Origin of the sequence: Hoylesella enoeca JCM 12259 (genome assembly GCF_000613405.1) — a bacterium.
Classification (GTDB): Bacteria; Bacteroidota; Bacteroidia; order Bacteroidales; family Bacteroidaceae; genus Prevotella; species Prevotella enoeca.
In genome coordinates, this window is the sequence record NZ_BAIX01000004.1 from 57,672 (window position 1) to 115,342 (window position 57,671).

Annotated in this window: 46 protein-coding genes and 6 pseudogenes (2 of these 52 cut by a window edge); 22 read left to right on the top strand and 30 right to left on the bottom strand. The window is 47.8% G+C overall.

The features are described 5' to 3' along the window. The 4 genes from JCM12259_RS02425 to JCM12259_RS02440 form a co-directional block, all read left to right on the top strand. Nucleotides 1-212, top strand: partial view of a coiled-coil domain-containing protein gene (locus JCM12259_RS02425; RefSeq protein ID WP_036888427.1) — the end only. It extends 3,565 nt beyond the left edge of the window; 212 of the gene's 3,777 nt are visible here — the last part of the coding sequence; its start codon lies off the left edge, out of view; its stop codon occupies nucleotides 210-212. Between the two features lie 78 nt (nucleotides 213-290). After that, nucleotides 291-815 (top strand): hypothetical protein, encoded by a 525-nt coding sequence (locus JCM12259_RS02430; RefSeq protein ID WP_025065277.1) that lies wholly within the window; start codon nucleotides 291-293, stop codon nucleotides 813-815. Nucleotides 816-828: 13 nt separating this feature from the next. Continuing rightward, nucleotides 829-1,980: an OmpA family protein gene (locus JCM12259_RS02435; RefSeq protein WP_025065278.1), complete on the top strand. Its 1,152-nt coding sequence runs from the start codon at nucleotides 829-831 to the stop codon at nucleotides 1,978-1,980. 97 nt (nucleotides 1,981-2,077) lie between these two features. Continuing rightward, a complete protein-coding gene (locus JCM12259_RS02440) occupies nucleotides 2,078-2,479 on the top strand; it encodes a DUF1573 domain-containing protein (RefSeq protein ID WP_025065279.1) in 402 nt (133 codons plus the stop codon). A 479-nt stretch (nucleotides 2,480-2,958) separates the two neighbouring features. On the opposite strand, the gene JCM12259_RS02450 is transcribed toward JCM12259_RS02440, so the two are convergent. From JCM12259_RS02450 to JCM12259_RS02475, 6 genes and pseudogenes are all read right to left on the bottom strand, one after another. Beyond that, the gene (locus JCM12259_RS02450) at nucleotides 2,959-3,819 is read right to left on the bottom strand and encodes a hypothetical protein (RefSeq protein WP_025065281.1); all 861 of its coding nucleotides are present in this window, start codon (nucleotides 3,817-3,819) and stop codon (nucleotides 2,959-2,961) included. A 97-nt stretch (nucleotides 3,820-3,916) separates the two neighbouring features. Then, nucleotides 3,917-5,166 (bottom strand): annotated as a pseudogene (locus JCM12259_RS13420) (ABC transporter permease). A 6-nt stretch (nucleotides 5,167-5,172) separates the two neighbouring features. Beyond that, nucleotides 5,173-6,342, bottom strand: a complete 1,170-nt coding sequence (locus JCM12259_RS02460) for an ABC transporter permease (protein ID WP_025065282.1) — start codon at nucleotides 6,340-6,342, stop codon at nucleotides 5,173-5,175. Between the two features lie 18 nt (nucleotides 6,343-6,360). Then, a pseudogene (locus tag JCM12259_RS13425) lies at nucleotides 6,361-7,346 on the bottom strand (HlyD family secretion protein). 7 nt (nucleotides 7,347-7,353) lie between these two features. Then, complete coding sequence (locus JCM12259_RS02470) at nucleotides 7,354-8,844, bottom strand: TolC family protein (protein ID WP_025065283.1); 1,491 nt, start codon at nucleotides 8,842-8,844, stop codon at nucleotides 7,354-7,356. Continuing rightward, the gene (locus JCM12259_RS02475; RefSeq protein ID WP_025065284.1) at nucleotides 8,844-9,716 is read right to left on the bottom strand and encodes a DUF8429 coiled-coil domain-containing protein; all 873 of its coding nucleotides are present in this window, start codon (nucleotides 9,714-9,716) and stop codon (nucleotides 8,844-8,846) included. Before JCM12259_RS02475 ends, JCM12259_RS02470 begins: the two co-directional genes overlap by 1 nt. Before the next feature lie 557 nt (nucleotides 9,717-10,273). Between JCM12259_RS02475 and JCM12259_RS16885 the strand changes: the two genes are divergently transcribed. From JCM12259_RS16885 to JCM12259_RS02500, 7 genes are all read left to right on the top strand, one after another. Further along, nucleotides 10,274-10,414, top strand: a complete 141-nt coding sequence (locus tag JCM12259_RS16885; RefSeq protein ID WP_172793007.1) for a hypothetical protein — start codon at nucleotides 10,274-10,276, stop codon at nucleotides 10,412-10,414. 6 nt (nucleotides 10,415-10,420) lie between these two features. Beyond that, complete coding sequence (locus JCM12259_RS02485) at nucleotides 10,421-10,843, top strand: type II toxin-antitoxin system VapC family toxin (RefSeq protein WP_025065285.1); 423 nt, start codon at nucleotides 10,421-10,423, stop codon at nucleotides 10,841-10,843. 399 nt (nucleotides 10,844-11,242) lie between these two features. Next, nucleotides 11,243-11,470 carry a hypothetical protein gene (locus JCM12259_RS02490; RefSeq protein WP_025065286.1) on the top strand — a complete coding sequence of 76 codons (228 nt, stop codon included), beginning with the start codon at nucleotides 11,243-11,245 and terminating at the stop codon, nucleotides 11,468-11,470. Nucleotides 11,471-11,496: 26 nt separating this feature from the next. Further along, entirely contained in the window at nucleotides 11,497-11,856 is a 360-nt protein-coding gene (locus JCM12259_RS15725) for a hypothetical protein (protein WP_148299553.1), read from the top strand. Further along, the gene (locus JCM12259_RS15730; RefSeq protein ID WP_051559104.1) at nucleotides 11,853-12,728 is read left to right on the top strand and encodes a hypothetical protein; all 876 of its coding nucleotides are present in this window, start codon (nucleotides 11,853-11,855) and stop codon (nucleotides 12,726-12,728) included. The genes JCM12259_RS15725 and JCM12259_RS15730 overlap by 4 nt, the downstream gene beginning before the upstream one ends. After that, nucleotides 12,692-13,123, top strand: a complete 432-nt coding sequence (locus JCM12259_RS16430; protein WP_148299554.1) for a hypothetical protein — start codon at nucleotides 12,692-12,694, stop codon at nucleotides 13,121-13,123. Before JCM12259_RS15730 ends, JCM12259_RS16430 begins: the two co-directional genes overlap by 37 nt. 36 nt (nucleotides 13,124-13,159) lie before the next feature. Further along, entirely contained in the window at nucleotides 13,160-13,561 is a 402-nt protein-coding gene (locus JCM12259_RS02500; RefSeq protein WP_025065287.1) for an HU family DNA-binding protein, read from the top strand. A gap of 118 nt (nucleotides 13,562-13,679) precedes the next feature. Here the strand turns inward: JCM12259_RS02500 and tnpA are convergent, their stop codons facing one another. Next, the gene (gene tnpA / locus JCM12259_RS02505) at nucleotides 13,680-14,135 is read right to left on the bottom strand and encodes an IS200/IS605 family transposase (protein WP_025065288.1); all 456 of its coding nucleotides are present in this window, start codon (nucleotides 14,133-14,135) and stop codon (nucleotides 13,680-13,682) included. A 382-nt stretch (nucleotides 14,136-14,517) separates the two neighbouring features. Here tnpA and JCM12259_RS02510 point away from each other — a divergent pair, with 382 nt between their 5' ends. Together JCM12259_RS02510 and JCM12259_RS13440 are read left to right on the top strand one after the other, a co-directional pair. Further along, nucleotides 14,518-14,739, top strand: coding sequence for a DUF4492 domain-containing protein (locus JCM12259_RS02510; protein ID WP_025065289.1), 222 nt, complete (start codon nucleotides 14,518-14,520; stop codon nucleotides 14,737-14,739). 84 nt (nucleotides 14,740-14,823) lie between these two features. Beyond that, the gene (locus JCM12259_RS13440; RefSeq protein ID WP_025065290.1) at nucleotides 14,824-15,189 is read left to right on the top strand and encodes a DUF6261 family protein; all 366 of its coding nucleotides are present in this window, start codon (nucleotides 14,824-14,826) and stop codon (nucleotides 15,187-15,189) included. A 274-nt stretch (nucleotides 15,190-15,463) separates the two neighbouring features. On the opposite strand, the gene JCM12259_RS17105 is transcribed toward JCM12259_RS13440, so the two are convergent. The 5 genes from JCM12259_RS17105 to JCM12259_RS02530 form a co-directional block, all read right to left on the bottom strand. Continuing rightward, on the bottom strand, nucleotides 15,464-15,808 hold the full coding sequence (locus JCM12259_RS17105; protein ID WP_051559109.1) for an FKBP-type peptidyl-prolyl cis-trans isomerase: 345 nt from the start codon (nucleotides 15,806-15,808) through the stop codon (nucleotides 15,464-15,466). Next, nucleotides 15,805-16,107, bottom strand: a complete 303-nt coding sequence (locus JCM12259_RS17110; protein ID WP_051559112.1) for a hypothetical protein — start codon at nucleotides 16,105-16,107, stop codon at nucleotides 15,805-15,807. Before JCM12259_RS17110 ends, JCM12259_RS17105 begins: the two co-directional genes overlap by 4 nt. Then, nucleotides 16,104-17,648, bottom strand: coding sequence for a glycine--tRNA ligase (locus JCM12259_RS02525; protein ID WP_025065291.1), 1,545 nt, complete (start codon nucleotides 17,646-17,648; stop codon nucleotides 16,104-16,106). Before JCM12259_RS02525 ends, JCM12259_RS17110 begins: the two co-directional genes overlap by 4 nt. A gap of 490 nt (nucleotides 17,649-18,138) precedes the next feature. Then, a complete protein-coding gene (locus JCM12259_RS16670; protein WP_159105366.1) occupies nucleotides 18,139-18,450 on the bottom strand; it encodes a hypothetical protein in 312 nt (103 codons plus the stop codon). Between the two features lie 339 nt (nucleotides 18,451-18,789). Then, nucleotides 18,790-20,151 carry a TrpB-like pyridoxal phosphate-dependent enzyme gene (locus JCM12259_RS02530; protein WP_025065292.1) on the bottom strand — a complete coding sequence of 454 codons (1,362 nt, stop codon included), beginning with the start codon at nucleotides 20,149-20,151 and terminating at the stop codon, nucleotides 18,790-18,792. 128 nt (nucleotides 20,152-20,279) lie between these two features. Here JCM12259_RS02530 and JCM12259_RS02535 point away from each other — a divergent pair, with 128 nt between their 5' ends. Next, nucleotides 20,280-21,698 carry a sodium:solute symporter gene (locus JCM12259_RS02535; RefSeq protein ID WP_025065293.1) on the top strand — a complete coding sequence of 473 codons (1,419 nt, stop codon included), beginning with the start codon at nucleotides 20,280-20,282 and terminating at the stop codon, nucleotides 21,696-21,698. Between the two features lie 226 nt (nucleotides 21,699-21,924). Here the strand turns inward: JCM12259_RS02535 and JCM12259_RS02540 are convergent, their stop codons facing one another. From JCM12259_RS02540 to JCM12259_RS13455, 6 genes and pseudogenes are all read right to left on the bottom strand, one after another. Further along, nucleotides 21,925-22,563: a trimeric intracellular cation channel family protein gene (locus JCM12259_RS02540; protein ID WP_025065294.1), complete on the bottom strand. Its 639-nt coding sequence runs from the start codon at nucleotides 22,561-22,563 to the stop codon at nucleotides 21,925-21,927. Nucleotides 22,564-22,577: 14 nt separating this feature from the next. Then, nucleotides 22,578-23,534 carry a D-2-hydroxyacid dehydrogenase gene (locus JCM12259_RS02545; protein ID WP_025065295.1) on the bottom strand — a complete coding sequence of 319 codons (957 nt, stop codon included), beginning with the start codon at nucleotides 23,532-23,534 and terminating at the stop codon, nucleotides 22,578-22,580. Nucleotides 23,535-23,671: 137 nt separating this feature from the next. Continuing rightward, complete coding sequence (locus JCM12259_RS02550) at nucleotides 23,672-24,946, bottom strand: replication-associated recombination protein A (RefSeq protein ID WP_025065296.1); 1,275 nt, start codon at nucleotides 24,944-24,946, stop codon at nucleotides 23,672-23,674. A gap of 46 nt (nucleotides 24,947-24,992) precedes the next feature. After that, entirely contained in the window at nucleotides 24,993-25,142 is a 150-nt protein-coding gene (locus JCM12259_RS16675) for a hypothetical protein (RefSeq protein ID WP_156409631.1), read from the bottom strand. A 610-nt stretch (nucleotides 25,143-25,752) separates the two neighbouring features. Beyond that, a complete protein-coding gene (locus JCM12259_RS02565) occupies nucleotides 25,753-28,227 on the bottom strand; it encodes a bifunctional UDP-N-acetylmuramoyl-tripeptide:D-alanyl-D-alanine ligase/alanine racemase (RefSeq protein ID WP_025065297.1) in 2,475 nt (824 codons plus the stop codon). A gap of 328 nt (nucleotides 28,228-28,555) precedes the next feature. Then, a pseudogene (locus JCM12259_RS13455) lies at nucleotides 28,556-29,367 on the bottom strand (GSCFA domain-containing protein). A gap of 331 nt (nucleotides 29,368-29,698) precedes the next feature. On the opposite strand from JCM12259_RS13455, the gene rpsA reads away from it, so the two are divergent. The 4 genes from rpsA to mfd all read left to right on the top strand — a co-directional run bounded on the left by rpsA (nucleotide 29,699) and on the right by mfd (nucleotide 38,328). Then, on the top strand, nucleotides 29,699-31,471 hold the full coding sequence (rpsA, locus tag JCM12259_RS02575) for a 30S ribosomal protein S1 (RefSeq protein ID WP_025065298.1): 1,773 nt from the start codon (nucleotides 29,699-29,701) through the stop codon (nucleotides 31,469-31,471). A 236-nt stretch (nucleotides 31,472-31,707) separates the two neighbouring features. Continuing rightward, nucleotides 31,708-33,702, top strand: a complete 1,995-nt coding sequence (gene rho / locus JCM12259_RS02580; RefSeq protein ID WP_025065299.1) for a transcription termination factor Rho — start codon at nucleotides 31,708-31,710, stop codon at nucleotides 33,700-33,702. A gap of 392 nt (nucleotides 33,703-34,094) precedes the next feature. Next, complete coding sequence (locus tag JCM12259_RS02585) at nucleotides 34,095-34,844, top strand: polyprenol monophosphomannose synthase (protein ID WP_025065300.1); 750 nt, start codon at nucleotides 34,095-34,097, stop codon at nucleotides 34,842-34,844. A 37-nt stretch (nucleotides 34,845-34,881) separates the two neighbouring features. Next, nucleotides 34,882-38,328 (top strand): transcription-repair coupling factor, encoded by a 3,447-nt coding sequence (gene mfd / locus JCM12259_RS02590; RefSeq protein ID WP_025065301.1) that lies wholly within the window; start codon nucleotides 34,882-34,884, stop codon nucleotides 38,326-38,328. A gap of 220 nt (nucleotides 38,329-38,548) precedes the next feature. Here mfd and JCM12259_RS02595 read toward each other — a convergent pair whose 3' ends face one another. Continuing rightward, nucleotides 38,549-39,079, bottom strand: a complete 531-nt coding sequence (locus tag JCM12259_RS02595) for an outer membrane beta-barrel protein (protein ID WP_309546396.1) — start codon at nucleotides 39,077-39,079, stop codon at nucleotides 38,549-38,551. Between the two features lie 181 nt (nucleotides 39,080-39,260). Here JCM12259_RS02595 and kdsA point away from each other — a divergent pair. The 3 genes and pseudogenes from kdsA (at nucleotide 39,261) to cls (ending at nucleotide 42,272) form a co-directional block, all read left to right on the top strand. Further along, nucleotides 39,261-40,011: pseudogene (kdsA, locus tag JCM12259_RS13460) on the top strand (3-deoxy-8-phosphooctulonate synthase). A gap of 5 nt (nucleotides 40,012-40,016) precedes the next feature. Continuing rightward, nucleotides 40,017-40,996 (top strand): annotated as a pseudogene (locus JCM12259_RS13465) (KpsF/GutQ family sugar-phosphate isomerase). 10 nt (nucleotides 40,997-41,006) lie between these two features. Beyond that, complete coding sequence (gene cls, locus JCM12259_RS02610; protein ID WP_025065303.1) at nucleotides 41,007-42,272, top strand: cardiolipin synthase; 1,266 nt, start codon at nucleotides 41,007-41,009, stop codon at nucleotides 42,270-42,272. Between the two features lie 279 nt (nucleotides 42,273-42,551). Here cls and JCM12259_RS02615 read toward each other — a convergent pair whose 3' ends face one another. The 6 genes from JCM12259_RS02615 to JCM12259_RS02640 form a co-directional block, all read right to left on the bottom strand. Then, on the bottom strand, nucleotides 42,552-44,846 hold the full coding sequence (locus JCM12259_RS02615; RefSeq protein WP_025065304.1) for an NADP-dependent malic enzyme: 2,295 nt from the start codon (nucleotides 44,844-44,846) through the stop codon (nucleotides 42,552-42,554). 415 nt (nucleotides 44,847-45,261) lie between these two features. Continuing rightward, the gene (locus JCM12259_RS02620) at nucleotides 45,262-45,972 is read right to left on the bottom strand and encodes a GLPGLI family protein (protein ID WP_025065305.1); all 711 of its coding nucleotides are present in this window, start codon (nucleotides 45,970-45,972) and stop codon (nucleotides 45,262-45,264) included. Between the two features lie 31 nt (nucleotides 45,973-46,003). Beyond that, nucleotides 46,004-48,628, bottom strand: a complete 2,625-nt coding sequence (locus JCM12259_RS02625) for a carboxypeptidase-like regulatory domain-containing protein (protein WP_025065306.1) — start codon at nucleotides 48,626-48,628, stop codon at nucleotides 46,004-46,006. 53 nt (nucleotides 48,629-48,681) lie between these two features. Further along, on the bottom strand, nucleotides 48,682-49,908 hold the full coding sequence (locus JCM12259_RS02630) for an ABC transporter permease (protein ID WP_060544419.1): 1,227 nt from the start codon (nucleotides 49,906-49,908) through the stop codon (nucleotides 48,682-48,684). Nucleotides 49,909-49,920: 12 nt separating this feature from the next. Beyond that, a complete protein-coding gene (locus JCM12259_RS02635; RefSeq protein ID WP_025065308.1) occupies nucleotides 49,921-50,859 on the bottom strand; it encodes an ABC transporter ATP-binding protein in 939 nt (312 codons plus the stop codon). Nucleotides 50,860-50,861: 2 nt separating this feature from the next. Then, entirely contained in the window at nucleotides 50,862-52,217 is a 1,356-nt protein-coding gene (locus JCM12259_RS02640) for a radical SAM/SPASM domain-containing protein (RefSeq protein ID WP_025065309.1), read from the bottom strand. 451 nt (nucleotides 52,218-52,668) lie between these two features. On the opposite strand from JCM12259_RS02640, the gene JCM12259_RS02645 reads away from it, so the two are divergent. Then, nucleotides 52,669-53,424: a helix-turn-helix domain-containing protein gene (locus tag JCM12259_RS02645; protein WP_025065310.1), complete on the top strand. Its 756-nt coding sequence runs from the start codon at nucleotides 52,669-52,671 to the stop codon at nucleotides 53,422-53,424. A 298-nt stretch (nucleotides 53,425-53,722) separates the two neighbouring features. On the opposite strand, the gene JCM12259_RS02655 is transcribed toward JCM12259_RS02645, so the two are convergent. The 5 genes and pseudogenes from JCM12259_RS02655 to JCM12259_RS02675 all read right to left on the bottom strand — a co-directional run. Further along, a complete protein-coding gene (locus tag JCM12259_RS02655) occupies nucleotides 53,723-54,373 on the bottom strand; it encodes an NAD(P)-dependent oxidoreductase (RefSeq protein ID WP_025065311.1) in 651 nt (216 codons plus the stop codon). A 70-nt stretch (nucleotides 54,374-54,443) separates the two neighbouring features. Next, nucleotides 54,444-55,231 (bottom strand): annotated as a pseudogene (locus JCM12259_RS13470) (prephenate dehydrogenase). A 1-nt stretch (nucleotide 55,232) separates the two neighbouring features. After that, nucleotides 55,233-56,297 carry a bifunctional 3-deoxy-7-phosphoheptulonate synthase/chorismate mutase type II gene (locus JCM12259_RS16435; RefSeq protein ID WP_025065312.1) on the bottom strand — a complete coding sequence of 355 codons (1,065 nt, stop codon included), beginning with the start codon at nucleotides 56,295-56,297 and terminating at the stop codon, nucleotides 55,233-55,235. Between the two features lie 6 nt (nucleotides 56,298-56,303). Further along, a complete protein-coding gene (locus tag JCM12259_RS16440) occupies nucleotides 56,304-57,491 on the bottom strand; it encodes a pyridoxal phosphate-dependent aminotransferase (RefSeq protein ID WP_172793006.1) in 1,188 nt (395 codons plus the stop codon). Further along, nucleotides 57,469-57,671, bottom strand: the end of a protein-coding gene (locus JCM12259_RS02675) for a prephenate dehydratase (RefSeq protein WP_025065314.1). Its footprint extends 643 nt past the window's final position; the window shows 203 of its 846 coding nt (coding positions 644-846); its start codon lies off the right edge, out of view; its stop codon occupies nucleotides 57,469-57,471. Before JCM12259_RS02675 ends, JCM12259_RS16440 begins: the two co-directional genes overlap by 23 nt.

The following is a 57,671-nucleotide window of genomic DNA, read 5'->3' on the forward strand; positions in this document are numbered from 1 at the left end:
ACTTCGGTCAGATCACTTATACAAACAACGGTGGTGGTGCTCAGATCTTCCACATCTACGTTCCTATCGCAGTGAAGTACAACTGGGGTAACGTGATCAATGAAAAGACCAATGCTTCTACCAGCGGTGTGAAGAAGGACTTGAACTACACACAAGTAGTTTGGGCTACGATCACTGTTAACAAGACAACTGGTTCGGCTAAGAGGAATTAATTTAGATTTCACAACCTAACCAACGTTTATAGAAGGGGTGTCAACTCGTTGGCACCCCTTTTCCCTAAGAATACAGATATGAGAAAAAGTGCAGTTTATCTTCTTTTACTTTCATTTCTTGTGATGGCGGCCGTGTCGTCTTGCGGTAAGAAGGAGAAGTCTGTGAAGCAGCTTGAGGATGAATTCCTTGTCCAGCCTAAGGATTCCTTTAACACCACAGATACGGCTGAAGTCAAGAAGTTGGTAGATGAGTTTATCTATCGGTTAAACCGTAAGGATATCAAAGCGGCAGTATCGATGTTGTCGTTTCTTGATGGTGACAGCATCATATCTCTTCCAAAGGATTTGGCTCGTCGTCAGGCCAGAACCTTGATGAATGTGCAAGGTGTCCGTTATACTGTTGAGAGGTTGGTATTTGATCAAGAGAAAGATAACATTGTGAAAGTTAATATCGTTCTCTTTGAGAAGAAAGCCGATGACCCGCGTCCTAACACGACAGCTTTATACCTAAAGCCCATTCGTCGTGACGGAAAATGGTATCTCACCACCGTTGATAATATGACAGATACGAACAACCTTGGAGGAACAAAAATTCAGAATTAATAGCTTGTTTGTTATGAAGAGTTTTAAATTACTTACGGCTGCGGCTCTCCTTGTATTGGGGAGTACGTCGGCAATGGCTCAGGCCACTTATACGGATAAGGAAGGCAATGAGTACCAATTTAAGAAGCACCTTTTCTTGAACCTTGAAGGAGGTGCCCAGTACACACTTGGCGAGGCCAAGTTTAAGGATCAGATCAGTCCGAACGTACAGTTCGGTCTCGGTTACCAGTTTTGCCCGGCGGTTGCTTTGCGTTTGCAGGCCAATGCTTGGCAGAGCAAAGGCGGCTGGAACGGTTATACCAACAGAGGAAAGATTCTGCCTCCGTTCACGGCCGACTATAAATATAAGTATGTGGCACCAGGTCTTGATCTGATGTTTAACTTATCTAACCTCTTCTGCGGTTGGAATCCCAACCGTGTGTTTAATCTGACAGCCTTTGTGGGTGGCGGAGCCAACATTGCATGGGGCAACGATGAGGTGAATGACCTTTCCAAAGGCATTGCCAACGTTGTGCCTTACAACCTTGAATATCTCTGGGATGGCACCAAGGTTTTGCCTTACGGTCGCGGTGGTTTAGAAGCCAGCTTCCGTTTGAGCAATGCCGTGAAACTCGTTGTCGAAGGGAATGCCAATATCCTGTCGGATAAATACAACTCGAAGAAAGCAGGCAATGCTGACTGGTATTTCAATGGATTGGTAGGTTTGCGAATCAATTTGGGTAAGACCTATACCAAGAAAGAGCAGGCAGCTCCTGTTGCAGAAGAAGTGGTTGTTGCCGAAGAGGTCGCACCTGCTCCTGCCGTAGAACCCGCTCCTGCTCCTGTTGTTGAAGAGAAGGCCGAACCGTTGCGTCGTGATATCTTCTTCACGATCAACTCTTATAAGGTGCGTGCTTCCGAGCTTCAGAAAGTACAGGAAATCGTAGATTATCTGAACAAGACTCCTGAGGCAAAAGTTGCCGTAACCGGTTATGCCGATGCCGGCACGGGTAATGATAAGATCAATGATCGGATCGCCGCACAGCGTGCTGCCTCTGTTGTCAAGATGCTGAAAACGCAGTATGGTATTTCTGCCGACCGCATCACCTCAGACAGCAAGGGCGCTCGTGTGCAGCCGTTTGCCGAGAACGACAAAAACCGTGTCTCGATCTGCATAGCAGAGTAAGACGGTGTGATCATAAGTCCGCTGCCTGAGTTGTAGTGGAATCTAAAAATCGGGCAATGGGTTTCATTCAGAGGACCCATTGCCTTTTTAAATTTCTATGAAACAGATTTATGGACTAATAGTGGTGTCACTGCTCCTAATCAGTTGCGGGAGAGGGCAGAAACCTGTGGCGAATGCGCAAACCACGGTGAAGTTCTACATGACAGATCATGACTTCGGCACCTATGCAGAGCGAGAATCCAAAACCTGCTCGTTTGTCTTTCGGAACGAAGGTTCTAAACCCTTGGTTATCAGCCGTGCAGAAGCCGACTGCGGATGCACGACCGTTGCCTTCCCGAAACGTCCCATTGCACCTGGCAAGAAAGACAGCCTCATCATCACCTATGATGGTAACGGGTTCACGCCCGGTGCTTACCGCAAATGGATCACCGTGCAGACCAACGGAGCCGACACTGCCATCATGCTGACGATTCGTGGGCGCTATGAACCCATTGATTGACAGGTAGTTTCAAACCATGATTCTTGCCTCCATTCCCGTTGAGTCAGCGCGTTGACAAATCAGCGAGTTGGCAAGAATCATCTGCACGATCTCCATGGATCGTCCCATTTAATGTGGCTTTATCCAAAGATTTATGTTGAACGCTCTGCTCATAGAGGGGTAAAGCCTATCTCATTTTGTTACACTCTCATCGTGTAAGCTCGTTTGTTGAGCGTCCGGGCTGAATCTAAACTCACAGAAAAGGAAGAGCACATAAGGTATGGTTTGATAAATGGCTCTATCTATTTTTCTTGCCGACAAGTCCTATGGGAGTGAGGCAGAGATCTACTACTTGTGGGGCAGCGGGATAGGAGTTGTCGTTTGGTGGAATAAGATGAGGAAAAATAATGAAGTGAAAAAGATATGGCAGAGAAAGAATCGAATTGATTATTTTGATCTTCTTTCTCTGCCAGATTTTATAGGGTCGATCCGAGGATAAATTATTTTCTTTTCGCACCTTTCAGCCAGAGGTAAATACCTAAGCCGATGAATAACAGGAGGATGCAGGATAGCTGAAAGGCGTATCGCTCGGGTTCCACCCAGAACTCCTTGAAGAAGTTGATACGGCCGAGTATTTCAACGGGTGTCCAAAAGATGATGACAGTGGCGATGGCCATTCGGATATTAGCTCCCCAGGCGGCTAATTTCAGTTGACGCTTGAACATGAAGAATGAACCGACCAGGCAACCCAGTCCGACGAGAAAAGTAATGGGGTGGTGGTCGCCGAGGAATTGTTTGTCATAGCAGAACATCAGCAGGAGATAAAGCCCCCAGAGCATCATGTTGAGTTCCATGAATGTGACGATGCTAGTGTGACGTGTCATCGGTTGGGGAGCAATGATGCGCCGCTTGTCTCGGAAGCACACTTTCTGTATCCAGGTAATGAAGTCGCACCCGTTTTTCGTACTGAATATATACATCGTCATGATCATGATCCACATGCCGAATGTGGCGGGCATGATGAGATATTCGGGCTTGGTCACCACCACGCCGTTTTCGATTTCGGGTTGCACACCGTAGCGTCGGGCATAATACAAGAAGAGAAATTCCACCCATCCCGTCCAAAAGAGGAGTCCGCCGAAGAGTCCCCACAGGGTTTGTCGGGTGTCGCCTTTGGCGAAAACCCCGATGATGACGAGAACCAGTCCGACGAGTCCCATGGAGAAACCTGCGTAGTGCATCGCTTGTGGCGACATGAGTCGCTCCATCATGATCATCAGTGCATGTCCCAAAGGCATTGAAAATAAGACCAATAAGAAAGAGGCGATTGTCCGCCACCAATAATTCTGCTTTGTTTTCATTTCCTTGATAAAACTGTGATACTGTTAACAACGATAGTGATATGTAGATGATCTTGCCCGAGTTAGTCTGGCTTGCGGCTCTTTTATAGGGGCAATACTATTTTAATTGACGAGTGATCTTGGCTTTGATGGCATTGAGTCGCTCCACGGCATGGCGGCGTGACTGAATGATCTGGTAGCGATAGACGGCACAAGTGGCGAAGAAGTAGATGATGACTTGGAGCATAGCATTTGATATTCGGAACGGATATCGGTCAGGGTAGCTCCCATCGTGTTGAGCCTTACGAAACCACGGATACCGAATGTGGAGGGGAAGAAACATGCGATGGCTTGCCATACACCGGGGATATTGCTCTGTGGCCAAGATACGCCGGAGAGGAAGAGTAGAGGTATGGAGGTGAAAACAACCAGGAGCATGACGTTCTCGCGGTAGCGAATGGTGCACGAGAGCATCATACCGAAGAAGATGGTGGACAGGAGGTAAGGAACCATAAGTCCTAAGAGGTCGCGCCCTTCGATGATTTGTACGAAGCCAAAAAGGCGGGGTACGGCCAGTGCCAGATAGGCCGCCATCACGCAATAAACCATGAAGTAACAAGAGGATTTGCCCAAAACGATTCGGAAGAGTCCATTATAATGCCGACTGATGGGCACAAGGTCGCTGTAACGATTGTTTTCCCGGGCCGTTCCCGCAGCCAGCCCGATACCGAGGAGCAATGTTTGGTGAAGAATGAGCATCAAGACGCCGGGGATGATAAAGTCGGCATAGCCACCGGTGCTGTTGAAGATCGGAACCTCAGCAAAGTCGAGCGGCTGGATGGTGATCTGCTCATCCTGCTTGGTGAAGTTGCGGGATTGGGCGAGCTGGATACCGGCATTCATTTTTCCGACAACGGATGTGGCGGTTTGGTAGATGGCCTTGTAGTTGAGCATGATGCTCATGTCGCAGTAGATGCCGATGGTTGCCTGCTCACGTCGGTTGATTCGAGTGCCGAAGTTGGCGGGGATATAGATGACGCCTTTCACTACTTGTTTGCCGATGAGCAGCTTGGCATCGTCTAAGCTGTTGCAGTGATAGACCACGTCGACGTCGGGCGAGGCATCATACTGGCATATGAATGCGCGGCTCTGTTCGCTATGAGATAGGTCGACAACGGCTACGGGTACTTCGCGTACCACCTGGTTGTTGTAGATCCACGAATAGAGTAGGGGATAGAGGAGCGGCACCAGGATGAAGAAGATCAGCACCCCTTCGTCTTTAACGGTGCTCCTCATCTCTCGCGCCCAGATATAACACATATCTTGGATGCCCTCTCGTATGTGATGTAGCAAACTGTCCTTTCTCATTTCGGGTTAAGGGATGTAAACGTATTCGAGCATTGCCTTTCTGATACGATAGACGACAAGCAACGGGAGGGCGGCAAACAAGATCAGTGCAGCCACGTACGGCCAGGCGTCAAGCAAGGAATAGCCGTTGAACACATTGATTTGGTAGATCATAAAATAGTGGCGCATCGGGAAAAGCCATGCCAAAGCCTCAATCTCGGGACCCATGGCAGAGAGGGGAAAGGTGGCGCCCATTATGCTGAAACTCAATGCGGCCCACAGCGAGCAGACACTCATAGACATTCGGAGCGAAGGGATCAAACCGAATGTGAATATTCCGAATCCTTGAGCCGAGAGCACCGTGAGCAGGCCGAGCAACAGGATGGAGCCAAGTCCGCCCGCATGAGGAAAGCCCATGACATAAAACACATAGAACAAATAAGCGTAGATGATGGTGAGGAAAATCAGGAACTGCGGTAACATCTTACCCGTGAGTGCTATCCAGATGTCGTTGCCCGCTATTCGCATCCATTCTTTGGATCGGGTGAATTTCAGTTCTGTTCCGATGGAGTAAGCCGTGATCAAGAAGATAAATAGCATCAGACATGCCGGGGGGAGTGTGGTGCTGAGGTAAACGTTATAGTTGATTTCAGGATTGTTGATGGGGTGCAGATCGATGGTGATGGGTTGCAGGAAAGTGCGAATTTCCTCATCGGTCTTACCGATTGCCGATAGTTTGGCCTTTCCGACAGCTGCCGAACCTAATGTGGCGATGGTTTTCAGATCGCGAAACAGCAAAGCTCCCGAGGTGATCGAAGCATAGCTGTAATAGAATGAGATCTTGGGACGACGCGAAGCCAGCAATTTGTCTGTCGTTCCTTCGGGAAAGTAGATAAAGGCATAAATCTCATTGCGCTGTATGGCGTTACGGGCTTCGTTGATATTGGGATAGTGCGCAACGATGTCGGTAGACTGAAAGGCATCCAATCTGCGGGTGAGCGCTCGTGTGGTGGCTGTGTTATCCTGGTCTACAACTCCCACCGGCATATTGGTGGGTTGCCCTTCGTCCATTAGGGAGGTGAAAAACACCACTACAACGATGGGGAAGATGACCATACAGAAGAGGTAAATGGGATTGCTGCGCAGGATGCCGCACTCCCTGACAGCCACTCGAATTATTTGTTTTAACGCCTTCACGCCTTGCTTTTTAGGCTGTTATTCCTTGATGATTAGTGACATCCCAGGACGCAGTCCATCGAATCTCTGGATGGGCCGTGCCTTGATCTCGAATGTTTTCAGATCATATTGCCCGTTGGTCTTCGTTGCTTTCCAAACGGCGTAGGATCCTTGGTCCTTGATGTAGAAAATCTTCATCGTCAGACTCTTGTTAAATGCTGGAGAGAAAGCAGTGAATGTGTCGCCTATTTTCAGTCCTTTGAGTTGATCTTCGCGCACATTGAAGGTGCCCCACATGTCTTTCAATATCGAAATACTCATGATCGGTGAACCAATACCGACCAACTCGCCCACCTTGGGATAGACATCGCTGACCTCACCTTCCATCGTTGCCACTTGCACTGTCTCTTTGAGCAAAGACTTGACCACGTTGACTGCTCCGCGAGCGGCTGTTACTTGGCTGGCCGCGGCTTGTTTCTCTTCGGCTCTGGAGCCGTTGCGTGCCATGTCATATTGACTTTTGGCTGCGAGCACTTGTGCCTGTGTGGCTTTATAGGCGGCGAAAGCTCATCGCGTTTTTGGGCACTCAACACGCCTTCATCATACAGGTTCTGCACTCGGTTATATGACTTCTTGGCGATTTCACTGGCTGCCAAGGCCTGTTGCCACAGTTGGTAAGCTCCCTGAATCTGTTCGCGGCGTGCACCGTTGTCTGCCATTCGGCTGACGGCTGCTGCTGCGCGCTCTGTACCTTCGGCTACTTGTTTCTGCGCATCCACTTCCGGAACTTCCAATATGGCTAATGTGTCGCCTGCGTGTACGAAGTCGCCTTCCTTTACACGCAGCTCTACCACTCGGCCAGGGAGCTTGCTGGATACCCTGTATTCGGTGACTTCCACTTCGCCTTGAATGATTTCCGGCGTACTGCCGAGGGTGAAGAATCCAATGACTGCCACAATGACCACCACCGCCACGAATCCGATGATGGCGAGCATAATGTTATTGTGCTGTGATTTTGCTGACATAATCTTCTTAATATTGTAATGTGCCAAGCGCCTTTTCGAGGTTCACCTGGCTTAATTTAACTTCAATTTCCGCATCTATCTTTTGTGTCTGGGCTTGTAACCAGGCCGTTTGAGCTGCTATCACATCGGTAGACTGTATCACTCCTTCCTTGAAACCGAGGTTGGCACAACGCAGATTCTCTTCGGCACGCTCGGTGTTCTTGACGGCCATGACGAGTTTCTTGGTTGCCTCTTTTACCTTGAACGTACTCTGGTTGACTTGCAATTCCACTTTCTCTTGTGCATCGCTCAGCTCCATCTGTGCAATATTTGTCATCGCCTTGGTGGCATTGACTTTATATCTACCTTCAAACCAACTCCAAACCGGTAGGCGAACCATCAGGCCGATATGGAAATAGCCAGAGAATTTACGCTCAAATCCATTGAAAACATTTGGGTTCGACATCGTATAACCGCCCACTGCTGCCACTTGTGGAAGGTAAGCGGCACGTGCAAGGCGCGTGCCCTGCTTGCTGATCGCTACGGTGCTCGCCAGCATTTTGAGCTCGGGACGATTGTCAATGGCTGTTTGCACCGTGCCTTTATCAACCGAAACAGCTGTGTTGAGGTTTTCTTTGTCTTCATCTACCAGCTTGATGTCGTCTGTCATCGGAATGCCACAGAGCTGGCACAGATACATCTTGGCCAACACAAGACCATCATCAACTTGTGTCTTAGCCATTTCAGCCTCGTTCACTTTAACGTCCACTTTCAGTCCATCGGCACGAGTCGCTACGCCTTCTTTGATCATTTTGTGGACATCATCATCCAATTTCTGCACCAGTTTCAAGTAACTGTCGGCCAAAGTCTGTTTGTGTCGTAAAGAGACCACAAGCCAATAGCTTTGATCAATGTCGTATAATGTAGACTGAATCTTACTGTCGATGCTATAATCGGCTAATTGTTCGCTGATGTCTGCAATCTTATTGGCCGCCGTGATGGCTCCACCCATATAGATCGGTTGACGAACCAACACAGAAGCAACGAATATATTCCGTGTGTCGGTGCGAAAAGCATTGCGCACTTTTTGTCCGGCCTCGTTTAGAGAGTTGGAAAGCGAAGTCCCAACTTGGTTTAATATATTGCCGAACAAGGAGGCCTGTCCCGGTGTGATAATACCTTTCTGGGCGAGATCAGTAATGAGTGGCGTGATATCATTGCCGATTTTTGTACCCACAGAAGTACCAAAATTGCTCAATGCATCCTTTTGTCGCTTGTTGAGAATCGAAATCTCCCGACTGGTAAACTGATAAGCACCCACTGCATCCATTTTAGGCAAATATTTGGTGCGTACAGCTTTGCGCGCATTGAGGGCCACATCTCGGTTTAATTTGGAGATATTCAGCTGCTTGTTGTTGCGCAACGCCAATGCACGACAACTGTCTAATGAAAGCATGCGTTGTGCTTTCATGGGCAGAATCGCACTGACAAGCAGCAGGAAAGCGAATATTCTTTTCATCATTTGAACGTAAAACTCTTAGAACCGATCATATTCCCGTCAGCAAAAATACTGACTCCGTAAGTTCCGCTGACCAATGCCTGTGAAACGGTCCAATACATCACGACGGCCGTTTCTTGTCCGCCATACTCCACAGTCTTTTTCATCGTGCATTGCAGCGTGCGGTTTTCATAAGCAAAAGAACCCGCTCCACCGAGTATTCCACCCGTAGGCGAAGTGATGCGCACATAGATATTCTTGACACCGCTTGTAGCTGTGACATTTTTGGCAAGGCTGAAATTGAGTTGCAACAACTTGCATTTGCTTGCATCGTCGGTGTTTTTCCCTCGTTTATTCTTACCTGCCAGATTGATACTGATGGCATCCAGTTGAGAGGCAATAGCCACTTTCTCTGACAATGAAGCCTTCTCTGTGTTCAATCCTTCAATCTGCCGCGTCGCCTCTTCATATTGGCCCTTCACCCGTGTATTCTCTGCAGTAAGATTTTGATTGAGTCTGTTCAAGGAATCAATCTCAATGACATAGCTCCGAAGCACCGCGCGTACAGTGGCGAGTTCTCTTTTCAGTCGGGCAATCTCGCGTGCATCGTTGCTCTTCACGCTTTTCAGCTCAGCCAACAAGCGTTGGGTCCGCTCTTGTTCAGCGGTGAGTTGCGCCACGATCGAGTCGTTATTGATCTGCGATTTCATCTCGCTGTATTGGTTGGCAAACTGCTGGTATTCGTTTTCCATTTCTTTCTTGTCGAGTTCGGCCAACTCTTGCATTTCCTTGTTTGCCTGTCTCTGCTGGTTCAAAGTCAATGCGAGATACACGATACCACCGATCAGTAGCACGCCGATAATGATGAGCGGGATGAAGATTTTCTTATTCATATAATACTATATTGTAGCAAATCGATTGCAAGTGCAAATTTAAACGTTTAATCTCAAACAGCAAAGGAAAAGACCTTGCAAGTTTTTATAAACTTAAAATTTAGCATTTTGTAACCATAAGAGGTTAAGAATATGTGAAGTGCGCCGATACTTGCCATTCCGTTTCATTTTAAAGTCGAGTGTTCCTGTTATAAACATCCCTCCATCTTTTTGTTTTAAATCCGAGCGTGAAAGGCCTTTCAGACACCCCTATTTATCGACATTCGGAGTCAAATGGAGTGACCGAGCTTGCAACTAACGGTAAATCAGCGTGCAATTAAGCGTTAGTTGCACTGCAAAAGACGGTGAGTTGGACGATGACTCATGCTTAGTTAGAATCCCATCCATTTTGATCCCGCACGTGCCATCCATCCCGTTGCATCGGAACGGATAGCCACCTCGTGAGAGGAATGAGTAAGTGACATATATTAATTAAAGTAGATTTATTCTTTGAACATTTGTGTGCATGTCCATATTTTTGTAACTTTGCCTCACAAACCAATCAAATCACGAGCAATATGGAAAAAAAAATCACAAAAAGCATTGCGAAGAAGCAAAAGACGACAGAGGAACCCAAAAGAAAGTATAGCAAGACATGGGAGGCTGCAATGAAGTATAAAGGAATATTGTATGTAAATGATCCTAAATTTCTGGTATAGTCGTTTATGCGGTATTTAATTGATACAAACATTTTCGTTTTTATCGCAACAGATACGGATTCGCTTAGCAGAGACGTCATTGCTCTTATTCAAGAACCGGACGCTCTGCTTTATATCAGTGCAGAATCTGTGCGCGAACTGATTCTCGCTTTTAACTCCAAGGGATTAGGTTCAAAGGTTTGGAAAACGGCAGAAGAAATGGTAGAGGATATCGAAGCGAAATTCAATATTGTGATTCTTCCTCTGAAAAAAGAGCATATGCGAACTTATGCGCGGCTAAGACTTAACAAACAACAGGGGCATAAAGATCCGTCCGACCATATTATTATTGCTCATGCCATTACCGAACACCTCCCACTCATTTCGAGTGATAGTCGTTTCCCTTATTATCGCAGGCAGGGACTTGATTTGATTTTTAACCGTCGGTAAACGTTTTTTAGTAAAAAACTTGTGAGTTTCAAAAACATTGCTTACCTTTGCGGCCGTTAATTGATAATTCTTAGCCCCCTAAGTTAGGGGGTTGGGGGTCTGAACAAGAGCGAATTGACAGTTGATAGTTATTAGTATGACAATGAGAGCAAATATAAACAACGGCGTTGCGATGCAAAAGAATTTCGTTTCTCTTGCATCTTTTAACGCTTTATATTTGCATATCTCGGAAAAAGTCTTAACACACACACACACACACATTATACACATGGCGTAATGTAATGTACGCGCGCAGGCGCGAATATACTCAAATTCTTCTTAGAAAAAACTTTTCGTTACTCTTTTTTTCCTTGGCTGGGAGAAAAGGGCAACTATTTTCATGTTATAATTTTAGTCAATATGAACAGAAAACAATTAGAGAGTAGGGCTTATGTGAAGCCCGGAGCAGCAATCTGCGCATTGCAGATAGAGAGTTTATTGCAGACATTAAGCGGTCAGCACAACCCGATTCATCAAGGAGGAACGCACGGTGATGCCAAACAAGGATGGTTTGAAGAAGACGAAGATGGTCTCACCACTAATCCATCGTCAGAAGGAGAGAGTAGCAACCCATTGTGGAAAGAATAAAGACCAACTAAAAGGATGAAGAAACAATGAAAAAGATAAAATTGATAGTGGCAACAATACTGTTATTAACAACAGCTTGCACAAGCGAAGACATGGACAAGAATTGTGATAACACCACGAATAAGGGACTGATAACTTTTGAGAGTGTTGCTATTCCTGCTACGCGCACAACGATGGATCATAGCCAAGGAGCTGGCGCTTCAGCTTTTTGGACTACTGGTGATAATATTTGGGTGGACAACGGTGCTACTCGTATCACGAATACATCAAGCAACATATCAGGTAAGATGCCGCTCGCTGCATTTTATTTCGCCGGCAATACACTCACGGCTAACAGCTATCCTGTCTATTATACAGCAAAGCCAGTACGAAAGGTGACGAAGTGACGATCAAGACAGCTCAAACGCAGTCGGCACCTGGCGATGCGTCGCACATTGGCGAGAGCGGCGATTGCGGTACGGCTACAGCCAGTCGCAATGCACATGGCATCTATAAATTTAGTCTTGATCACAAAGCGGCCTACATCTGTTTCTATCCTCGTTGTGAGAATGCTGCGCTCGGCGCCAACATCTATCTCACCAAGATCGTCGTGACTTCTGATAATGTCATCGCAGGTACCTATGATTTCACTGGTGGTACATTGACAGGTGCCACTCCCACGAGTGGTAGCAGCAACACAATTACACTCACCACAGGGGCAACAAGTTTTCCACTGACCACCACCACAACCAGTGATACTCATAGCGCCTATATGGTCATTGCTCCCGGTACACATACGCTTACGATCGACTATTGGATCAAAGATCCTGTGACCCATGTTGAAGGTGCCATTACCAAAAAACTTTCGGCCATCACTTTCGCTGAAAACACGGTGACAGATCTCACGGCTAACATTACACCCACTGATTACAGCAAGCGTCGCTATTGGGAGTGGGATGCCAAGAAGCATTATTGGGACGGCTACGAGTCGTCGCAACCCATGATGAATGGGCTGTCGAGCACTGATTATCCAAAGTCGAATGCAACACCGCTTGATGAGCGTTCTTACACTGTTTGGGATTGGAATAATCCTATATGGCCAGGAGCAGCAAGTATGTTGGGACCTGCTGCGAGCAATACGGCAGTCACTTGTCCCAGTACTTATGAGACGGCTTGGTATGTTGCTCATGGCAACGCACACTGGATAATGAAACCCTTTGGCAATTCGGCAATCATTTATATATGGGTGGAGTATGGTTTAAGAAGAAAGCATCGATAACGGGATTCAGCGACACAACATATCCCTCCGGCGTATCAGAGTATAACCCAGAAATAAGCCATCCAACAAAGACAGGAAAACCAAATGATGCAGAGACGAATTATTTTTATCTGCCTGCCCTTGGGCAATATGGGACAATGTATGATGGTAGTAGCTCTGAATATATTCCCGCAGGCAATGGTTATAATACAGGTTCAACAATCATGTATTCGGCCATGGGAAATTTAAGTGATTTAGGTATTGTTGGCTATTATTGGCTCAACAGAGCAATTAGATGGTCTGCTTTATATGACAATCCTGTCTCTTTCTTGTCTTTGAAAAATGGAGAAGTAAAACTGGAATATACTTTTTACGGTAATGCCGCTCTTGGTCGTAATTACTGGACAGCAGAGTAAACTAAATAATAACAAACCAATTAAAAATTTACAGTTATGACTATTATTTTCAACAAAGTGCAGCGTAAAAATCCGGCTAAACCGGATGAACCGATGAAGTGGTATCCCGTGCTCCGTCGCATTGACCTGATGGAAGAAGAGGAAGTGACCATTGAGATTGCCGACGAAACTACGCTCAATCCGCGCGAGGCCGGTATGGCGCTCTCGCTGTTCAAGAAAGTGCTGATTCGCGCGTTGCTCAACGGCCGCACCGTGAAGCTCGGCAATTGGGGCACTTTTCGTCTCACCATCACCACCAAAGGTTCGGCCACGGAAAAGGAAGTGACGGCTGACAAAGTGAAGAAGATCAACATCCGCTTCATTCCCGGCAAGGAACTCAAAGAGGCGATTGCCAAAGCACAGCTGCGTGACATCAAGACACTGTCGAAGAAGAAGTAAGATCCTCAACAGAGTTTTATATATAAATCGCCAACCTCCACAGCGAGGTTGGCCGATTTTTAGTTTGTTCAAGACCAACCCCATCGGGGTTGGTCTGTGCCAAACATGCAGTCTGATTTCACAGCCAATAAAACCAGTCATCGGCAGATATACCAGCATTTCTCAATAGCATTTCAAATTCATGGTGTGGGGCCACGCTCCGATGATGCTCCTTTTGATTCGCGATATACCTAAACACAGCATCTCTGAATTTATCGGAAACAGAAAATCCGGCATAACCAGCCTGCCAATAGAAATCGTGATAATACGGCATGTCGCACTCTTTGAGAAAACGTGTGGAGAGCCGCTTTATTTCCTTGATGAATGACGACAACGGAACTTCCGGAGAAAGAGCAATGAGCAGGTGCAAATGATCGCCCGGTCCATTGACTGTCAAGCAAGGACAATTATATGTACTGCACGTCTTTTGTATAACTAGATTAAGTCGATGCTGTTCCTCATCCCTGATCACGGGAGCCGATGCCTTTTTATGAAATACACAATGGATGAGTAGTCGACAGAGTGTTTGTGCCATAGCCGTTTTCTGATGATCTGCACAAAAATGTACTTTCTCCGGGAGAACGACAACTTTTTAAAACTTCTTTTTTGTTATTGGTTGAAATGGATATCGGAATCTACCGCTCGGAGTTCCTTTAAACAAAGGGCTCCCGAGGCGGTGAAAACGAGTTGCCCAACTCGTTGCCGCGAGTTGCCCAACTTGCGCCGGTGAGTTGGGCAACTCACGTCGATGAGTTGCCCAACTGAAAATGATGAGTTGCCCAACTCGCAACAATGGGATTGCCACCTCGAGGAGAAATAAATGGGCAATTTGTATGTTTGAATTTGAATTTTTCCGGAAAAGCACATGGTGATTAGAAAATAATCTATACCTTTGCAGCTGTAAAAATTACAATCTGATGAACAAAAGTAGTTTCGCTTATCGTGTATTCGATCTTTATTACGATGGTTTCAGGCGTATGAAACTGGGCAGATCTTTATGGACCATCATTCTCATCAAGTTGTTTATCATGTTTGCGATATTGAAGTTCTTTTTCTTTCCTAATTTCTTGAAAGAGAAAACACCGAGGGGGAGCGAGGCTGATTATGTTTCGAATGAGTTGATCAACAGGAAGAAATAGCTGTTGGCAGGTTGGAAGAAAAGAATGTTTTATAATTATATCACCTTAGAAAATAAGTAAGTATGATCAATCACCTATTATTAGATGTTACGTCGGGGACGATCGACTGGTCGAGAGGGCGCTTTGGCCGCCGTTCGCCGGTTAGATCGCACGAATAAAGAGTTTGACACGCGCTTCCACACCCGCATCAAAGCCGGCTCAGCATCGCTCGACGTAAAAGAACTTCGCACGGCTGTCGATCGTGCCCTCGATGCCGTCTTGCTGCGCATCAACTCGCTCAACGATCTCGAACCGTCGGCCCCGATTACCAAGCTTATCGAGCAATACAACACATTAGTGGCCAATCGTCAAACATTGTTGAGCGGTCGCGTCGCCACCAACAAAGCACACGCCGAGAAGCAGGCCGAGGAGCTGCGCAAAGAACTCGATCCCGTTAATCCGCAAGTTTGAGCAGGAAAACGCCATCGCCCCCAATGTTTTACAGTTTACCGGCAAGACAAAAGGTTCGGGCAAAGATCGAGTTTACGAATTGGGCTACACCACCGATCCGAAACGAACGATGTGGGTTGTGCGCGAGGAGGACGAGCTGAAAGAAGTGAAAGAGTGAAAAGGAGATTTGAACTGGAAAGGGTGAAAAGATGTTGAGACATGCTTTTCACCCTTTTACTTTGTTTTTTGTTGGGGGGATATTGTTGGCGGTGGTTTTGTCGATAGGCGTGGAATATCACTCCTCCACTTTCACTCCTGCTCGTGAATAGCCGCTGAGCGAAATGTCGAAAATCAATGTGGAATAGGCTGGGACGTAATTGGAGGTGCGCACGCCGTAACCCAATTGGTAAGGCACGTAGACGAGCCAACGATCGCCGATGTGCATGTTCATCAAAGCTGTTGTGAGACCGTCGGACACGCTGTATGGCGTGAAGTTTCGCGTTGCTTTACCAAAGGTGCCATGCACGCCGATATTGATCGACGCCACGGTGTTGGGGTTGAACTCGCCGGCATACGTGCGAACGAATGCATAGCCGTCGGCATAGGAGGTGGAAGGGATTAGGCGGCCTACGCAACTCACGCGGCAGAATCGCTATACAACGGACTACCCGACCCTGTGCCGGCCGTGAGCACCTTGACTGCAATGTGATCGGTGAGAGCGGTTGCCACGCCGTCATTATATGACCAGTTGTGCAACACGCGCCATGTGCCGTCGGCATTGGCCTTTGCCCGCGTATAGATCTCCTTATAATAGGCTTCGTTACGGGCTTGCCAATCCTCAAATTCTGCCTGCGAATCATCTGTTTCGCTGCATGACGACAGCGCCATAGCAGTCCAAAGAACTGCGAAAAGATATACGAGTTGTTTTGTATTCATCATGCTTGTAGTTTCTTTAAAAGGCTTGCAATACTCACTTTGTCTTCGATAATATCCAGGAGGGCCGAAATATCGACGCGCTCCTGCGCCATCGTGTCGCGGAAACGCAGCGTTACTTTGTTGTCTTTGAGCGTGTCGTGGTCCACGGTTACGCAATAAGGCGTACCGATAGCATCCTGCCGGCGATAACGCTTGCCGATCGAATCTTTCTCCTCGTAATGTGTATTGAAATGGAATTTTAATTCGTTGACCACCTCACGTGCTTTCTCGGGCAGTCCGTCTTTCTTCACCAAGGGCATCACCGCACATTTCACGGGAGCCAAGGCAGCAGGAAGCCTGAGCACGACGCGCGTCTCGCCGCCTTCCAACTGCTCCTCTTCGTAGCTATGACACATGATCGAGAGGAACATCCGATCCACTCCGATACTCGTCTCGATGTCATACGGCGTGTAGCTTTCATTGGTCTCGGGATCGAAGTATTTAATGCTCCGGCCGCTGAACTTCTCATGTTGCGAGAGATCGAAATCTGTCCGGGAGTGGATGCCTTCCACTTCCTTGAATCCGAACGGCATCCGAAATTCGATATCGGTAGCGGCATTGGCATAATGGGCCAACTTCTCATGATCATGGAAACGATAGTTCTCGGCGCCGAACCCGAGGGCTTGGTGCCATTTCATTCGCAGCTCTTTCCACTTCCCGAACCATTCCATTTCGGTGCCGGGCTTTACAAAGAACTGCATCTCCATTTGCTCAAACTCGCGCATCCGGAAAATAAACTGACGGGCAACGATCTCGTTTCGGAATGCCTTACCGATCTGGGCGATACCAAACGGCAGTTTCATCCGACCCGTCTTCTGCACGTTGAGATAATTGACAAAGATTCCCTGTGCCGTTTCAGGTCGCAGATAGATCTTATTGGTAGCGTCGGAGAGCGAACCCATTTCGGTAGAAAACATCAGGTTGAATTGCCGCACATCGGTCCAATTCTTCGTTCCACTGATTGGATCGACAATACCTTCATCGAGGATGATCTGCTTCAAGGCTTCCAGATCCGGCCCCTGCATCGCTGCGGTATAACGCTCATGCAGCGCATCGCGTTTCTGCTGATGTTCCAACACACGCGAATTAGTCTCTCGGAATTTGGCCTCATCAAAGCTGTCGCCGAAACGCTTGCGCGCTTTGGCCACCTCCTTTTCGATCTTCTCCTCGTATTTAGCGATCTGGTCTTCGATCAGATTATCAGCCCGATAACGTTTCTTCGAATCACGGTTGTCGATCAGCGGATCATTAAACGCATCGACATGCCCGCTCGCTTTCCATATCGTGGGGTGCATAAAGATGGCAGAATCGATCCCCACGATATTCTCGTGCAGCAGCACCATACTCTTCCACCAATACTCTTTGATGTTGTTTTTCAGTTCGACACCGTTCTGCCCATAATCGTAAACAGCTGCCAATCCGTCGTAAATATCACTACTTGGGAAGACGAATCCATACTCTTTACAGTGCGAAACGATCTTCTTAAAAACATCCTCTTGTGCCATTTCTTTACTTGTCTATTGATGATCATAAACCACGCGACGCATAACAAAAGTGCGCTAAGCCGTCGGTTTTTTTCAAATAATTGTTGCAAAGGTAGCTACTTTTCCCAAATATCCCTGTCTTTTTGCGTTAAATATACTGTCGGTTGCACAAAATTAAATGGATATTATACGGAAAGATTGTTCACAGTCGGACAACAGAACGAGATGAGTTGCTCGGCTCATCAATCCGATAGAAAAAAGCGATGATCAAGAACAACCCAAATCAAACAATTACACGTCCTGATCAATCCGGCAGGAAACGCCACACATTTTCGCCCATTGAGAAGTCATATACTTGTCGGCGAGTCCTATGGGAGTTGTGGGGCACAAGTCGTATACTTCTCAACGGGAGAGATCGGGATCAACAGTCTCTTGTGCCCGTGCTATTGCAGACAGAAGACTAAAAGCTGCTGTAAAAAGTGCGGTTTTCCTATCAATCGTGTTTAAATGGTCAGTTCACTCGTTTATAAACAATAACAACAGGAAAGAAAGGTAACGGATCTATCAGATCTAACGTCAACTTTCTTCCACCGTCAGAGATTTTGTAGCTATAAATATAAGGATAACCTCCCTTGTCAGAGGGCTTCAAACACAGGAAATATTCAGTTATTTCCCCTGTTCTTGTTGTCATCTCTGTTCTAAATACTCCTTGTCTGACTTCACGCTTTCCATCTCTCACAACCGTAGATATATAACTACTATCGGCAGAAAAGTTCATGAAGTCTTCATCCAGTCTTCTGGGGGAGATTTTACTCGTTCCCATTTACCTATAAGTGATTCATTCACCTCGTCATCGCTTGAGCAAGCAAAAAATAATGGCAATAGAAATGCCGCTAAAAGAAATAAAATACTGTGTCGTTTCATTTGTTCTTTGGCTTTTAGTATAAAGGAATATTCATACGTTTGATGGTGAGAGGAAAACCGCAACCGTAGAGCGGTAGATTATGCAGGAATCTCAGGTAGGGGAATCCGCCAAAAGCAATGCAGTCTATACGGAAAGATGCCGCAGACTGCCCTGATATAATATTCAGTTCGCTAATATAGCAATAAAAACAATATGAAACAACTCTCTACGAAAGTTTTTATCTGTAATAACTCTCTCTTACACTTCCGGCACAGCCTCTAAACTTTTGGCGATTTCTTCGTCGGTGATGGTGTAATTGCGCAAGTCACCGTTGATGTAGTTGTCATAAGCCGTCATGTCGATGAGCCCATGACCGGAGAGACAGAATAAGATGGTTTTCGATTCGCCGCTCTCTTTACACTTGCGAGCCTCACGGATCACAGCTGCAATGGCATGACCGCTCTCCGGAGCAGGGATAATCCCTTCGGTGCGAGCGAAGAGGATAGCGGCATCGAAACTTTCCAGTTGCGGAATGTCTACGCCATACATCAACCTGTCTTTGAGGAGCTGAGAGATGATCACGCCCGCACCATGATAACGCAAACCGCCGGCATGGATGTTGGCGGGTTTGAAGTCGTGACCCAACGTGTACATCGGTAATAGCGGCGTGTAACCTGCTTCGTCGCCGAAATCGTATTCGAACTTGCCACGCGTGAGTTTGGGACAACTCGCAGGCTCGGCTGCGATGAATTCCGTTTTCCATCCATCCTTGATATTATGTCGCATAAATGGAAAAGCCAATCCACCGAAATTGCTTCCGCCGCCGAAACAAGCGATCACCTGATCGGGGTACTCACCGGCCAATTCCATCTGTCGCTCGGCTTCGAGTCCGATCACGGTCTGATGCAGAGTCACATGATTGAGCACAGAGCCCAAGGTGTATTTACAATGCGGCGTGGTTGTGGCCAACTCGATGGCTTCGGAGATGGCTGTGCCGAGCGACCCCGGATGATTAGGTTCGCGCGTAATGATGTTTTTGCCGGCACGGGTCGACATTGATGGCGATCCCTCTACTGTGGCCCCAAACGTACGCATAATACTCGATCGGTAAGGCTTCTGCTGTATTGAGATCTTCACTTGATAAACTGCGGCTTCCAATCCGAATACGCTGGCCGCATAACTCAGTGCCGCACCCCATTGCCCTGCTCCTGTTTCGGTGGTGACATTAGTTGTGCCCTCTTGCTTACAGTAGTAACATTGCGGCAGCGCCGAATTGATTTTATGCGAGCCCAAAGGGTTGGTGCTTTCGTTTTTAAAAAAGATGTGCGCCGGCGTGTCGAGAGCTTTCTCCAAGGCATAAGCACGCACCAACGGCGTGGCACGATAATACTTGTATCTGTCGCGCACTTCTTCGGGAATGTCTATCCATGCATGCTCCGTGTCAAGTTCCTGCTGCGAACACGCCTCACAGAAGATATGCGTGAGATCTTCGACAGCAAGCGGTCGGTGCGTTACGGGATTGAGCAGCGGCATGGGTTTGTTTACCATGTCGGCCTGAATGTTATACCACTGTGTAGGAATATCATTCTCCGGAAGAATGAATCTCTTTTGCTTCTCCATAACCGATATATTATAAATTATAAAATGTTTAGTCTCGACTGCAAAGGTAATAAAAAAGAGACGCCCGCATTACGGGAAAAAGTCTAAATGAGATCAAATCGCATTTTTTTGTTATCTTTGCGGCCGTTATGATGATGATATTGACGGTAACGATTTACTTTTGTGCCTTGCTGTTGTTTAGCAAACTGACATCCCGCAAGGCCAACAACGAAACTTTTTATCGGGCTAATCGACGTTCACCTTGGTATATGGTGGCCTTCGGAATGATAGGAGCCTCGATCTCGGGCGTGACTTTTGTATCTGTGCCTGGCATGGTTAACAAAATCGACATGACCTATATCCAGACCTGCATAGGTTTTATTTTCGGTTATTTTGCAGTGGCATTCCTGTTGCTTCCGGTGTATTACCGACTCAATTTGACCAGCATCTATGCCTATCTTCACGATCGATTAGGGCGCCGATCGCATAAAACGGGTTCATCCTTTTTTCTTTTGTCCAAGATGACAGGTGCTGCCGTCCGTTTCTATGTGGTGTGTATCATCCTCCAACGATTCGTTTTCGATGCCGCAGGAGTGCCTTTCGCTGTGACCGTTCCGGTGCTCGTGGCGCTGATATGGCTATACACTCGTCGCGGCGGCATCAAGACATTGGTGTGGACCGATTCGTTTCAAACCTTATGTATGTTTGCTGCACTTCTTCTAATCATATACCATGTGATGGCAGAAATGCACATGAACGCAACCGAAACCATACACGCCATTGGTGCAGACAGCCGCAGTAAGATTTTCGTTTTTGATGATGGGATGTCTACGCAAAACTTTTGGAAACAATTCTTCAGTGGCATTTTCATCGTCATTGTGATGACAGGACTTGATCAAGACATGATGCAAAAGAATCTCACATGCAAGACATTGCGCCAAGCGCAAGCCGATATGTGTACGTATGGATTTGCTTTCGTGCCGGTCAATCTGCTGTTTCTGTCACTGGGCGTATTGCTGTCGATGTTGGCCCAACGCACGGGAACACCGCTCCCTGCGGCCGGCGACGAATTGCTACCCATGTTTGCAGCCACCGGACAACTGGGAAACACGGTGCTCATTCTATTCACGCTCGGCATCGTTGCAGCTTCGTTCAGCAGTGCCGACTCTGCACTCACGGCGCTGACCACCATTTTCTGCGTAGACATTTGCGAACGTGAGGGCGACGAACAACTCCGCAAACGTGCTCATCTGATGATTTCGGCACTGTTTGTCGTGTTTATTTTACTCTTCCGAACGATCAATTCCACCAGCGTTATCGACGCCATCTACATCCTCTGCTCATACACTTACGGTCCGCTTTTGGGGCTTTTCGCCTTCGGATTGCTCACCCAATGCCACACCAACGATCGTCTCGTGCCCATCATTGCAGTGGTTTCGCCCGTGCTATGCTTCATCATCGAGACACTGACACGCCGTTTCACGGGCTATCAATTCGGTTACGAACTGCTGATGCTGAATGGTTTATTGACTTTCCTCGGATTATATCTCTGCGGTGGAAAAAGATAAGTTGACCGAACACCCAACCCTGTTTCGCACAATCATTCATGCTTAGCCCCACGCAACAAACGATTAGTGGCAAGACGATTAACCGTTAGTTGCACGACGATCAACGGTTAAACGCAGCGCAACTAACGGTCTATTGAAACACCGACGCATGATGGAAGGAGAAAGTCTCGGCGTTGTCCGAGGATCAATGCATCATGCATGGGCAATCGATTATTTATTCAAGATGTTATTTCTCTTCGCTTCGCAATAGGGGAAGCGAGATGTGATAACGCACGGCAAAGTAGCGGATAAGACAGATCACGAGAAAAGTGATCACAGCGGCAATACCCACATTCACGTGCATGTGCAGCATAACCCAATATAAAACACCACCGGCTACGCTCGCCATGGCATAAATCTCTTTGTGAAAAATGACCGGCACCTTGTTCAAAAGAATATCGCGGATCACTCCTCCGGCCGATCCCGTGATGCACCCCATGATCACAGCCACCCAAAACGGATGTCCGCAAGCCAATGTCTTCTGCATGCCCGCAATGGTGAAAAGAGCCAAACCGAGCGTGTCGAACACAAACCAAGCATTGTCTAACCGTTTCAGCGAGTGGGCAAAAGTGATGACGAAGACTTGGGCCAACGCCGTACAGACGAGGTAAAGGGCCGAAGTCATCCAAAACGGAGTCTCGCCAAGCATCACATCACGAATCGTTCCGCCTCCGATGGCAACCACGATGCCGCACACAAAACCGCCAAACCAATCGAAATGACGGGCTGCCGCGTGGCGGATTCCAGATATAGCGAACGCGAATGTACCCACAAACTCAATCACTTCTTGTACAATCTTGACAAGATCGGGATTCTCATCTATCATCGTTCAAACAGGGATTAAGGATTGACTACATTCTGCGGCTCACCGTTGATGAATGCTCGGATGTTCTCGGCAGCAATCTGCATCAGGCGCGTGCGGGCTTCAACTGTGGCCCACGCGATGTGAGGCGTGATATAAGCATGCGGTTGTGCAAAGAGCGGATTGGTCTTTGCGGGCGGCTCCTCACACATCACGTCGGCACCATAAGCACCGAGTTGACCGCTCTCCAAGGCTTCGGCCACGTCTTGTTCGTTGACCAAAGCGCCGCGACTCACATTGATCAGGATCGTTCCGGGACGCATCTTCGCCAGCGTCTCTTTGTTGATCATCTCACGCGTGTCGGCTGTCAAAGGACAATGCAGACTCAGAATGTCGCTCGCGGCAAAGAGTCCGTCGAGCGTAGTCTTGCGTATTGAGGCAGGCAGATCAGCTGCATTCTTACTCGTGTAAGCAAAAACATTCATCCCGAAAGCACCGGCTATACGGGCCACTTCGCTTCCGATATGGCCTAATCCGACGATGCCGATCGTCTTTCCGGCCAACTCCGGCAATGCCGTATCCCAATAACAGAAGTCGGGATTGCGTGACCATCGACCCGCGCGACTCTCGTCGGCATAATGATCCACGCGATTGGTGATGTTCAGAAGATGTGCAAACGTCATTTGCGCAACACTATCGGTGCTATAAGCAGGTATGTTCGTGACCACGATTCCAAGCTCTTTGGCTGCCTGAATATCTATGGTGTTAAAACCGGTAGCAAAAACTCCGATATACTTCAACCGCTTCAAAGCCGATAAAACCTTTTTATCCAGAATCACTTTATTGGTGATCAAGATGTCGGCATCAGCTGCATGATCGATTACTTCATCAGGAGTCGTGCGCGGATAAACCGTCAACGATCCTAATTCTTCTAATGGCGCCCAAGACAAGTCGCCAGGATTGGCGCCGTGCCCATCTAATACTACTATTTTCATTTGCTTGATTATTTGTGGTTGATCAACAAGTGAGCAAAAGCATAGACAAATAAATGATTGTCTCATACACTCACTCTCTGATTCTCGTCAACCCATTTACTGTTTTTACTTGTTTACTCGTTTACTGATTCATTCGTCTACTTCTCATACCTTTTTCCCCAACATTGGAGCATCCATTGATAGAGTTTCTCCTCCGACGGAGCATGTTGCGGATGCCAAACACGCGTCTGTTGCAATGCGTCAGGTAAATATTGCTGAGGCGTGAAATGACCCGGGAAGTCGTGAGGATAAGCATATCCGTCGCTATAACCCAATTGTTTCATCAGCGTTGTGGGTGCATTGCGCAGATGCAAAGGCACCGGCAGATTACCCGTTTCCTTGACAATGCTCAGTGCCGCATCGATCCCCAGATAGGCGGAATTGCTCTTCGGGCTTGCGGCCAAATACACAGCAGCTTCGGCTAAGGGAATCCTACCTTCGGGCCAACCGATTTTCATCACCGCCTCAAAGGCAGCATTAGCTATCAGCAATGCATTGGGATTGGCCAAACCGATGTCTTCGGCCGCACTGATCACCAATCTTCGGGCAATAAATTGCGGATCTTCGCCTCCCTCGATCATCCTCGCCATCCAATAAAGAGCCGCATCAGGGTCGCTGCCTCGAATGCTTTTGATGAAAGCCGAAATGATATCATAGTGCATTTCGCCGTCTTTATCATAGGCCAAAGGATTCTGTTGCAGCCGGCTGACAACCAATTCGTCAGTTATCTCGATATCATCGGCGCTGTCAGACTCCACCACCAGTTCCAAGATATTGAGCAGTTTGCGCGCATCTCCACCGCTATAACGCAACAGCGCATCGGTCTCTTTCAACTCGATATGCCGCTCTTTGAGCACCACATCCGTTGTAATCGCCCGATGGAGCAGCTCCAACAAATCGTCTTTATCCAAAGACTTCAACACGTAAAGCTGACAACGAGAAAGCAACGGACGGATCACTTCAAACGAAGGATTCTCCGTCGTGGCACCGATCAGCGTCACCGTTCCTTTTTCCACGGCTCCGAGCAACGAGTCTTGCTGTGACTTGCTGAATCGATGGATCTCATCAATGAACAAAATCGGTGACGCAGAATGAAAGAATCTCCCGTTTCGGGCTCGCTCAATCACATCGCGCACATCTTTGACACCGCTCGTCACTGCACTCAGCGTGTAAAAAGGCGTTTCCAATTTATGGGCAATGATCTGTGCCAACGTGGTCTTTCCCACGCCCGGAGGTCCCCAAAGAATAAACGAAGAGATGCGGCCCGCGTCGATCATCTTACGCAATACGGCTCCCGCTCCCACCAAATGGCGTTGCCCCACATACTCTTCGAGACTCTTGGGTCTCATCCTCTCCGCTAACGGTTCACTCATTCTCGTCAATCATTTTACCTTTGTGCGCAAAGATAGCAAAATGGTTCTACATATAAGAATAAATCAACAAATTCTTCCCCATTCCCAACCAGCCCGTCAAGCCCGATCCCCTCCACGCCACCATGGAGCTTCCCGCTGATCCGTTGAAACCAATACCACCGCTTGCTCCGGTGAGGAGAATAACTTTCTTTTCCATATTCATCTCTTGTCTAATGGGTTTGTTTCCTGTTTACGATGCAAAGTTAGCTATTTTCATTCAAAGCATAGCCATCTCCAAAAACAATAAGCAACAGAAGTCGTTGCCAACACCATCTCTTGCTTGCCAGAAACTTGGGTGCTACTCCTATCGCTGCTCCTATTTTCTCAGCCGTCGCCCAATACAACGGATATCAGATGTTGCACTTCTCATTGAAAAAGCCGGAAACAAGAAAATTCCCTCGGTTTATTTTCATTTTCCGTTGGAAACAAGAAAATTATTTTAGTTTATTTGCATTTTCCGTCGGAAACAAGAAAATTATTTTAGTTTATTTGTATTTCCAGCCGGAAACAAGAAATTTATTTTAGTTTATTTGCGTTTCCCGCCGGAAACAAGAAATTTATTTATCTTTTTCTTCATTTCCAGGTGTCCGCAGCCGCAAGGTTTTCACCATAGAGATTTCGCACTTTTAATTGGCGCAGAATATGCCTGCAAGCCATAACAAAAGGGTGAAAAGACAAATCGCCTGCTTTTTCACCCTTTCACCTTGTCAATTCATTGAGCTGTTCACTCGTTCACTTGTCTTCTGGCCAAATGTTTTCTCCGCTCATCAATCCTGGAAATACACCCGCTTGACACGTGTACTTACGCCCGTCAAAACCTCATAAGGGATGGTTTCTAACACGTCGCTGAGCACCGTGACGGGCAAATGATCGCCGAAGATTTCAACGCTGTCGCCCTCTCGGCAGTCGATTCCCGTGACATCGATCATGGCCACATCCATACAGATATTGCCCACATACGGAGCTTTCTGGCCGTTGACAAGACAATAGCAACGGCGATTGCCGAGGCGCCGATTCAGTCCGTCGGCATACCCGATGGGGATTGCCGCGATCACACTGTCGTGCTCTATCCGTCCCTTTCGACTGTAACCGACCGTGTCTCCTGCCGGGACACGACGCAATTGCAAGATAGTCGTTTTGAGCGTACTCACATTGTGCAGGATCGCATTGGTGCAGGGATCCACACCATAAAGGCCCAATCCCAAACGACACATATCCATCTGCCGTTCGGGGAAGTGTTCGATGCCGGCCGAATTGTCCATATGCCGCAGAATCTTGTGATCGAATGCAGCTTGAAGTCGACTGCTTCCGGCTTCGAACAACGCAAACTGGCGGGCAGAAAAATCATCAAATCCATCGCTATCCGAGCCTACGAAGTGAGAGAAAACAGATCTCGGAATAATCGCATTTTGATGTTTCAGTCGGTCGATAAGCTGCTCCATATCTGCCACGGGATCGAAACCGAGGCGGTGCATACCCGTATCGAGTTTCACATGAACGGGATAATCGGTGATACCTTCTTTCTCCGCGGCCTTGATCAGCGCTTCGAGCAAACGGAAAGAATAAACTTCGGGTTCGAGATCATAATCAAACATCGTTTTGAAAGCCGTCATCTCAGGATTCATAATCATGATATTGGCCGTGATACCGTTCCTCCGCAGCGTCACGCCTTCATCTGCCACAGCAACGGCCAGATAGTCCACACGATGATCTTGCAGCGTTTTCGCGATCTCCACCGAGCCTGCACCATAGGCGTCGGCTTTAATCATACAGACGAGTTTGGTGGTCGGTTTGAGAAACGAACGATAGTGATTGAGATTCTTCACCATATTGTTGAGATTGACTTCCAAGATCGTTTCGTGCACCTTATTGACCAAAAGCTCGGTGAGTTGATCGAAACCAAACTTGCGGGCACCTTTCAACAAGATGACTTCATCGTGCAAAGAGCGAAACACTTCGCTGTGAATGAATTGCTCGACCGTGTGAAAAAAGAATTTTTCAGACACCTGAATCTCTTTTGCCTGCGCACAAAGCTGCGGCCCGATACCGATGAATTTCTCCACACCCCGCTTCAAAGCGAGATCCGAAACCTCCTTATACAGCGCCTCGGGAGCTTCTCCACTCTGATAAATATCGCTCAGGATCAGCGTCCGGCGCCGTCCTTGATGATCAGGACGACGATTCATGAAGTCGAGCGCAATGTCTAACGAGTTGATATCCGAGTTATAAGAGTCGTTGATCAGCGTGCATCCGTGCTGTCCTTCTTTCACTTCCAGCCGCATTGCCACAGGTTCCAGCTCACCCATCCTGCGGTGAAGCGTCTCTCGATCCAGCCCCAATTGCAACGCCACTGCGGCACAGATGATGGAATTGGTGAGCGAAGCCTCGTCGATGAACGGCAGCGAATAACTTCCTGCCACACCTTTATATATATAAGAAACAACCGACATGGCGGCGCGTTTCTCCACATTCGACACATAAAAAGCAGCGTTCGCGTCCTGGCGCGACCATGCAATCGGCTCACCCGGAAGATTCGCTTCACGCACAACCCGACTCACCAGAGCATCATCGGCATTGTAAACCACCGTGCGAGCATCGCGAAACAACACGAGTTTCTCACGACATTTATCTTCCATCGAACCGAAATTCTCTTGATGGGCAGCCCCTAAATTGGTGAGAACGGCAATTGTCGGTCGGATCATCTTGCGCAAAGCTTCCATTTCTCCGGGCTTACTGATACCCGCCTCGAAGATTCCCACCTGCGTGTGCGCATCCATCAGCCACACCGACAGTGGCACACCGATCTGCGAATTATAACTGCGCGGCGAACGCGTGACAAACCTTTCGGGCGAGAGCAACTGATAAAGCCACTCCTTGACCATCGTTTTGCCGTTGGAACCGGTGATTCCCACCACAGGAATATCAAACTCGTCGCGATGCCGCTCAGCCAATCTCTGCAAGGCCGTGAGCGTGTCGGCCACTTCCAGAAAGTCGGCTTCGGGATACCGCTCGGCCCAATCTGCCGGCACATGAGCCACAACAAAGTTTCTCACACCGCGTCGATACAACTCCGGAATATACTTATGTCCATCATTACGATCAGACTGAAGGGCGAAAAAAAGCGTCTCTTCGGGAAAACAAAGTGACCTGCTGTCGGTCAATATAAACGCTACATCAGACTCGTTTTCACCATAGCGGTGCGCGCCGATGAGTGTGGTTATCTTTTCAATAGAATATGTCATACCACCATTTTATATATCGCTGCAAAGTTACTGCAAATTCGACAGACAGCAAAAATAATGCAAGAAAACTCCCGTTTCGATGAATCGAGAACCGCATCCATGACAACTGTCATCCCACTTGTCGTCCGTGCCACATTCAGAATTGACAGTTGATCATCGGTCGTTGATCGTCTTGCAACGTAACTAACCGTTAATCAACGTGCGAAAAGGCATTGGTTGCGCTGCAATTAACGGTGAATTGCAGCGCATTTTACCGTTAATCGCCATGCTGTCTATATCTTCCTGATCAGCAATCGAGTGGTAAAGATTAGGGAAATGGAGGCTTGGCCTATGGCTGAATAGGCGGCATTTCGGGATATTTCAGTGCCAACGCTTCAGCTCTTTCACGCATTTGGGCGATAAAACGTCGGTATTCCGCAGACTCGGAATCGAACGGACGGTGAGCAAATGCTTCCTTGATGGGACGCCACTCTTCGAGAAATTGCTTGGCAGCAGCACTGAAATAGGTTTCGGCAAACCGCTGCCGAATGTATTCCACTGCCTGATCCGTGGGATGGAGCATATCTTCACGATAGAAGCGATAGTCTCGAAGTTCATCGTTGACGATCTCATAAGCTGGGAAATAAGTCACTGACTGCGGATAGGCTTGCACCAAACGGTTGGCTGCCAACAGCAGTGTCGCCTTGGAAAGTTGACTGCATGATAGCCATATTTGGCATAACGGATAGGACTCACGGTGATGATGACACGCACATCAGGGTTTCGCTGTCGCAGGATCTCGACACATTCAGAGAGGCTTTGAGTGCATTCCTCCACGGAAAGTTGATCTTCACGAAACAAATTTTGCGGTCGTTTTCGGCAGTTATCAACCGTTTCGCCCGTCTCTTTCAGTACATACACACGGTTGGTTCCTAACGTCAAGACGGCCGTGCGCGGCACAAACGAAGTGCGGGCAACGGTGTGCAGTATGCTGACGGGATTATACATGACGCCGAAGGGATTGACTTCGACACGGAATTTATCAGCTGCAAACAGTCGACCTATACGGTCGGCGAAACACGATCCCACGAAAAGCATCTGCTCGCAGGGACCGATATCGAACATGGGCCGATCAATATCAACAATCGTTCTGAATTTCATTGCGATGCAATTAAAATGTTTTTTGTCGTTGAAAACGAATTACAGACGGAGCACTACGACCTGGCTCAGACTCAAATAAGTAATTTTCTTAAAACGATTTGAATAACAATTTATTGCAGAAATATCAACTTCTTTAAGGTTTATTGGCTCCTTTCAGTGTCTCGGAAAGCGTCATAAACAAGGCAGATCATCGAGTTAAATATCATTAATAGTATCATAATTACTTAGTTGCACATCTTATTTTATCATACAAAAACAGTATCTTTGCAGCCGATTTTTAATTCATTCACATAAAGTCTAACTTTATTAATTTACAAAACAAATAATTTTTATGTCAGATTTAAAGAACGTTCAACCGTTGGCAGACTTCAACTGGGACGAGTTTGAGAATGGAACCAACGTAAACGAAAGCAAAGAAGATCTTCAAAAGGCCTATGATGAGACACTGAATAAGGTCTCAGACCATCAGGTTGTTGAGGGAACGGTGATCTCAGTAGACAAGAAAGAGGTTGTCGTTAACATCGGTTACAAGAGCGATGGTATTATCCCCGCTTCTGAATTCCGCTATAATCCCGATCTCAAAGTGGGCGATAAGGTCGAAGTTTATGTTGAGAACCAAGAAGACAAAAAGGGTCAGCTGATCCTTTCTCACAAGAAAGCTCGCCTAAGTAAGAGCTGGGAGCGTGTCAATGCAGCGCTCGAAAACGAAGAAGTCATCCAGGGTTACATCAAGTGTCGTACCAAAGGCGGCATGATTGTTGATGTATTCGGAATCGAGGCATTCCTTCCCGGTAGCCAGATTGACGTTCATCCTATACGCGACTACGATGTATTCGTAGGCAAGACAATGGAGTTCAAGGTTGTGAAGATCAATCAGGAATTCCGTAATGTTGTCGTTTCCCATAAGGCTTTGATTGAAGCCGAGTTGGAAGCGCAGAAGAAAGAAATTATCAGTAAGCTCGAAAAAGGTCAGGTTCTTGAAGGAACCGTTAAGAATATCACTTCTTACGGTGTGTTCGTTGATCTCGGCGGCGTAGACGGATTGATCCATATCACGGATCTGTCGTGGGGCCGTGTGAGCGATCCGCATGAAGTTGTGGCACTCGATCAGAAGATCAACGTGGTGATCCTTGACTTCGACGACGAGAAGAAGCGTATTGCCCTTGGTCTGAAACAACTCACGCCGCATCCTTGGGATGCACTTGATCCGAACCTCAAAGTGGGCGATCATGTGAAAGGTAAGGTTGTCGTTATTGCTGACTACGGTGCATTTGTCGAGATTGCTCCGGGTGTAGAAGGTCTCATCCATGTGTCTGAGATGTCTTGGAGCCAACACCTGCGCAGCGCACAAGAATTTATGCACGTAGGCGATGAAGTAGAGGCCGTGATCCTCACACTTGATCGTGAGGAGCGCAAAATGTCTCTTGGCATTAAACAATTAAAGGAAGACCCTTGGGAGACGATCGAAGTGAAATACCCCGTAGGTAGTAAACACACAGCAAAAGTACGCAACTTCACCAACTTTGGTATCTTCGTTGAACTCGAAGAGGGCGTAGACGGTCTGATCCATATCAGCGACCTGTCTTGGACTAAGAAGGTGAAGCATCCTTCCGAGTTTACACACGTAGGCGCAGAGATGGATGTTGTGGTTCTCGAAATAGACAAAGAGAATCGCCGTTTGAGCCTCGGACACAAGCAGCTCGAAGACAACCCATGGGATACTTATGAGACATTGTACACTCCTGGCTCTGTGCACACCGGCAAGATTACAGAGATGATGGACAAGGGCGCAGTAATCACGCTGAACGAAGGCGGCGAAGGCTTCGCTACTCCTAAGCATCTTGTCAAAGAAGACGGTACGCAGGCACAACTCGGCGAGGAACTTCCGTTCAAGGTGATCGAGTTCGTCAAGGATGCCAAACGCATCATCCTCTCTCACAGTCGTACTTTCGAGGACGTCAAAGATGATGTGAAACCCGCACACAAGCACACCAACGCTAAGAAGAGTGATACTCCGCAGATCAACAATGTCGTTGCAGGTACCTCACTGGGTGATCTCGACGTACTTGCTGACTTGAAGGCTAAATTGGAGAAGGGCGAATAATCCGATCCACATTCATATAAGAGATGGCTGACCCGATCAAGGTCGGCCATCTTTCATTTTATACCTTTCTTATATACAAAACGCATGGTTAATATATATTAATTTATTAATCCCATGAAACCTGATTAAGGCTTAATACGTTTTTTTTAGTACCTTTGCAATCGACTTTTAATACAACCGCGTTTCAACTCTCGAAACGACGGGCTTTCAATCAGAGACATTTATTATACACCTATATGTATAGCAAAGACGAATTATTATCGAAAGGCATCGCCGAGCTCGAAGGTATTGCCACCCAACTGGGTGCCGACTTCCCTGCCGATGCTACACAAGAAGACATTACCTATGCCATTTTAGACAAACAGGCCATAGACGAGGGAAACAAGAATCCTTTGGGTGCGAAACGCCGCCGCGTAAGAATTGCTAAAAAAGACACCGACAGGGTTTACACTGTCAACGGAAAAGAAGGTGAGAACTTCGATTTGCAAAAAAACAAAACCGCTGCCGAGCAACAACCTCTCTTTAAAGAAGAGAACGGTCAAAACGATCCCGAAGAAGTCCCCGGACAAGACAAGGGGCTGTCGTCAGAGGAACTGCTGGCCATGATCCCTAAACATCGTGGGCGAAAATCCAAGCGAGAACTCGAACTCATTGCTGCTGCCGAAGCCGAACGGGCAGCAAGAGAGCAACAAGCGACAGTGCAACCCGAGGATGAGCCGAAAGCAGAATCCGAGAATGCAGCACCACTGGAAGAAATCCGGAAAGAGAAATCACAAGAAGCGCCCTTCGTTCCCGAGCAAGAATTTGCCACCAGCGACACTGCAACTAAAAATGACGAAGAGAGCAACGACCTGCTGGCACAACTGCAAGCAAAAATAAATGCCCACAACGAAGAAGCCGAAGAGAAGCGCGAAACCGTCGTAGACGGTGTTTGGGCAGGTGATCCTGGCGACGGCACCGACTTCATCCCCGTGGTCGACCTCCCAATAGAGGATCAAGGAGCCGTGCCTAACTTCGACATGTTTGATAACCCCACGACAACCGTCATCCCCCATATTCAAGGCTATCAACAACCGACTCCCCCGGCCAACTACACCCCAGCTTATGATTTCACCGATATTATCACCGCCAATGGCGTACTCGAAATCATGCCCGACGGCTACGGATTCCTGCGCTCGAGCGATTATAATTATCTCTCATCGCCCGATGACGTCTATGTGGCTGGTCCACAAATCAAACGTTACGGGCTCAAAACCGGCGACGTGGTGCAATGCCACGTGCGACCGCCTCACGACGGAGAGAAATACTTCCCGCTGACGAGTATCGACAAAATCAACGGTAGGAAACCGACCGAAGTGCGCGACCGGATTCCTTTCGAACACCTGACGCCCCTATTTCCCGACGAGAAATACAACCTCTGTGGCACCCGCGAGACCACCAATCTCTCTACGCGCGTCGTGGATCTCTTCTCGCCCATCGGCAAAGGCCAGCGCGCACTGATCGTGGCCCAGCCTAAGACCGGTAAGACCATCCTGATGAAAGACATTGCCAACGCCATCGCCTCTAATCATCCTGAGGCCTATCTGATGATGTTGCTCATCGACGAGCGCCCCGAGGAAGTCACCGACATGGCACGCACCGTGAATGCAGAAGTCATCGCATCAACCTTTGATGAGCCGGCCGAACGCCACGTGAAGATTGCCGGGATCGTCTTAGAGAAAGCCAAACGAATGGTGGAGTGCGGTCACGACGTGGTGATCTTCCTCGATTCGATCACGCGTCTGGCTCGCGCCTACAACACCGTTGCCCCTGCCAGTGGCAAGGTCTTGACGGGTGGTGTGGATGCCAACGCCCTGCAAAAACCCAAACGCTTCTTCGGTGCGGCTCGTAACATCGAGGGAGGCGGCTCGCTGACCATTATCGCTACGGCCCTAATCGACACCGGTAGCAAGATGGACGAAGTGATCTTCGAAGAGTTTAAGGGTACGGGTAACATGGAATTGCAGCTCGACCGCTCGCTCAGCAACAAGCGCATCTTCCCGGCTGTCAACCTGGTGGCTTCAAGTACGCGGCGCGACGACCTGCTGCAAGACAAGACCACGCTCGATCGTATGTGGATTCTTCGCAAATACATCGCCGATATGAATCCGATAGAGGCGATGAACTCCATCCACGACAGGATGATCCATACCCGCAGCAACGACGAGTTTCTCTTGTCAATGAATGGGTGATCGACCGATCCATGTTTTAGTCATTAACTCAATAGGGAGTTAAGCCGAAGGTTCGACCGACTGCTTAACTCCATTTTTTGTTTTAATTCATCAGTCATCACGCACAATTCATCATGCACAATTAGAGAAGCTGAGAAGTATACGACTGCTGCCCCACAAGTAGTATAGGGCTGGCCGACTCCTATACGACTTCTCAGACCGCGTCAACGGGTTTGCTCGTGCGCCCGTTTACCAAACCAGCTTTACACCACAAAAGAGAAAGGGGAGCACTCTCTGCGAACTCCCCAACAACACAAATCAGCACAGCGAAATACCTCGAAAGGTCGACCACATTTATTTTTGGCGTTTTCGGATTTTCTTCCTAACTTTGCGATGTATAAAACAATACCAATATGAACGCAAGCGATAGCATCGTCATCATCCCCACCTATAACGAAAAAGAGAATATCGAGAAAATCATACGAGCAGTATTCTCACTCAACAAATGTTTCCATATCCTTGTCATCGACGACGGTAGCCCCGATGGAACAGCCGCTATCGTTCACCGACTGATCGATAACGAATTTGCCGATCGGCTTTTTATCATCGAACGAAAAGGAAAATTAGGCCTCGGCACGGCCTATATCACAGGATTTCGATGGGCGCTGGAACACGATTACGAATTCATCTTCGAGATGGATGCCGACTTCAGCCACGATCCGAATGATCTGCCGCGTCTCTATGCCGCTTGCCACGACGAGGGCTATGATGTCGCCATCGGATCGCGTTACGTCAGCGGTGTAAACGTAGTCAATTGGCCCATCGGGCGCGTGCTGATGAGTTACTTCGCATCCAAGTACGTGCGCTTTATCACCGGCTTTTCAGTCCATGACACCACGGCCGGCTTCAAGTGTTATCGCCGTCGCGTGCTTGAAACCATACCGTTAGACGAAATACGCTTTAAGGGTTACGGTTTCCAGATCGAGATGAAATACACAGCATACAAGATAGGTTTCAAGATCAAGGAAGTGCCCGTGATCTTCATCAACCGTCGCGAAGGCGTAAGCAAGATGAGCGGCGGCATCTTCGGCGAAGCATTCTTCGGCGTGATACGGCTACGATTAGACGGATGGCTGCGGAAATACCCCCGGATCAAGGCGTAAACACTCTCCCTCCTTTTCTGATATGTCACAAAAGACGTTGGATTTACAATACATCCTGCACCGCTACGAGAAATCTCCGCAAGTGCAGGCGTTGACGCATGCCGTGACCGACGAGTCAATACCAACCATTTTCTTGCAAGGCGCGAAAGGATCGGCCATGGCCATGCTTTTCGCATCGGGATTCAAAACGATGAAACGCACTGCCCTCTTCATCCTATCCGATGTCGACGAAGCAGGTTATTTCTATCATGATCTAACACAGGTGATGGACACCCAGCGCGTGCTCTTTTTCCCCTCGGCTTATCGTCGGGCGGCGAAATACGGACAGCGCGATGCCGCCAACGAAATCTTGCGCACAGAGGTGCTGGCTCGTGTGAGTGGCGGTTTGGAAACGCTCTATGTCGTGACGTCGCCCGAAGCGTTGGCCGAACTGGTTGTCTCACGAACACAACTGAATGAGCATCGGTTGTCATTACATGTGGGACAAACGGTCGACCTATCGGCGTTGCGACGTCAGCTGATTGATCTCGGGTTCGTCGAGCATGATTATGTATATGAACCCGGCCAGTTCTCCGTGCGCGGCAGCATTGTCGACATCTATTCCTATTCGAGCGAATTGCCGTTCCGTATCGATTTCTTCGGCAACGAAATCGACACGATCCGCACCTTCTCAGTGGAAGATCAACTGTCGAAACATAAACGCGAATCGGTGGAGATCCTACCCGAACTGGCCAAGAATGCCGAAGAGAAGGTTTCGCTATTGCGATTCTTACCCAAAGATACGCTGCTGGTGTGTAACGAGCTGACTTATGTACGGGATTCCATCGCAAAGATCTATGACGATGGTTTCTCTTCACAAGCCTTGCTGGATCGATTGGAGAACGCCACCGAAGCACAACAGCAGGAGATTCGCAACGAGATGACACGAGAGATGCAACTATTACGCGCCTCACGATTCATGGAAGATGCAGAGAAGCTCAAGCGTGTGGAATTCGGACACCAACCCACGAGTGAGTCGAAAGCTATCATCCGACTCGACATGTCGCCTCAACCTTTATTCCATAAGAATTTCATACTGCTGCGCCAGACCTTAGAAGATTATCAGTTGCGCGGTTACGAGATCTGCATTCTCTCCGATAGCAGGAAACAGCAGGAGCGCCTGAAAGAAATATTAAACTCTACCGACTACCTTGAAAGTAGGGCGATGTTAGACGACGACTCTTCTGAGAGGACACAGCGAGAAGTCTTTATCACCGGCACGCTCCACGCAGGCTTCAGCGACAACAGTCTGCGAGTTTGTGTTTTCACCGATCATCAGATATTCGATCGTTTCCATAAATACAGCCTGCGCAGCGACGTTGCGCGTGCCGGAAAGATGGCGCTCACCATGAAAGAACTGATGGAGATGGAGCCCGGCGATTACCTGGTGCATATTGACTACGGTGTGGGGCGCTTCGGAGGACTCGTACGCGTGCCCACGGGCAATTCCTATCAGGAGATGATCCGCATTATTTATCAGCACAATGATAAAGTGGACGTCTCCATCCATTCCCTCTACAAGATCAGCAAATACCATTATTCCGACGACCATCCGCCCGTGCTCTCCACGCTCGGAAGTGGCGCATGGGAACGACTCAAAGAGCGGACCAAGAAGCGAATCAAAGCATTGGCGCGCGACTTGATCAAGCTCTATGCGCGCCGCCGGCATGAGAAAGGATTCGCTTTCAGCCCCGACTCGTTCATGCAAGATGAGTTGGAAGCCAGCTTCATCTATGATGATACTCCCGACCAGCTTAAAGCCACCCAAGATGTGAAAACAGACATGGAACTGCCCCGCCCGATGGATCGGCTTGTTTGCGGTGATGTGGGATTCGGAAAGACCGAAGTGGCCGTGCGTGCCGCCTTCAAAGCAGCTTGCGACTCCAAGCAGGTGGCTGTGCTTGTGCCCACGACGATCCTGGCCTATCAACACTTCCAGACCTTCCGCGACCGTATGAAAGGTTATCCGGTGCGAGTGGACTACCTCACGCGAGCTCGCTCCATACGCGATGTGCGGCGTATTCTCGAAGACCTACGCAACGGTAAGATCGACATCCTTATCGGTACGAAGAAACTGCTCTCCCAGGATGTGACATGGCACGACTTAGGATTGCTCATCATCGACGAAGAGCAGAAGTTCGGCGTAGCGGCTAAGGAGCAACTGCGTCAACTCAAAACCAACGTAGACACCCTCACGATGTCGGCCACCCCTATACCTCGTACCTTACAATTTTCGCTCATGGGAGCGCGTGATATGAGTATCATCCGCACTCCCCCTCCCAATCGTCATCCCATCCACACCGAACTACTCACGTTCAACAGTGAAATCATTGCCGATGCCATCAACTTCGAGATGAGTCGTAACGGGCAAGTCTACTTCGTCCACAGCCGTATAGACACGCTGCCCACCATAGCCTATCTCATTCAGAAAGCCATACCCGACTGTCGCATAGGCATTGCCTATGGACGAATGAAGCCCAATGAATTGGAGCGCATCATCGAGAAATTCATGCACTTCGACTACGATGTGCTCCTCTCCACAACCATCATAGAGAACGGCATCGACATCCCCAATGCCAACACTATCATCATCAATGATGCTCACCATTTCGGATTGTCCGACCTCCATCAAATGCGTGGCCGCGTAGGGCGCAGCAATCGTAAGGCATTCTGTTACCTATTAGCGCCGCCCAGGAGCGTTCTCAGCACCGAATCCCGCCGCCGTTTAGAGGCTCTCGAAACTTTCTCGGATTTGGGTAGCGGTTTCAACCTGGCCATGCAAGACCTCGACATTCGGGGAGCAGGCAACCTCTTAGGCGTCGAGCAAAGCGGATTCATGGAGGCCCTGGGCTACGAGACTTATCAAAAGATACTCACACAGGCAGTCATCGAACTCAAAAATGATGAGTTTGCCAACATCTATACTGAGGATATGAAACTCGGACACAAGTTCACCGGCGCCGACTTCGTGGAAGACTGCGGCATCGAGAGTGATCTCGAAATGTATTTCCCGGACAACTATGTGCCCGGTAGCAATGAGCGGATGCTCCTCTATCGGGAACTTGACAACACCGTCGACGATACCGCCCTTGAATCTTTCAGGCAGCGGATGATCGACCGCTTCGGACCCATTCCCCACGAAGGTGAGGAACTAATGCGTGTTGTAACCCTGCGCCGGCTCGGTCGGCAACTGGGTTGCGAGAAGATCGTTTTGCGACAAGGACGGATGATGATGCAGTTTGTCAGCAACAGCGAGAGCGCCTATTACAAGAGCCCGATCTTTGAGCGCGTTCTTCAATACATCATGTCCCATGCCCGCCGCTGCGATCTCAAAGAGTCTAATGGACGTCGCATGATGCACGTGAACAACGTCCCCACCGTAGAAGAGGCGGTTGCCGTACTTCGCAATATCGAAGACGAAGACCCGACGAAGAAAAACAAGTAATCCTCATAGCTTCCTACCCATCCAGCAGATCCCGCAACAAAAACGTTTTCACGAAAGATTCCGACATCTATACGAGTAGTGCCCCACAAGTTATATACCTGTGGGGCACTACTCGTATAGAAGTCACGCACCCTGCCGGACCTTACTCCCTACTACTTAAAATCCCGATGCCGAACGCGGCACCGGGATTCACCTTAAAACATGTAGTACCTACAAGTCATTAAAAATTGTAGTAGAGACCGAATGTAATGTTGTTACCATCCATATTTACGCCCCATTCGTCAACTTTCGCCTTGGAGTTGTTGTCTTTGGAGTGATCATAACCCACGAACCCTACTTTGGTTACAAAGCTCAGACACGGCGTGAGATTGAGTGCCACGCCCGGTTTGAAGCCGATCTGTAAACGGTCAATGTCTCTGTTGTTAGCGCCGTACTCATGCGCATAGCCCACGGTGCCGTCAACAAAAGCATTGACAAGCCGCGAGTGAAAGAAGGTGTAACGCACATAAGGGTTGAATTCCACCGACTTTGCTCCGCCATGATTAGATCCTTTCCATCCGAAGGCTGCACCCACAGCCCAATCGCTGTTGAAGCTGTAACCCACTTCAGGCACGAACTTATACGCTGTGATGTTGTCACTACCACCGTTGTCAGCGCTTCCGATACCGACTCCACCGCCGACAAACACTTGGGCGGATGCGCCCACAGCCATAACGGCTGCCACCAATGTCATAAATACTTTTTTCATCATCTACATTTAATTATTAATATCTATACTATTGCCCAGTAAACGGACAGTGCAAAAGTAAGGTAAAATGCATAAAGGCCAGTCATCTGCTCTTATTTTTTGTAACTCTTTAATACAAATCTGTGTTAAAGGTGCTTCCTTTTACGCTGATTTCAGTACCTTTGCAAATATTAAAAACGATCGTATGTCACCTATTTTCATAGCCGGACCCTGCGTCATCGAGTCGCAAGAGTTGCTCGACTGCGTTGCCGAGACATTGTTACGAATCAACCGAAAGCTCGGCACGAATATCATTTTCAAATCATCGTTCGATAAGGCCAACCGCACCTCAGTCCGCTCATTCAGAGGTCCAGGACTCGACAAAGGCTTGCAGATGTTGGCAGACGTAAAGTCAAAGTATGGCCTGCGCTTGTTGACAGATATCCACGAGAGTTATCAGGCGTCGCCTGTGGGCGAGGTGGTGGATGTGATTCAGATTCCGGCCTTTCTCTGCCGGCAGACCGATCTGCTCGTGTCTGCCGCCCGGACGGGCCGGATCGTCAACATCAAGAAAGCCCAATTCCTCAGCGGGCGCGATATGCAGTATCCCGTGGAGAAAGCACGCGATGCCGGCGCCCGCGAGATCTGGCTCACCGAGCGGGGTAATAGTTTTGGGTATAACAACCTGGTGGTAGACTTCCGCAACATAGCAGATATGCAGGCATTCGTTCCAACGGTCATCATGGATTGCACGCACAGTGTGCAGCGCCCCGGTGCAGGCAATGGCACAACCGGCGGCGATCGCCGCTTCATTCCGTCCATGGCGCTGGCTGCCAAGGCATTTGGTGCCGGCGGTTACTTCTTCGAGGTGCACCCTAATCCCGATCAAGCTGAGCGACGGGCCGAATATGTTGGAACTGGATCAATTAGAAAACCTCATCACCCAATTAATATAGGTAAGATGGAAACAACAGACAAGTCACTCGACAGATTAAGGAGTGTTCGCACATATGCCGCACAATGTCTCAAAGACGAAGCCGAAGCGCTGGTCGACTTGATACCGCAGCTCGACGAGAACTTCGATCGAGCTGTGGATATGATGTATCGGTGCCGTGGCAAAATCATCGTGACAGGCGTAGGCAAGAGTGGGCATATCGGCGCAAAGATTGCAGCCACCTTGTCGAGCACTGGTACGCCGGCTTTCTTCATCAATCCTTTGGATGCTTATCACGGCGACTTGGGCGTGATGACTCCAGACGACATCGTGCTGGCGCTGAGCAATTCCGGTCAGACTGACGAATTATTGCGCTTCATCCCGATGGTGCTACACATGCACGTGCCCATTATCGGCATGAGCGGTCATCCCGATTCGCTGTTGGCCAAATACAGCACGGTGCACATCAAGGTGTGGGTGAAGAAAGAGGCATGCCCCCTGAATCTCGCCCCCACCAGTAGCACAACGGCGGCCCTGGCCATGGGCGATGCCCTGGCAGTGGCACTGATGCAGGTGAGAGGCTTCCGCCCCACAGACTTCGCACAGTTCCATCCGGGAGGCGAACTGGGCAAACGTCTCCTCACCACCGCCGAGGATGTGATGCGCACCTCGGATCTGCCCGTTATCCCACAAGACATGCACCTGGCGAAGCCATCATACACGTGAGCAAAGGGAAGCTGGGCTTGGGTGTCGCACTGACCGACGACCGAGTGACAGGTCTGATCACAGACGGCGACATCCGGCGGGCGATGGAACGCTGGCAAGCCCAATTCTTCAACAAGACCGTCAGCGACATCATGACTCGCACGCCTAAGACCGTGTTGCCAGGGACTAAGATCACCGAGATACAACGTATCATGCACGAACACAAGATCCATACAGTGCTGGTCGTAGACGAAGCCAATCGCCTCCTGGGTGTAGTAGACCATTACTCTTGCATGCTATAAACCACAGACATTGAAACGCTATTTCTCTACCCTCATACTCCTGCTGTGCTGCTTTGCATTCGCGTATGCGCAGACAGCCGACTCGCTTATCGTCAACCAACTTCGCCGAGAGGGCATCACGTTCTCGCACAACAATTCCGTGACGCTGCTTACCAACGGACAAGAGAAGTTCGACGACCTCTTCAAAGCCATCCGGCAAGCTCGCAGCAGCATCCATCTTGAATATTTCAACTTCCGCAACGACTCCATTGCCAACCTCCTCTTTGATCTTCTCGAAACGAAGGCAAAAGAAGGTGTGGAAGTAAGAGCCTTGTTCGACGGATTCGGCAATGATTCCAACAACAAGCCCCTGCGTCGCCGGCAACTCCAAAGCATACGCGACCGAGGCATCGAGATCCATGAGTTCGACCCCATTCGGTTTCCTTTTATCAACCACGTATTCCACCGCGACCACCGCAAGATCGTCGTCATCGACGGGCATACGGCTTATACCGGTGGTATGAACGTAGCCGACTATTACATTAAAGGTACGCAAGCCGTGGGCACATGGAACGACATGCACTGCCGGATCGAAGGCGAAGAGGTCAACACGCTGCAACGTATCTTTCTCCGCATGTGGAACAAGACCACCCGCCAGCACGTCGACGGTGCGCAATATTATCGCGGCGGGTCGGCCGACGCACACTTCACGGGATTAAAGCCCGACACATGCGCCACCGCCCATCATAAGATGGTGGGAATCATCAACCGCGAGCCGCACACCACCAACGGCATCATTCGTCGTTTCTATACCGATGCCATCAATGACGCCCGAGACAGCATCAAGCTCATCAACCCTTATCTCACGCTGAACCGCAGATTGAAACGGGCACTGAGACAGGCCGTCAAGCGAGGCGTCAAGGTTGAGATCATGGTGTCGACGCATAGCGATATTCCGCTCACACCCGACTGCGTGTTTTACAACGTGCACCAGCTGATGCGCCACGGTGTGAAGGTTTGGATGTACACCCCAGGCTTCCATCACACCAAGATTATCATGGTCGACGGGCAGTTTTGTACCGTAGGCAGTGCCAACCTAAACGCCCGAAGTCTCAGGTTCGATTATGAGGAGAACGCCGTTATCATCGATCGCTGCACCACTGCACAGCTCTCGCGCATCTTTGACCGGGACAAGGCCCAGAGCTTTCTGCTCACCCCGCAATCATGGCGAACATTCCGCACGCCTTGGAAGCGATTCATCGGTTGGTTTGCCCATCTTCTTGCCCCTTTCCTATAAGATCCGACTCCGAAACCTTTGTTTTCGCCCCGCCGGCCGTCTCTACGCAAAGGCCTCCCCGCCAGGGATGTTTGCAGGGGGGAAAACGGGTCCGGAATCGCACTTGTATTCTATTGATAATCAATCTCTTGTATTCCCGTAAATTTACATACGGTTAGAAGAAAATTTCTAACCGTATAAAAATAAATTTTCTTGCGGGAAGAAATTTTGCTGCAACCGTATGCAAATTTACGGGGATATATATATCGCCCGCACACGAGCCGGAAACGAGCATCGCACTCAGCCGTTTCTCGATTGTTTGATCTTTTCTACATAAGCATCGATGACAGCAACGGCGGTGATATTGACGATGTCGCGGATAGAACTCTCGAAGTCGGTGAAATGGATAGGCTTATTAAGCCCCATCTGAATCGGCCCGATGATTTCCGCGTCCGCATCCAAGGCTTGCAGGAGTTTATAACTACCGTTGGCACTACTGATGTTGGGGAAGACGAGCGTGTTGACATCGAGTCCTTTGAGACGCGTAAACGGATACTTGTCATCGCGTAACTCGCGGTTGAGGGCGAAGTTCACTTGCATTTCGCCATCAATAGCCAAGTCGGGATACTGCTGTTGCATTTCAGCCACGGCGTTGTGCACTTCCAGCGAGCTACCGTTGTCATCGGTTCCGAAATTAGAATAGCTGATCATCGCGATGCGCGGCACTTCATTAAAGAATCTCACCGTATGGGCGCTGAGACGCGCCACGTCGACAAGCACATCCTGGTTGGGATGGCGATTGATGAGCGTATCGGCAATGTAATAGATTCCTTTCTTGGTGTTGAGGATGTGCATGGTAGCAAACGTCTTGTATTCAGGGCGAATACCGATAACCTCCTTGGCTACTTTAATCGTATTGGAATAGCGGGTGTAGAGACCTGTGATAAAGGCGTCGGCCTCGCCGACTTCGACCATCATCATACCGAAATAATTGCGCTCATACATCTTGTCGTAGGCTTCCTGGAAGGTGTAACCTTGGCGCGCCCGCTTCTCAAAGAGATGTTTGGCAAAGGTGGCGCGTCGGCCCTGCTCTTGATCCGCACGCATGTCGATGATCTGAATATCGGTCAAGTCGAGCTTCAATCGTTGTGCCTGCCGACGAATACGATCGGGATTACCCAGCAGTATGGGGAAGCAGATCCCTTCCTGTTTGGCCTGCACGGCGGCTTTCATCATCGTGGGGTGTCCGCCCTCGGCAAAGACCACGCGTTGCGGATGCCGACGCGCGGTGTCGTGGAGCTTCTGCGTGAGCTTGGTCTCCTGTCCGAGCATCTGTAAGAGCGAATTCTTATAAGCCTCCCAATCCGTTATTGTGCGACGCGCCACACCGCTCTCGATGGCAGCCTTGGCTACGGCGGCACTCACTTCGGTGATCAAGCGCGGGTCGACGGGTTTAGGGATAAAGTATTTCGGTCCGAAGGTCAGGTCGTTGACATGGTAGACATCGTTGACCACATCGGGGACGGGCTGTTTGGCCAACTCGGCAATGGCATGCACGGCCGCCATCTTCATCTCCTCGTTGATCGCTTTGGCATGCACATCGAGTGCACCGCGGAAGATGTAAGGGAAGCCGATGACATTGTTGATCTGGTTAGGATAATCCGATCTGCCCGTAGACATCAACACATCCGGACGACTGGCGATGGCGTCTTCGTAAGAGATCTCCGGCACAGGATTAGCCAGGGCGAAGACGATGGGATTGTCGCTCATCGACTTGACCATGGCTTGCGTGAGGATGTTGCCTTTGGATAGGCCCACAAACACATCGGCACCGCTGACAGCCTCTTCCAAGGTGTGCACGTCGCGGCGATCGGTAGCAAACAGTGCTTTCTGCGGTGTGAGTCCTTTGCGATCGCTGGTGATCACGCCTTTGGAATCGAGCATCACAATGTTTTCCTTGCGAGCGCCCAGTGCACAATACATTTTCGTACACGAGATAGCAGCCGCACCGGCACCGTTGACCACGATCTTGGCTTGCTTGATGTCCTTGCCTGCCACTTCAAGGGCATTCTTCAAGCCGGCAGCCGAAATAATGGCGGTGCCATGCTGGTCGTCATGCATCACGGGAATGTCGAGCGTTTTCTTCAACCGGTCCTCGATATAGAAACACTCGGGCGCCTTGATGTCCTCCAAATTAATGCCGCCGAAGGTGGGAGCGATCTTCTCGACAGCTTCGCAAAACTTCTCGGGATCTTTCTCGGCCACTTCGATATCAAAGACATCGATTCCGCCGTAGATCTTAAACAGCAATCCTTTGCCCTCCATCACGGGTTTGCCGCTCATCGCGCCGATGTCGCCGAGGCCCAAGACGGCTGTTCCATTGCTGATCACAGCCACAAGGTTGCCTTTATCCGTGTATTTGTAAACATCATCGGGTGTCTTCTGGATTTCGAGACAGGGATAAGCCACGCCCGGCGAGTAAGCCAAACTCAGGTCTGTCTGTGTGTGATAAGGTTTGGTGGGTTTCACCTCGATCTTTCCCGGTCGGCCGCTTTGATGGTATTCCAATGCAGCCTCTTTCGTTATCTGTACCATAATTTATCCTTTTGGTTTGTCGCTTCGCAAAGGTACGGAAAAATCATGAAACTGCCACTTTTTTCCTCCTATTAATATCACATAGAATAATTGAGAGTTGACAATTGCTCATTGAGAATTCTTCCAAGCGGGGTAATGGAGAATTGGGAATTGCTCATTGAGAATTAGGCATGTGCCTTATAACGCATGTTGAGAAAGATAATTGAGAATTGACAATTGACAATTGAGAATTCGCTTGTGATCTTATCAGACGTTCTGAGAAGTATACGAATAGTGGCCAACTACTCGTATACCTGTGGGGCACAAGTATACGACTTCTCAACATGCGTTATAAGGCACATGCTTAATTCTCAACTATCTATTATCAATTACCCCGCTTATGAGGCATTATCAATTCTCAATTAGCAATTCTCAATTATCTATTCCTCTTCATCATCTCCACACGCTTTTTGACCATCTCCTCAAAGGCTTTTCGTGTCATGGGTTTATCCCCCTGCGGCCTGACGATGGCACGGGCAGCCTTGTCTTCAATAGCCGTTGCCGTGTAAGTCTGTTGACCGTTGTCAAACGCTAAGATCAGTCCCTCCAATCCGCATGCGATCGGTTCATCTCGCAATGGGATGTGGTGGGTGATCCAAACGGTCGTCTTGCCGTCGGCCGATACGGCTTTCACGCATTCGAATCCTAAGATGGTCTTGGTCGCCTCCGGATGGATCGTGAAGTGCGCCGACCGGATGCTGTCACTGACCAGGAAGTCTTTCCCGAACACCGACACTTGATCCAAGATGATCCCCGCCGCGTGATTCTTATACGTATAATTCCGGGCTTGCTGCTTCACACTTTCACTGATGTCGACCGTACGACCCATAAACGTGATCTCCTGCTTCTCTTTCAGGGGGAGGATGCGGAAGTCACTCTCACCATCCTTATAGGTGAGCTGGTAATCCATGAAAACGTTTTTATACGCGCTTGCCAGGCTGCTGCGCATCTCTTCATCGAGGCCGGCATCGGCAAATAAATCAGGCGACTGCGTGTTGTAAACGGCCCGATAGGTCACAGTCAACTCCTGGGCCTGCGCCATGACGGTCGCAAGCACGACTAATACAAACAAAATGGTTCTTTTCATTGTCTTGATCTTTAAATGATTACGATGATATTCAATATTTGAGCGTCAGACCTGCCATCACATAGCCGGGCATATACCAAACCCTACTATTCATCGAATAATAAGAGTCGATGCGACCCGTCTCGCGCTTCCTTTCGGCCAGGTGCATCACATCAGAGCCGTAGAGTCGGAGTCCCAGGCGTTTTGACGCGTCGTATCGCACTTCAAACCCATAGAAAACATTCTCGTCATGATTCTGGTTCAAACCATATCGGTGGTATCTGGCTTCGACATGCGCATAGAAACGGGCAGCCTTCCACATCAGCTTACCCCGCAAGTCTTGGTTCGTCATTCGGTTTCGGATAGGCGTCCCATGATAGACATTCCGATCGATCATCCATCTGAGGTCGCCGTTTAATCCCTTCTTGAAATAGGTAGACAATTGGAGCATCAGCGCCATAGTGCCGGATTGCGCCCGATATAAGGCGTCATCGTGAAAGACCGGCACGCGGGCATGCACATAATTGATCGTAGCTTTCACGTTCAATGGCAGAGATATGAATCGATACTCCACCTGCGACAGCCAAGACAACTGACTTCTGGCCGGGCTCAACCTTTTCTCCACCAATGATGTATAAGTCTCCTGCCGGTTGTTCTCGGCTACGTCATGCCGAGACGTCTCGAATGAGACCATGTTCATCATGCTCAGTCCGATATACTGGAGTATGAGGAGCTGCAATACCGAGGCTTTGTGCACCTTGGCGAAAAACCTGCTGACGGAGCTGCTCATCACGTTGTTATACGACTCCAAATAATAGCTGTCGCCCAAAAGAGCCGTGATGGGATGGAGCTTGATGCCGTATTCATAGTTCAGGGAAAGATGGTGGAATGCAGACAGGTCGTAGTCTGCCTGCAACCGCGGCGATACCAGTCGGCAAGTGCGATCGGCGAAGTCTCTGGCGAGATTGGTTCTGGCATGCTGCAACAAGTAACGCAGACGCACAGCAAAACGTAGCCGTGACCGATCCTTTCCGAGCATGGCATCGGCATAACAGCCGGAATAATCGATGGTCGCATCATTGTCAAACTGCTCGCTCACCATAGTCTGGTGCAGCTGCGAGCAAAGTGTCTGCCGTTCGAGCATGCCTTTGAAGGCCAGCCGCAAGTAATAGGCATCATTCAACCTGTGTAGGTAAAACAGTTGTGCCGCACCGGTCTCCCTCATCCTCTCGGAAGCATAGTCATAAGCATCGGATAGGTGAAAGCGTGCCGCATAATAAGGCTGTGCCGCTACGAACAGCGCGTCGTCGTGCGTGTCACTTTTCCGATAGTCGGCCAGCAGATTGAGGGTGTTCTTCCCCATACGCTTGACCAAGAGCAGACTCGTTTCCGCATTAGTCATTCCCGGCTTGCGGTTATAGTTCAGAATGTTTTCATACAGTGTGTGGTCGCTTCGAGTGTTTCGTGAGGAAAACAAGAACTTCCCGTCCCAAACCATATTCATATCCCGCGACGGTGCATAGACAACCTTGGCCTGAGACAACAGCTCGTGTTGCCGTCCCTTTTCCGCAGAAGCGTCGCTGTATTGCAGCCCGGATAGATACGCATAGTCGCGCTCGTTTCTCGATATATGATGATCGTAGCCGTATATGCCGCTGACGCTAAGCCTAAGTTTGGAGCTGGGATTGGCCATATAGTTCAAAGAGGCGAAATTGCTTTCCCGTCGCTCGGTATCCTTACGGTCGTTCATAAACGGGGCATAAGTTTCCATCAGGGCCTTGGCTTTTTCCATGGGATCGTCTCCGCTAAGCAGGTTTTGCATCCCGCCGGAAAACTGTATGATGTCTCGGAATGTCAGGTGTCGCATCCCGATGTTGTTCGCGGCCATGATCCCAGAAAACATCTGCTTCTTACCGATGTATAGAGCCGCATTCCGGGCCTGGTATTTATTGAGCACGCCGCCGGCCATATCGAGATCTCCTTTCAGTCGGCTCCTCATCTTGTCATTCACGCCGACATTGATCACAGTTTCATTGGTGGTCTTGAATCCGTCATAGATGCTGTATTCGGAGTAGTTCTCGATCACATCTATCCGGCTGACCCCACCGGCAGAAAGGTTATCGGTCGGAATCACGGTGTTGCCCTGAAACAGATCTTGTCCCTCCATTAGAATCCTACTGACACGCTTCCCATTAGCCGTTATGGTCTTGGAATCCTCATCTATTCTGACATTTGGCAATCTCCCGAGGATATCCCCTAACGACCGCTCTGTGCCTGTCGTGAAATGTCGGACAATATAAGAAGTGGTATCTCCCCGCACGTTGATGCCGTTCGACACGACTTTCACCTCATCGAGAACGACACGGTCATTGATCTTGAAATCGACGATTATCTCCGACGTCCCCCACACGATGACGCTCTTTCGGACAGGCGGACAACCCAGAGCCGTGGCCCGAACCGCATAGCTGCCTTTGTCAATGTTCTCGAAACGATATTTGCCATCTTTGTCGGACAGTGTCGACATGATAATCTTGTCGTCTGCGGGCCGGCATAATTCCATCCGTGCGCCAACCAGCAGACTGCTGTCTGCGCCGCACACCACACCTCTGATCGTGCCTTGTCCTTTCGCCCCGGTCAAGCACAAGGTCAACATGACACCTATGATCCATCTTTTCATGCGAGAATTAATTGAATCGTTCAGGGAGACTAATGCCACTACACTCTACCTACTCATCCAAGATTGCGACTCCTCTTCTTGTTAATCATATATACCCTTATCCAATTTATCATCATATTGAGTGTTACTTTATTATTTACAGCCAATGAACCTTTTTCATACAAAATGCAAGAATAATTAAAAGCTAAAACTATTGTGGCGTATAATAGCACTAATGATATTACGATCGAAAGCGTAGTCCCCCCATTTGCAAATAACACAAATGATGCTATTGGGCTGGACAAAGGTATATATGACAATATCTCTACTATTGAAGAATAAGAACCAATATTCTTCACCACGTACATAAATGTCAATAAGAGTGGCATTGTAATAACTAATGAGAATTGCTGTGTATTCGTATTTTCATTGGAAATAGCCCCTAAAATAGAAAACAGTATTGAGTATAATAGGAAACCTCCAACTAAATATAATATAAACATAATCAGGAATGTGATCAGTTGATCTTGTGGTAAAGAAGAAAGAGATCCCATAAAAGTCTCAAAAACTTCTTTCTTAATCATCAATGATGGAATCTTATCCAGAACCGATATAACCACAACACCAATGATACACCACAGCATTATCTGTATCAATGCAGCCAACAGACCAGCTATCAACTTCCCTGCCATTATATCACGGCTTGACATCGCAGATAATAATATCTCACATATTCTATTCTTCTTCTCTCGCCCTGTCATTCTCATTATAGAACTAGAAAACTGTAATATGATTAAGTACAGAAGAAAAGTTGCAACTAGGGATACTCCAAGAATAGATATATTAGTATTTTCTGAATGATATATTAGCACTATCTTACTTTGTTCTTCTGTTCTTATCTTAGAAAGATTTATATTCAACCGCGTCTCTGCTAACCGCATTGAAATTCCATCAAGAATAGCCTTTTGATTCTCTGGAAGTAACACACCTTTTGTCAACACATCACATTGTATTTTTTGATCAGACTTTCTTGTAAGGATGATACGGGCATCATATCCTCGGTTTTCCCAATCATAACAACTACCATAGTTAACCTTTAACAAAGGTGAATCAGCAATTGGTTTCTGTAACTCTGTCTTGTTTTCAACAATCATCCGACTAAAAGGTCTGTTACTATGATTAACTATAAATACTAATATCATAGCTAATGGAGGTATGAGGGATATAAGCCAAAATGACCTTGTCCGTAACTGTACTTTAAGTTCAAAGTTTAGAATATTTAAGAGAGATTTTTTATTCATCCTATTTCCTTTCTATTTATTACCAATTTCAATAAATATATCTTCCATCGAAGGAATCTTTTTCGAGCATTGAAAAACTTCATATCCGCTTAGTCTATGAAGAATAAGCTCCATACATTCCCCCGTACTAAGATTTGTTCTGATATCATCAAGTTCCACACGAAACCTATTTTGATCTACCTGCGATATTGATATATTGAAATGATCTTTTAGTTTAGAATAAATATCATCACTATTTACTACCTGATTAGAGGTATCGATCTCAACTATAAAAGAAGTTTGCTTAGTGTATGCTTTCTTAACGTATGTAACATTACCACTAACTTTCAACTTCCCTTTATTAAATAGAGCAACGTCTGTACATAAATCTTCCACAGACTTCATGTTATGGGTGGAAAGAACAATTGTTGCTCCATTTTCTTTTTGGTATTCTTTAATTATATCAATAAAAGTATGGAAATTGATTGGGTCAATTCCAGAGAAAGGCTCATCCATAAACAACAGAGAAGGATAACTAATGAGAGAGCTAATTAACTGAACTTTCTGCTGCATTCCCTTTGAAAGTTCTGAAACCCTTCTATGCCTCCAACTCCTAATATCAAAACGCGTCAGCCATTTATCAAGACTAGACTTCGCTTTCTTATCATCAAGTTCTCTTATATTAGCAAAAAACATAAGCTGTGTTTCAATATCAATACCATCATAAAGTCCTTTCTGCTCAGGTAAATATGATATCTTTTTGCGCAACTCATTTACAGCTGAAATATCTCCATACTTTATTGTCCCAGAATCATAATCTAACACTTTTGTAAGAATCTTTAAAAGCGTACTTTTCCCAGCACCATTAGGACCAACAATAGCATAAATAGATTGCTCCGGGATCTGTAAAGAAATATCGTCTAAAGCAACATTGTTACCATATTTTTTTATAAGGTTAGATATAGATATCATTGCTATTTTTCAATTAGTGAAACATTACAGGATAAAATACCTGTCCTTTTTAAAACGGGACAGATTTCCTCATTCTTTTGTATACGATCTTTATTTGCTATGAGTATCCTAGTTATGCACTTGCCACAAAATTTATTATAAAAACAATTCTCACATTCTTTTCGATTATCATTCTCTGCACTAAGATTTATATTAGCAAATAGAGAATACAGTGGATTTTTAAGTGATAAGAAATTTAGATTAGGATCTTCTCTAAAATTACCTAGCTTCCATTTGCTCTCTATCATATTACAAGGCATTACATCTCCATTAGATTGGAATGACAACATTGTCCAACCAGCTCCACAGGAAGGTATAACATTTGCCAACTTCATACCAGACTGACCTAGACGATCTGAGACTGTGCGAACCCTTCCCATATACTTTTCACCAATTTGAAGAACCCTTTTATCAAGTTCCATACGTATAGCACTACAACGGTCACTCATTGTACATCCATCTGAGAGTTTATATGTCCTGCCTTTTTCAATATTTTCAGGTATGCTTACCATAATATCAAGAACATTATTATCTAGCATGTAGTCGAAGAAAGCATCAGCTTCTTTTTCATTTTCATTCGTGAGCATATATACTACACGAAAGAACTTGGGATCAATTTCCTTTTTGATTTTTATGATATTGTATAACGTTTTCGAGAATGTATTACGAACACCTCTCTGAAACGCATTGGAACTCTCACTAAAACCATCTATACTAATACTAAAACCTATCTTATCTTTATAAGTTTTAAATATCTCATAAGACGTACTAGGAATGGCAGAGGCGTTTGTCATAACCGTAACTGTCATAAACCGTTCACAGGCAGATCTTAATATTTCATTAAAATATGGATTCACTGTTGGTTCCCCTCCTGTTAGTTCTATAATCCTTACATGGCGTTTTTGCAAAGCATCGAACAAGTTTTCCGCTTCTTCCAAACTAAGACTCGCTGCCTTAGTTGGGGAGAATGCACCATAGCAGTACCGACATTTTAGATTACACTTTTCTGTCAATTCTATACTTGCAATACGAATGGGAAATTTATCTTCACATTGCAGAGTAACATTTGGTCGCGTCTCTAAAAAGATAAAACCTAATTCCTTTAAATTGTAATAAAAGTTATAAATCTCCTTGGCTTCTATATTATAGGAGCATGATAATTCTCTAATGATAGTATCAATATCTGTTTTCCCATCTGTTAATTTCAAGATAGGGAAAGCTCCCTTAGGTAGGCTTATATGCTTGCCTGAAATTATATCTATGGCAATAGCAGATTGCTCCGAAAGAATAATATTTGGATTGACTCTTGGATAATACATTTTACTTTTCTTTTAAATGGCAGCTAACGCCCATAGCGTTAGCTGCCTCTTGATTAGAACGACGCATACGCAGCAACACCTGCCAAAGAAGGAGATAAGCCACATGCGATACAGAAAGTACATGCTGCACACCATATACTCTCCACAGCAGAATCATCGTCATTAATGTTCATTGCTGGGGCAGCCAAACTACCCAATTCTAGATTTCCTGTTATTGCTTTAAATTTTTAGTTGTTAATAATAGATTTATACTCACTATTAATGGCTCGTCGACGTATTCCATTAAGTTTAGATATTGCAAAGTAAGTGACTTATTTCTGTCCTTGCAATCTCTATAAGTAACTTTTTTAGGAAGAAATTAAAGAAATCAAACTTTTGTGTGATAATTTGTTGGTTATTTTGCAGAAAAGTTATAACTTTGCAGTATTATTAACTACCTAACCAAAGTCCTATGATGAATGTAGAATATTTCTTTGGAATACTCAATGACATCCAAACAATTTCCGACAAGCAATACGAGCAAATCCCGCTGCTGATAAAAGCTGCTGAAGCATTTGCCCGTATATCTTACCAATGCGTCTATCTTTTCGACTTCTTCCGAAAGAGGTTTCTATATGTATCTGACCATCCTACTTTTTTATGTGGATATACAACAGAGGAAGTAAAAAAACTTGGATACACTTTTTACATAGAAAAAGTACCACACCAAGAACTCGGCATGCTTATAGAAACTTATAGACGTGTCTTTCAATTTTTCAATAGAAATGACAGTATAGATAAATTGAGAGGAACGATGTCTTGTGACTTTCATCTAAAAAATGATAAGAAGACTATTTTGGTCAATCACAAGTTGACACCTGTCTTATTAAATAAAGAAGAAAAGGTTTGGGTAGCTATGTGTACAATATCATTATCCTCTCAGAAGACACCCGGGCATTTGATCTTTCACACAGATTATTCTCCATGGTATTGGCTATACTCTTTCACGCAGCACAGATGGGAAGAGAAATATAAGTTCAGCCTAAAAGAAGGAGAAAAAGCCGTTTTACGCCTATCGGCAGAAGGGTTAACAATAGACCAGATTGCCGTTGAATTACATAAGTCACCCGACACAATCAAATCTTGTAAACATAAACTTTTTAACAAACTCAAAGTGACAAATATTGCAGAAGCACTGTCCTATGCAATTACCTATCACTTAGTTTAACCGTGCTTCATCTATGCCACCCTTTGAGAAGTCGTATACTTGTACCCCACAGGTATACGAGTAGTCGGCCACTACTCGTATACTTCTCAGAACGCCTGATAAGACCACAAGCGAATTCTCAATTGTCAATTCTCAATTATCAATTATCTTTCTCGATGAGCAAGAACGAGGGTGAAATAAAGTTGTCCTTGTTCTCTCGGCTTACGGGCACTATGATGATAAATAAAACGATCTGGGAAGAGGGATGGCAGTCGCCCGGTAAATCGAGGCCCCCCTCTTCGCAGATCGTTACTCACTTCTAATATCCGATGGTGAAGCGTGTCTTGTGATGGGCAGGCTTTTCAAGTTCATCGACCATCGCCACGGCATAATCCTGGACGGAGATATGGCTGTTACCGTCGGCATCAACAATCAGGTCGTCTTTTCCCAACCGGAATTTGCCGGTCTTCTCACCTTTCTCATCAAAAGCGCCCGCAGGCGAGAAGAACACCCAATCGATTTGGTCTTCATTCACCAACGTGTTGAGATAGAAATCACCCAGCGGACGGACACCATCCATGATCTCGGCAGGAATAGCGCCCGAATCGACTACACGGAGACCGGGTTTCACAAAAAGCGTGCCTGCACCGCCAACGATGAGCAAACGTCCTACGCCGCTCTTTTTAGCCGCTTCGAGAATCTTGGGGTAATTGACCTGGATGAGTGACTTGATGTCGGGATTCGCCCATCCCGGATTATAAGCCGAGATGATGGCATCTTTGCCCGCAGCGAGCTTGACGATGGCATCTACATGGGCTACATCCTCTTCGACGGCTGTAACGGCATCGTTCTTTGGGAGTTTGTCGGCACTGCGCACTACGGCTGTCACCTGATGACCGCGCGCAATCAACTCGTTTAGGATAGCCGAGCCCACAAAGCCCGTTGCACCGATTAAAACTACATTTGCCATAACTTGTTTCCTTTCTTGAATGATTAATGTTATTATATTGTGTTGACCATGCAAAGATAGCAATTCATGCTCATTCGAGCAAATCCTGCTTCATATTACGACGGATTTTGGCGAGATATGCCTTCATGTCGGCGGCATCCCGCGGTCGATGATGGAGAGAAGCTCTTTGAGTTCGGTGCGGATCTGCGACACCTGGTCGTGCGTATAGGGATTGAAAAGGATCTCCTGTAAGAGGAAATCGTCTTCGCCAAGTACGCCTCGGGCAATCCGCAGATGGCGCTTGAAGGTCGTGCCGGGAGCATCCTGATGCTTCATTACGGCAGCAAAGACAAAGGTACTCACGAAAGGGATGCTCAACGAATAGGCCACCGTCTGATCGTGTTCATCGAAGGTGTATTCATAGATGTTCAAGCCCAGTCGGCTGTATAGATTCCGAAAGAAGTTGCGCCCCTTGGCGTCGCCCTCGCTGATGATGATGGCATTCTCTTCGCTTAATTGGTTGAGATTGGCGAAAGTGGGGCCGAACATCGGGTGCGTGCTGACATAAGGGTGTCTGCATTGCTCGTAGAAGGCTTGGAGATTGGTTTTCACCGAACTGATGTCGCTGATGATACAGGTCTCGGGCAGATAAGGCAATACTTCCCGGAAGGCGGGGATCGTGTATTTCACCGTCACGGCATTGATCACCAGATCGGGCTGGAACGCCTGCACTTCGTCGAGCGAGGTGAAGCGCAGGCAGTTGTAAGTGAAGCGCATCCGTTTGGGGTCGTGCTCATAAACGGCAGTTTCGTGATCGAAGCTCAGCAGGTCAAGAAAAAAACTCCCCATCTTGCCTGCACCCATGACTAAGATTCTCATTTTATCGATTGATGATTTCCATCTGCTGTCTTACACTCTCTTCATGAATATGCTCGAAGACGCTGGCGATAAATTCGGCAGACATGCCACAGAGAGCACCTTGTGCGCCGCGCTTATCCAGGATCTCGTTATAACGCGATGGCTGCAAAACCGTCATGTTGTGTTCTTTCTTATACTGTCCGATCTCACGACAGATGCGCATCCGTCGCGATAGCAAATCCATGATCTGGTTATCGAGATCGTCAATCTGACGCCGCAACTGAGTGATTCCCTCGGTGGTGACATGTTCGCTTCGCACGACGAGCAACGATAGGATATAATCCAGGACTTCGGGAGTCACCTGCTGCTTGGCATCGCTCCACGCTTCGTCGGGCGAACAATGACATTCCACGATCAGGCCATCAAAGCCGAGGTCCATTGCCTGTTGGCAAAGCGGCGCTATCAATTCACGACGCCCGCCGATGTGACTCGGGTCGCAGATGATAGGCAAGTTAGGGATGCGTCGGCGTAACTCAATGGGGATTTGCCACATCGGCATGTTGCGATAAATCTTCTTTTCATAACTCGAAAACCCTCGATGAATAGCGGCAATGCGCTTGATGCCGGCTTGGTTGATACGCTCCATGCCGCCGATCCACAGTTCGAGATCGGGGTTGACAGGGTTTTTGATAAAAACAGGAATGTCAACCCCATGCAGCGTGTCGGCCAGCGCCTGCATGGCAAACGGGTTGGCGCAAGTTCGGGCACCGATCCAAAGAATATCGAAATCGTATTTTAGGCATAACTCCACATGTTCAGGCGTTGCAACTTCGGTGGTGATAAGCATACCCGTCTCGTCTTTCACTCGCTTCATCCATGGTAAGGCCTTTTCACCGTTACCCTCGAACCCACCGGGTTTGGTACGTGGCTTCCAGATGCCCGCACGAAAAATATGGCATCCTTTACCTGCCAGTTCTTGTGCAGTGGTCATCACCTGCTTTTCTGTTTCTGCCGAACAAGGGCCAGCCATCACAATGGGGCGTTCGTGATCACTCGGTAAGTCGAGTGGTAATAAATCCAATTCCATAAGCATTTATTTGATTATCGTTTCTATTCTTTTTAATGCCTCATTCATTCTCTCATCCTTGGCACAAAGCGAAATGCGGATGTAACGACAGCCATTGCTGCCGAAGATGAAACCAGGCGTTATGAAAACATGTGCTTCCTGAAGCACACGCTCCGTGAGTTGTTCGGTATCTTGATATCTATCGGGGATCTTTCCCCACAAGAACATACCTACCTGTGCAGGATCAAACGTGCAACCAAGTGCCCTCATGATTCGTTCGGCGATGTCGCGTCGACGTCGATAGGTGTTGATATTGGCCTCTCGATGCCAAGCGGGCGAGTTCGTGTTATAAGCTTCGGCAGCTGCCAATTGCAAACCACGAAACATTCCGCTGTCAATGTTACTCTTGATTTTAAGAATCCATGAGATGTATTGGGCATTCGAAGCACACATCCCCACACGCCAGCCCGGCATGTTATGACTCTTCGACATCGAGTTAAGTTCGATACAATAGTCCTTTGCCCCCGGTATCTGCAACAATGAGATGGGATGCGAATTGAGGATCAATGAATAAGGATTGTCATTTACCACCACGATGGCGTGGCGTCGGGCAAAATCTACGAGACGCTCGAATGTTTCGCGTCGGGCATCGCCTCCCGTGGGCATATTGGGATAGTTGGTCCACATTAGTCTTACTCTCGAAAGATCCATCTGCTCTAATTCATCAAAGTTAGGTTGCCAACCGCAGTCTTCTCGCAGGTTATAGTTCACCACACCAGCCCCGAGAATCTTGCTGAGCGACGTATAAGTGGGGTATCCAGGGTTAGGAACGAGCACCTCATCGCCCGTATTTACAAATGCCAACGTGATGTGGAGGATGCCTTCTTTGGATCCGATGAGTGGTTGAATCTCGGTTTCTGGATCAAGCATCACATCATACCAACGTTTGTAAAAGCCCGCCATCGCCTGCCGAAGTTCTATCGTTCCCCGCGTAGGTTGATAACCATGAGCATCCGACCGAGCTGCGATCTCACAGAGTTTGTCAATCGTTTGCGGCGATGGAGGCATATCCGGCGACCCGATGGCAAGACTAATGATATCGCAACCAGCAGCATTGAGCAGCGCAACCTCTTTGAGTTTGCGACTGAAATAATATTCCTGCACCTCCGAGAGTCGGTTGGCAGGCTGCACCTCAGCTATTCGTTTGTTTTCCATCTGCATATTCTCCTAAAATTTTCAGCTCCTGGGTCAAGGGTCGAATAGCATCGACGCCCTGCCGATAACGTGTCAGACTGTTGTAAGTGACATCTACATAAAACAGATACTCCCATTCGTGACCGATCACTGGTAGTGATTGGATCTTCGTTAAGTTGATATGATAAAACGAGAGTATCG

Bases quoted from the DNA above. Each gene is read 5' to 3' on its own strand.
- JCM12259_RS02535 (WP_025065293.1), top strand. From the start codon at position 20,280: ATGATGATGATATTGACGGTAACGATTTACTTTTGTGCCTTGCTGTTG.
- JCM12259_RS16885 (WP_172793007.1), top strand. From the start codon at position 10,274: ATGGAAAAAAAAATCACAAAAAGCATTGCGAAGAAGCAAAAGACGACA.
- rho (WP_025065299.1), top strand. From the start codon at position 31,708: ATGTATAGCAAAGACGAATTATTATCGAAAGGCATCGCCGAGCTCGAA.
- JCM12259_RS02470 (WP_025065283.1), bottom strand. From the start codon at position 8,844: ATGAAAAGAATATTCGCTTTCCTGCTGCTTGTCAGTGCGATTCTGCCC.
- JCM12259_RS02545 (WP_025065295.1), bottom strand. From the start codon at position 23,534: ATGAAAATAGTAGTATTAGATGGGCACGGCGCCAATCCTGGCGACTTG.
- JCM12259_RS02655 (WP_025065311.1), bottom strand. From the start codon at position 54,373: ATGGCAAATGTAGTTTTAATCGGTGCAACGGGCTTTGTGGGCTCGGCT.
- JCM12259_RS02565 (WP_025065297.1), bottom strand. From the start codon at position 28,227: ATGACATATTCTATTGAAAAGATAACCACACTCATCGGCGCGCACCGC.
- JCM12259_RS02630 (WP_060544419.1), bottom strand. From the start codon at position 49,908: ATGAATAAAAAATCTCTCTTAAATATTCTAAACTTTGAACTTAAAGTA.
- JCM12259_RS16435 (WP_025065312.1), bottom strand. From the start codon at position 56,297: ATGGAATTGGATTTATTACCACTCGACTTACCGAGTGATCACGAACGC.
- JCM12259_RS17110 (WP_051559112.1), bottom strand. From the start codon at position 16,107: ATGATGAATACAAAACAACTCGTATATCTTTTCGCAGTTCTTTGGACT.
- JCM12259_RS02510 (WP_025065289.1), top strand. From the start codon at position 14,518: ATGAACAAAAGTAGTTTCGCTTATCGTGTATTCGATCTTTATTACGAT.
- rpsA (WP_025065298.1), top strand. From the start codon at position 29,699: ATGTCAGATTTAAAGAACGTTCAACCGTTGGCAGACTTCAACTGGGAC.
- JCM12259_RS16670 (WP_159105366.1), bottom strand. From the start codon at position 18,450: ATGGGAACGAGTAAAATCTCCCCCAGAAGACTGGATGAAGACTTCATG.
- JCM12259_RS02500 (WP_025065287.1), top strand. From the start codon at position 13,160: ATGACTATTATTTTCAACAAAGTGCAGCGTAAAAATCCGGCTAAACCG.
- JCM12259_RS02645 (WP_025065310.1), top strand. From the start codon at position 52,669: ATGATGAATGTAGAATATTTCTTTGGAATACTCAATGACATCCAAACA.
- JCM12259_RS02625 (WP_025065306.1), bottom strand. From the start codon at position 48,628: ATGAAAAGATGGATCATAGGTGTCATGTTGACCTTGTGCTTGACCGGG.
- JCM12259_RS02550 (WP_025065296.1), bottom strand. From the start codon at position 24,946: ATGAGTGAACCGTTAGCGGAGAGGATGAGACCCAAGAGTCTCGAAGAG.
- JCM12259_RS02490 (WP_025065286.1), top strand. From the start codon at position 11,243: ATGAACAGAAAACAATTAGAGAGTAGGGCTTATGTGAAGCCCGGAGCA.
- JCM12259_RS15725 (WP_148299553.1), top strand. From the start codon at position 11,497: ATGAAAAAGATAAAATTGATAGTGGCAACAATACTGTTATTAACAACA.
- JCM12259_RS13440 (WP_025065290.1), top strand. From the start codon at position 14,824: ATGTTACGTCGGGGACGATCGACTGGTCGAGAGGGCGCTTTGGCCGCC.
- JCM12259_RS02615 (WP_025065304.1), bottom strand. From the start codon at position 44,846: ATGGTACAGATAACGAAAGAGGCTGCATTGGAATACCATCAAAGCGGC.
- JCM12259_RS02525 (WP_025065291.1), bottom strand. From the start codon at position 17,648: ATGGCACAAGAGGATGTTTTTAAGAAGATCGTTTCGCACTGTAAAGAG.
- tnpA (WP_025065288.1), bottom strand. From the start codon at position 14,135: ATGGCACAAACACTCTGTCGACTACTCATCCATTGTGTATTTCATAAA.
- JCM12259_RS02635 (WP_025065308.1), bottom strand. From the start codon at position 50,859: ATGATATCTATATCTAACCTTATAAAAAAATATGGTAACAATGTTGCT.
- JCM12259_RS02430 (WP_025065277.1), top strand. From the start codon at position 291: ATGAGAAAAAGTGCAGTTTATCTTCTTTTACTTTCATTTCTTGTGATG.
- JCM12259_RS02450 (WP_025065281.1), bottom strand. From the start codon at position 3,819: ATGAAAACAAAGCAGAATTATTGGTGGCGGACAATCGCCTCTTTCTTA.
- JCM12259_RS02435 (WP_025065278.1), top strand. From the start codon at position 829: ATGAAGAGTTTTAAATTACTTACGGCTGCGGCTCTCCTTGTATTGGGG.
- JCM12259_RS02595 (WP_309546396.1), bottom strand. From the start codon at position 39,079: ATGATGAAAAAAGTATTTATGACATTGGTGGCAGCCGTTATGGCTGTG.
- JCM12259_RS02440 (WP_025065279.1), top strand. From the start codon at position 2,078: ATGAAACAGATTTATGGACTAATAGTGGTGTCACTGCTCCTAATCAGT.
- JCM12259_RS02530 (WP_025065292.1), bottom strand. From the start codon at position 20,151: ATGGAGAAGCAAAAGAGATTCATTCTTCCGGAGAATGATATTCCTACA.
- JCM12259_RS02640 (WP_025065309.1), bottom strand. From the start codon at position 52,217: ATGTATTATCCAAGAGTCAATCCAAATATTATTCTTTCGGAGCAATCT.
- JCM12259_RS02485 (WP_025065285.1), top strand. From the start codon at position 10,421: ATGCGGTATTTAATTGATACAAACATTTTCGTTTTTATCGCAACAGAT.
- JCM12259_RS02540 (WP_025065294.1), bottom strand. From the start codon at position 22,563: ATGATAGATGAGAATCCCGATCTTGTCAAGATTGTACAAGAAGTGATT.
- JCM12259_RS02620 (WP_025065305.1), bottom strand. From the start codon at position 45,972: ATGAAAAGAACCATTTTGTTTGTATTAGTCGTGCTTGCGACCGTCATG.
- JCM12259_RS16430 (WP_148299554.1), top strand. From the start codon at position 12,692: ATGGGTGGAGTATGGTTTAAGAAGAAAGCATCGATAACGGGATTCAGC.
- JCM12259_RS02585 (WP_025065300.1), top strand. From the start codon at position 34,095: ATGAACGCAAGCGATAGCATCGTCATCATCCCCACCTATAACGAAAAA.
- JCM12259_RS16440 (WP_172793006.1), bottom strand. From the start codon at position 57,491: ATGGAAAACAAACGAATAGCTGAGGTGCAGCCTGCCAACCGACTCTCG.
- JCM12259_RS16675 (WP_156409631.1), bottom strand. From the start codon at position 25,142: ATGGAAAAGAAAGTTATTCTCCTCACCGGAGCAAGCGGTGGTATTGGT.
- JCM12259_RS02475 (WP_025065284.1), bottom strand. From the start codon at position 9,716: ATGAATAAGAAAATCTTCATCCCGCTCATCATTATCGGCGTGCTACTG.